Source organism: Rhodoferax sp. WC2427, assembly GCF_040822085.1.
Lineage (GTDB): Bacteria > Pseudomonadota > Gammaproteobacteria > Burkholderiales > Burkholderiaceae_C > Rhodoferax_B.
On the sequence record NZ_CP162006.1, the window covers coordinates 1,800,861 to 1,857,895 of the forward strand.

Below are 57,035 nucleotides of genomic sequence, written 5' to 3' on the forward strand. Positions count from 1 at the left end.
CGATATGACACTCGACCTGCGCCAGGCCAATAGCGAGAGCGACCGCATGGTGCTGGTGGCCACCGAGCCGCTGACCGCCGACGAGCCCTGGGACAGCTTCGCCCCGGGCGAACTCAAGGTGTTTGTCGAAGGTGCCCAGGTCTGGAGCAGCACCAGCCTGCCACCCCAGCCCACCAAGCCAATGAAACCCGTGAAAGCCGCCCGGGCCGTGCCGCCCAAGCCGGTAACCGTGCGTGCCAGCCTGGGGGCACCCGCGTGAGTGCTGCCGCAGCGGAGGGTGGTCGCCGGGTGCTGGAGGTGCAGCACTTGGGGGTGCGGTTTGAAACCAAGGAGCGCGTGGTGGATGCCGTACGCGACCTGTCTTTCCACGTCAATGCAGGCGAAACCCTGGCCATCGTAGGCGAGTCGGGTTCGGGCAAGTCGGTATCGTCTCTGGCGCTGATGCGGCTGGTGGAGAACGGCGGCGGGCGCATCACCAGCGGCAGCATGCAGTTCCACCGGCGCGATGGCAGTACGCTGGACCTGGCCCAGGCCAGCGCAGCCACCATGCGCGGCATCCGCGGCGCCGAAATGGCCATGGTGTTCCAGGAGCCCATGACCTCGCTGAACCCGGTGTTCCCCGTGGGCGAGCAGATTGCCGAATCCATCCGCCTGCACCAGCGGCTGGGCCGCACCGCCGCCCTGGCCGAGGCCCTGCGCATGCTCGACCTGGTGCGCATCCCCGAGGCCAAGAATGTGCTGGGCCGCTTTCCGCACCAGCTCTCTGGCGGCATGCGCCAGCGGGTCATGATCGCCATGGCCTTGGCGTGCAAACCCCGTCTGCTGATCGCCGACGAGCCCACCACCGCGCTGGACGTGACTATCCAGGCCCAGGTGCTGTCGCTGATCCGACTGCTGCAAAGGGATATGCAGATGGGCGTGGTGTTCATTACCCACGACATGGGCGTGGTGGCCGAGATGGCTGACCGCGTGCTGGTCATGCTGCGCGGCGACAAGGTCGAAGAGGGCGACTGCGCGCGCCTGTTTGCCGCCCCCCAGCACCCCTACACCCGCGCGCTGCTGGCGGCGGTACCTACGCTGGGGGCCATGCACGGTACCGACAGCCCGGCCAAATTTCCGCTGCTGGATGCGCCGAATGCGCCGAATGTGGCGCTCTGGCCGGAGCGCGACGCCGTGCAATACGACAAGCCGCCGGTGCTGAATGTGCAGGGTCTGACCACTCGCTTCCCGGTGCGCACCGGGCTGCTGGGCCGCGTGACGCGGCAGGTGTATGCGGTGGAGCAGGTCAGTTTCAGCCTGCAGCGCGGCGAAACGCTGGCCCTGGTGGGCGAGTCGGGCTGCGGCAAGTCCACCACCGGGCGCTCGCTGGCGCGGCTGGTGGAATTCAATGCGGGCAGTGTGGACGTAGCCGGGCGGGCGATTGCCCCGTTGAAAGGCCGCAGCTTGCAGGCCTTGCGCCGCGACGTGCAGTTTATTTTCCAGGACCCGTTTGCCTCGCTGGACCCGCGCCTGACGGTGGGCTTTGCCATCATGGAGCCGCTGCTGGTGCACGGCGTGGCCAGTGGCGCAGAAGCCGAAAAGCGGGTGGCCGAGCTGCTGTACCGCGTGGGCCTGCCTGCCAACGCTGCCCAACGGTATCCGCACGAATTCTCTGGTGGGCAGCGCCAGCGGATTGCAATTGCCCGGGCGCTGGCGCTGAACCCCAAGGTGGTGGTGGCCGACGAGGCGGTGTCGGCACTGGACGTGTCCATCCGAGCGCAGATCGTCAACCTGATGCTGGACCTGCAGCGCGATTTCGGCATTGCCTTTTTATTCATCTCGCATGACATGGCCGTGGTGGAGCGCATCAGCCACCGGGTGGCGGTGATGTACCTGGGCCAGATTGTGGAGATCGGCCCCCGCCGTGCGGTGTTCGAGAATCCGCAGCATGCCTACACCCGCCGCCTGATGGCCGCCGTGCCGGTGGCCGATCCGGCGCGCCGCCACATGCAGCGCGAACTGCAGACCGGCGATATCCCCAGCCCGATCCGTGCCATGGACGATGCGCCGCAGGTGGCTCCGCTGGTCGAGGTAGGCCCCGGCCACTTCGTGGCGCGCCACGCGGTGGGTGGGATGTATTAGTTTTTGGCTTCCCGTGTGGCTTTGTGCCCGTCGGGATTTTTTGTAACCCTGGAGTTTTCAGCATGCAACACGCTTTGTCCCCATTGTCCAAATTGTCCGCCGCGCTGGCCGTGGCGGCGGCGCTCGCTTCGCCTGCTTTTGCCGCCAAGAACGTAGTGATCGCGGTAGATTCGACCTTCACCACCATGGACCCCTATGATGCCAACGACACCTTGTCGCAGGCGGTGGCCAAGTCGTTCTACCAAGGCCTGCTCGGCTTTGACAAAAGCATGAAGATGGTGCCGGTGCTGGCCGAGAGCTACAAGGCCAGCAAAGACGGGTTGAACTACACCTTTGTGCTGAAGAAGGGCATCAAATTCCAGGATGGCACCGACTTCAACGCCGAAGCCGTCAAGGCCAACTTTGACCGGGTCACCAACCCCGACAACAAGCTCAAGCGCTACACCCTGTACAAGAACATTGCCAAGACCGAAGTGCTCGATGCCAACACTGTGCGCATTGTGCTTAAGGAGCCGTTCTCTCCCTTCATCAACTCGCTGGCCCACCCGTCGGCGGTGATGATTTCGCCCGCAGCCATTGCCAAGTACGGCAAGGACATTGGCCAGCACCCGGTGGGCACCGGCCCGTTCAAGTTCGTCGAATGGAAGCAGACCGACTTCGTGAAGGCCGAGAAGTTTGACGGCTACTGGCGCAAGGGCTATCCCAAGGTGGACAGCATTACCTGGCGCCCCGTGGTCGACAACAATTCGCGCAGTGCCATCATCCAGACCGGCGAGGCCAATTTCACCTTCCCGGTGCCGCCCGAGCAGGTGGAGCTGCTCAAGGCCAAGCCCAATCTGGAGATCACGGTGTCGCCGTCCATCGTGCACCGCTTTGTGGCCCTCAACACCCAGCAAAAGCCGTTTGACAACCTCAAGGTGCGCGAAGCCCTGAACTACGCCATCAACAAGGACGCGCTGATCAAGGTGGTCTACGGCGGCTACGCCATCCCCGCAGAAGGCGTGATCCCCAAGGACGTGCAGTTCTCCACCAAGCTGGGCCCCTGGCCGTACAACCCGGTCAAGGCCCGTGAGCTGCTGAAAGAGGCGGGCTACCCCAACGGCTTTGAGAGCACCCTGTGGTCGGCCTTTACCGATTCCACCTCGCTCAAGGCCATCCAGTTCATCCAGCAGCAACTGCGCGTGGTGGGGGTGAACCTGCAGGTGCTGGCGCTGGAAGCCGGGCAGCGGGCAGAGCGTGTTGAAAGCGCGCCCGACGCCGCCACCGCCCCGGTGCGCATGTACTACGTGGGCTGGTCCGCGTCCACCGGCGAGGCTGATTGGGCCATCCGTCCGCTGCTGGCGGCCGAGTCGTTCCCGCCCAAGTCTTTCAACGTGGCCTACTACAAGAACGACGCAGTCGAAGCCGGTATCGCCAAGGCGCTGGTGACCACCGATCCGGCCATCAAGGCGCAGATTTACGCCGACGTGCAACAGCGCGTGTGGAAAGACGCACCCTGGATCAACCTGGCCACGCTGCAGCTGGTATCGGCCCGCACCAAGAACTTCAGCGGTTTCTACGTGATGCCCGACCGTTCGTTCAACTTTGACGAAATCGAACTGAAGTAAACCCCGGCTCGCATGCTCAACTACATCCTCAAGCGGCTGCTGGGCCTGCTGCCCACGCTGCTGATCGTGGCGGGGCTGGTGTTTCTGTTCGTCCACCTGCTGCCAGGCGACCCTGCGCGGCTGGCAGCAGGGCAGGATGCGGATTTTGAAACCGTGCAGACCATCCGCCGCGATCTGGGGCTGGACTTACCCATGCACCAGCAGTTCTGGCGTTTCATCAGCCACGCAGCGCAGGGGGATTTTGGCCAGTCACTGCGCAGCAAACGCCCGGTATCCACCGAGATCGCCGAGCGCTTCATGCCCACCTTCTGGCTCACCGTGGCGGCCATGGGCTGGTCGGTGCTGCTGGGGCTGGTGATTGGCACGGTGTCTGCCGTGTGGCGCAACCGCTGGCCAGACCGCCTGGGCATGACGCTGGCCATCACCGGCATTTCTTTCCCGTCGTTCGCGCTAGGCATGGTGCTGATGGAGGTGTTTTCGGTGCAGCTGGGCTGGCTGCCCACGGTGGGTGCAGACACCTGGAAGCATTACGTGCTGCCTTCGTTGACGCTGGGCGCGGGTGTGGCGGCAGTGATGGCACGGTTTACCCGCTCGTCCTTCATCGACATCCTGAAAGAAGACTATGTGCGCACCGCCCGCGCCAAGGGCTTGGGCGAGTTTGTGGTGGTGGTCAAGCACGGCCTGCGCAATGCGCTGATCCCGGTGGTCACCATGATGGGCCTGCAGTTTGGCTTCTTGCTGGGCGGCTCCATCGTGGTGGAGAAGGTATTCAACTGGCCGGGCATGGGCCGTTTGCTGGTGGACGCGGTGGAGATGCGCGACTTTCCGGTGATCCAGGCCGAGGTGCTGTTGTTTTCGCTGGAATTCATCCTGATCAACCTGGTGGTCGACGTGCTGTACGCCGTCATCAATCCAGCTATTCGCTATAAATAAAAGAGCTTGTTATGCCCGTTCCATCAGCGCTAGAGCCTCATTTGACCAAGGAACGCGTGCGCACACCCTGGAGCGAGTTCTGGCGCAAGTTCAAGGGCCAGTACGTGGCCCTGGTGGCCGGGTTGTTTGTGCTGCTGCTGGTCGTGGTGGCGGTGGCGGCCCCGTGGCTGGTGCCCTTCGATGCCGAGAACTTCTTTGACTACGACGCGCTCAACGCGGCGCCTTCGGCCGCACACTGGTTTGGCGTGGACGCCCTGGGCCGCGACATCTTCAGCCGCATCCTGATGGGTGCACGCATTTCGCTGGCGGCGGGTTTCATTTCGGTGGCGGTGGGGGCAGTGATCGGCACCGTGCTGGGCCTGCTGGCGGGCTACTACGAGGGCTGGTGGGACCGCATCGTGATGCGCATCTCCGACGTGTTGTTTGCCTTTCCGGGCATCTTGCTGGCCATCGGCATCGTGGCCATTTTGGGCAACGGCATGGTCAATGTGATCATGGCGGTGGCGGTGTTCAGCGTGCCGGCGTTTGCCCGGTTGGTGCGCGGCAACACCCTGGTGGTGAAGAACCTGACCTACATCGAAGCCGTGCGCTCGATTGGCGCGTCCGACTGGACCATCCTCTCCCGGCACATCTTTCCGGCCACCATTTCGTCGGTGGTGGTGTACTTCACCATGCGCATCGGCACCTCCATCATCACTGCCGCCAGCCTGTCCTTTTTGGGCCTGGGCGCGCAGCCGCCCACACCGGAGTGGGGGGCCATGCTGAACGAAGCCCGCGCCGACATGATGAGTGCACCGCACATCGCGCTGTTCCCCAGCCTGGCGATCTTCTTCACCGTGCTGGCCTTCAACCTGCTGGGCGATGGCCTGCGCGACGCGCTCGACCCCAAGCTGGACAATTGATCAAGTGTTTTTTTGGCCCCTCGCGCTTATTCCATAAGCGTGAGTAGCTGCTATTTATATAGCATCTAAATCGTGGAGGCCTGGATGCTGTCGATGACCTTTTGCAGGTCGGCGACGGCCCGGCTGCGGTTTTCGCCGCTGAGCTTGTCCAGATCGACCGACAGGCGCAGGCCAGGGTAGCGCTGGTTCAGGTTGTCGGGCGGCGCGTCGGGGGCGTGGATGTCGCGCAGCACAAAGCAGCGGATCTCGCGCGACACGCCCTTGGCGGCCAGCGGTTCGCGCTCGTGCGCGTCAAATTCGTCTTTCACCAGGGCGTAGGTTTCGTACGACATGATGATGCCGTCGGCTTCGCCGTTCTGCTCCAGCCGGGCGGCCAGGTTCACCTCGCTGCCGATCACGGTGTAATCCATGCGCTGGTCGCTGCCGAAGTTGCCCACGTGGCAAAAGCCGGTGTTGATGCCGATGCGGATCTGGAACGGCTGGCGGTCGCCCTTGTCGCGCCAGATCTCGCGCAACTGGTGCATGCGCCGCTGCATCGCCACGGCCATGCGCACGCACTGCAAGGCATCTTCCTGCACGCCGCGGGTTTCGGGGTCGCCAAAGAAGATCAGGATGGCATCGCCGACAAATTTGTCGATGGTGGCGCCAAACTCCAGCGCAATCTTCGACATCTCCGAGAAGTAGCTGTTCAAAAAGTAGGTCAGGTCTTCGGGCTGCATGCCCTCGGAGGTGCGGGTGAAGTCCTTGATGTCCGAGAAAAAGATCGTCAGCTTCTTGCGTACCGCCTGGATCGACACGTCCTGGTCGCCCTCGAAAATCGACTTGTAGACCTGGGGCGAGAGGTAGCGCGAGAGCTTGTTGGACAGCGAATGCAGCATCGCCGTGCGCACATTCAGGGCAATGTGGTTGTGCACCCGGGCCAGCAGGATGGGTGGGCAAATGGGTTTGGTGATGTAGTCCACTGCGCCCAGCTCGAAGCCTTTTTCTTCGGCCTCGTCGTCGGACTTGGCGGTGAGAAAGATCACCGGAATGTCGCGCGTGGCCGGGTTGGCCTTGAGGCGGCGGCAGACCTCGTAGCCGTCGATTTGCGGCATCATGATGTCGAGCAGGATCAGGTCGGGCGGCGTGCTGGACGCGGCCACCGCCAGCCCCTTTTCGCCGTGGTTGACCACCTTGACGCGGTAGGTGTCCTTGAGCAGCGCCGCCATCAGCGTCAGATTGTCGGCAGTGTCATCCACCACCAGCACCGTGGGTTTTTCGGCGAAGCCCAACATTTTCATACAGTGTCTTCCGAAAGCCCGTCTGCGCGCATACAACATGCGGGTCTCAGGCTCTGAGAATCGTACACCGACCGCCCAGGCAAATGTGACATTTTGTGTACATGTGCCGCGCTGTACCATGCCGGTCTAGATTACTGGGAGTATGGCTATGAAATGGGAAGGCAATCGCGAATCCAGCAACGTGGAAGACCGGCGGGATGGCGGAGAGGGCGGCTCCGGCGGCGGCATGTTGGGCGGGCGCAGCATCGGCATCGGCACCATCGTGGTGGCTTTGTTGGGAAGCTGGATATTTGGCATCAATCCCCTCACCATCATCAGCCTGATGAGTGGCGGCAGTGCGCCCCAGGTGCAGCAGCAGGCGCCTGCGCATGCGCCGCCTAAGGGCGACCAGTTGGCCAAGTTCGTGTCGACCGTGCTGGCCGATACCGAAGATGTCTGGACCGACGTGTTTGCCAAGGCGGGCGGAACCTACAAGGACCCGAACCTGGTGCTGTTCCGCGGTGCCACCCGTACGGCATGCGGCCAGGGGCAGGCAGCCATGGGGCCGTTTTACTGCCCTGGCGACCAGAAGGTCTACATCGACCTCGGGTTTTACGACACGCTGAAAAACCAGTTGGGTGCGCCCGGCGAGTTTGCCGAGGCCTACGTGATTGCCCACGAGGTCGGCCACCACGTGCAAAACCTGATGGGCATCAGCGAGAAGGTGGATGCCATGCGCAGCCGCGCCAGCAAGGCCCAGTCCAACGCCCTGAGCGTGCGACTGGAGTTGCAGGCCGACTGTTTTGCCGGCCTGTGGGCCCACCACGCGCAAGATGCCCGCAAGATTCTGGAAAACGGCGATATCGAGTCGGCCATGAACGCCGCTGCCAAGATTGGCGACGACGCGTTGCAGCGTGCCAGCGGCGGCGAAGTGGTGCCCGACAGCTTCACCCACGGCACCAGCGCCCAGCGCCAGCGCTGGTTCAATACCGGTTACCAGACGGGTGTGGTGAAGTCCTGCGACACCTTCAGTACGCGCCAACTCTGAGCCCTTTGCCATTCCGGGCTATAATTTCAAGGCTTTGCATACCGCACAAGCGCACGTTGACTGAAATTCCATCTATCAACGCAAGTCACTCTAATCGGATAAATACATGATCGCATCCTCTATCAAGGCCGAAGTCGTCAAGGCCAACGCGCGCAGCGCCACCGACACCGGCAGCCCAGAAGTGCAAGTTGCACTGCTGACCGCCCGTATCAACGAACTCACCCCCCACTTCAAGCTGCACGCCAAAGACCACCACGGTCGCCGCGGCCTGCTGCGCATGGTGAGCCGTCGCCGCAAGCTGTTGGATTACCTGAACTCCAAGGACCACGAGCGTTATGCCGCTCTGATCGTGAAACTCGGCCTGCGTAAGTAATCCCGGTTTCCAATGCACAAGCGCCTGAGTTAGTTCACTAGCTCAGGCGTTTTTGTTTGTTTTTTCGTAGAGAGGCGATTTACCCCGTACGCGCTGTGTCATTCCATAAATCGCTCCAGTGGCGGTTTATGGAATGGCATCGTATGGCCGAACCCTCTTTGTCCCTCGCCAGTCCCACCGTGGTGAATTCCCCGTGGTGTACAGGACTGCAAAACCTCCCAGGAGACCCAATATGACTATGTTCAATAAAGTAAGCAAGACCTTCCAATGGGGTGCCAATACAGTCACCATGGAAACCGGCGAAATGGCCCGCCAATCTACCGGCGCCGTGCTGCTGGACATGGACGGCACCGTGGTGCTGGCCACCGTAGTGGCCAAGACCGTCGGCAAGCCCGGCCAAGACTTTTTCCCGCTGACCGTCGATTACCTGGAAAAGACCTACGCTGCGGGCAAGATCCCCGGTAGCTTTTTCAAGCGCGAAGGCCGTCCCAGCGAATTTGAAACCCTGACCAGCCGCCTGATCGACCGTCCGATCCGTCCGTTGTTCCCCGAAGGTTTCTTCAACGAAGTGCATGTGGTCATCCACACCCTGTCGCTGAACCCTGAAGTCGATGCCGACATCGCCGCCCTGATCGCCACCAGCGCCGCTTTGTCGGTCAGCGGCATCCCGTTCAGCGGCCCCATTGGTGCAGCCCGCGTGGGTTACATCAACGGTGAATACGTGCTGAACCCTGGCCAGACCGCCCGCAAGGATTCCATCATGGACCTGGTGGTGGCCGGTACCGAAACCGCCGTGCTGATGGTGGAATCGGAAGCCCAGCAACTGTCAGAAGAAATCATGCTTGGCGGTGTCATGTTCGGCCACGAGCAGGGCGTAATTGCCATCAACGCCATCCATGAACTGGTGCGTGACGCTGGCAAGCCGGTGTGGGACTGGACTGCACCTGCGAAGGATGAAGTGCTGATCGCCAAAGTGGTGGCATTGGCCGAAGAAAAGCTGGCTGCCGCCTACCAGAACCGCAACAAGCAAGCGCGTACCCATGCCACCCGCGAAGCCTACACCTGGGTGAAGATGGGCCTGAAGGCCGAAGGCGTGGAATTTGACCCCGTCGCGGTTGAAGGCATGTTGTTCGACATCGAAGCCAAAATCGTGCGCAGCCAGATTCTGGCGGGCGAGCCTCGTATCGACGGCCGCGACACCCGCACCGTGCGCGCCATCGAAATCCGCAACGGCGTGCTGCCCCGTACCCATGGCTCGGCTCTGTTCACCCGCGGCGAGACCCAGGCTTTGGTGGTCACCACCCTGGGCACCGAGCGCGATGCCCAGCGTATCGATGCACTGGCTGGCGAGTACGAAGACCGCTTCATGCTGCACTACAACATGCCTCCGTTCGCCACGGGCGAAACCGGTCGCGTGGGTACGCCCAAGCGCCGCGAAATCGGCCACGGCCGTCTGGCCAAGCGCGCATTGGTCGCTGTTTTGCCCAGCAAGGAAGACTTCCCCTACACCATGCGTGTGGTGTCGGAAATCACCGAATCGAATGGCTCCTCGTCGATGGCTTCGGTCTGCGGCGGCTGCCTGTCGCTGATGGATGCGGGCGTGCCGATGAAAGCCCATGTGGCCGGCATCGCCATGGGCCTGATCAAGGACGGCAACCGCTTCGCCGTGCTGACCGACATTCTGGGTGACGAAGACCACCTGGGTGACATGGACTTCAAGGTGGCCGGTACCACCAACGGTATCACCGCGCTGCAAATGGACATCAAAATCCAGGGCATCACCAAGGAAATCATGCAGGTTGCACTGGCCCAGGCCAAAGAAGCCCGCTTGCACATCCTCGACAAGATGATGGAAGCCATGTCCGAAGCCAAGACCGAAGTGTCTACATTCGCGCCTCGCCTGTTCACCATGAAGATCAATCCGGACAAGATCCGTGATGTGATCGGCAAGGGCGGTGCGGTCATCCGTGCACTGACCGAAGAAACCGGCACGCAGATCAACATCGAAGAAGACGGCACCATCACCATCGCATCGAGCGATCCTGCCAAGGCCGAAGAAGCCAAGCGCCGCATTGAACAGATCACCGCAGAAGTTGAAATTGGCAAGGTCTACGAAGGCCCGATCACCAAGATTCTGGACTTCGGTGCACTGGTCAATCTGCTGCCCGGCAAAGACGGTTTGCTGCATATCAGCCAGATTGCCCACGAACGTGTGGAAAAGGTCACCGACTATCTGTCCGAAGGCCAGATAGTCAAGGTCAAGGTCATGGAAACGGATGAAAAGGGCCGTATCAAGCTGTCCATGAAGGCATTGATGGACCGCCCGGCGTACAACCCGGAAGCCCAGCGCTAAATCCACTGTTTGCGGCTGTGGCAACACAGCCGCGCGCATGGAACACAGCCCTCCTATGAAAGCCATCGAAATCACCGCGTACGGCGCGCCGGATGTACTGCGCATTGCAGAGCGTCCTGCGCCCGTGCCGGGCGCAGGTGAGTTACTGATTCGCGTGTCCGCCAGTGGTGTAAACCGGCCTGACGTACTCCAGCGGACCGGCAACTACCCCGTGCCTGCGGGCGCTTCGGATATTCCCGGTCTGGAAGTGGCGGGCGTGGTGGTGTCGGGTGATGCCGATGCGATGGCTCGGAACGGTTTGCAGATCGGTGACCGCGTTTGTGCGTTGGTGGCTGGTGGTGGGTATGCGCAAATGTGCGTGGCCCCGGTGGCACAGTGCCTGCCCGTGCCGCAAGGTCTGAGCGATATCGAGGCGGCATCCCTGCCTGAAACCTTCTTCACGGTGTGGAGCAACGTGTTTGACCGGGCCCGTCTGCAGCAGGGCGAGACTCTGTTGGTGCAAGGGGGTTCCAGCGGCATTGGCATCACGGCCATCCAGCTGGCCAAGGCCATGGGTGCCACGGTGCTGGTAACGGCGGGCAGCGATGCAAAATGCGCGGCCTGTCTGGCCCTGGGGGCGGACTACGCCATCAACTACAAGACCCACGACTTCGTGGAAGAAGTGCTGCGCATGACCCAAGGTAGGGGTGTGGACGTAGTGCTTGACATGGTGGCTGGCAGCTACGTGGCCCGCGAAGTCCAGTGCCTGGCAGAAGATGGCCGTCTGGTCATCATTGCCGTGCAGGGTGGCGTCAAAAGCGAGATCCACGCCGGTTTGGTCATGCGCAAGCGCCTGACGATCACAGGGTCAACCTTGCGGGTCCGTTCGGTGGCATTCAAAGCGGCCATTGCGCAAGCTTTGCGGCAACAGGTGTGGCCCATGCTGGCCGATGCGCGTATCAAGCCGGTGGTCTACCAGATATTTGCTGCAGAAGAGGGCGGAGCGGCCCAGGCGCATGCTCTGATGGAGTCGGGATCAAACATTGGAAAAATCGTTTTGACGTGGTGATGCTATGAAGAAAAAACTGATTGTTGGTAATTGGAAGATGAACGGCAGCCTGGCTGCAAACCAGGCTTTGCTGCAGGCACTGTTGGCGGGTATGGGCCAGTCGGCATGTGGCGTGGCCGTTTGCGTCCCTGCTCCTTATTGGGCGCAAGCGCAGGTACTGCTGGCTTCTGGTGCTATTGATTTGGGAGCGCAAGACGTTTCGCAACACGCGGTGGGGGCATTCACCGGTGAGGTATCCCCGGCCATGCTGAAGGAGTTTGGCGTGCGCTATGCCATCGTTGGTCACTCGGAGCGTCGGCAATACCATGGTGAAACCGATGCTGTGGTGGCCCTGAAAACCCAGAGCGCCCTGGCCGCCGGAATTACGCCCATTGTGTGTGTGGGCGAAACCCTGGCAGAGCGTGAAGCAGGCAAAACCGAAGAAGTGGTCAAGCGCCAACTCGCAGCGGTAGTGCATACCAATGGCCATTGCATCAGTGAAATTGTGCTGGCTTACGAGCCGGTGTGGGCGATTGGCACGGGCTTGACCGCGACGCCCGAGCAGGCGCAGCAGGTACATGCATTGTTGCGTGCCCAATTGCAAGCGGCTACCAGCCATGCCGATCGTATCCAGATCTTGTACGGCGGCAGCATGAACGCAGGCAATGCCGCGCAACTACTGGCCCAGACCGATATTGATGGCGGATTGGTTGGCGGGGCGTCGCTCAAGGCCGTAGACTTTTTGGCGATTGTGTCGGCAGCCCAGTAAGGCAGAAGCACCGGTTTCATATTTTTGAGTTTGATTTTGGAGTATTGAGATGAATTATTTGTTGACCCTTTTGCTGGCAGTCCAGATGTTGGCCGCGATCGGCATGATTGGCCTGATCCTGGTCCAGCATGGCAAGGGTGCTGATATGGGCGCGGCGTTTGGCAGCGGCAGTTCCGGTAGCTTGTTTGGTGCCAGTGGCAGCGCCAATTTCCTGTCGCGCACCACCGGCATTTTGGCTGCGGTGTTTTTTGCCTGTACGTTGGCTTTGGCGTATTTCAACAGCGCGCGCACCGTCAGCTCCGGCAGCGTGTTGGAGCGTGCGGCTGTGACGGCACCCGAGGTGCCCGCTTCTGGCGCGGCAGGGCAGATTCCGGGCTCGACACCTGCTTCCGCGCCTGCTGCACCCGCGGTCGCTGCTTCCGGCGCGGGGCAAATTCCGACTAAATAATATGGGTTGAATTTCTCGCTCGCCCCAAGAACGACAGGGTAATCGAGTAAAATTCATAGCTGTGCAGAAAGCCACAAACCGCAAGGTTCCTCATGCCATCTGTACAGAAAAAACCGCCGTCGTGGTGAAATTGGTAGACACGCTATCTTGAGGGGGTAGTGGCGAAAGCTGTGCGAGTTCGAGTCTCGCCGACGGCACCAACAAAAAGACCCGCCGAACCGGTGTTCGGTGGGTCACAAGCGGTGATCAGAACCCCAAGATGAACTTAGATCAGTACCTCCCAGTCCTTTTGTTCATCTTAGTCGGCATTGGTGTCGGCGTAGCACCCCAGGTGCTCGGCCATATATTCGGCCCCAACCGGCCCGATGCGGCCAAGAACTCCCCTTACGAATGTGGCTTTGAAGCATTCGAAGATGCACGCATGAAATTTGACGTGCGCTACTACCTTGTAGCTATTCTTTTTATATTGTTTGACCTGGAAATTGCATTCCTTTTTCCTTGGGCTGTTGCGCTCAAGGAGGTGGGTGTTGTGGGTTTCTGGGCTGTCATTCTCTTTCTGGGAATTCTCGTTGTAGGCTTTGTCTACGAGTGGAAAAAAGGGGCCCTTGACTGGGAGTAGCACAATGATTGAAGGTGTCATGAAAGAAGGGTTTGTCACCACGTCTTACGACTCGGTGGTGAACTGGGCGAAAACAGGTTCCTTGTGGCCGATGACGTTCGGCTTGGCGTGCTGTGCGGTGGAAATGATGCATGCGGGCGCAGCGCGCTACGACATCGACCGTTTTGGCATGTTGTTCCGTCCCAGCCCGCGCCAGAGCGATTTGATGATTGTGGCGGGCACGCTGTGCAACAAGATGGCGCCTGCCTTGCGCAAGGTGTATGACCAGATGCCGGAGCCGCGTTGGGTTCTGTCCATGGGTTCGTGCGCCAATGGGGGTGGTTACTACCACTACAGCTATTCCGTGGTGCGCGGTTGCGACCGTATTGTGCCTGTGGATGTGTATGTGCCGGGCTGTCCTCCCACGGCCGAAGCGTTGCTTTATGGAGTGATCCAGTTGCAGCAGAAGATCCGTCGGACCAACACGATTGCGAGGGTCTGAGATGACCGTATTTGCTGTTCAGCCCGAGGCGTTGAAAGATAGTCTGGTGCAGGTGCTGGGTGCCCAGGCGAGCCAGGTGCGCGTGGCTCTGGGTGAGGTCGAGGTGGTGGTGCGGGCTGCGGACTATCTGTCGGTGGCAACGTTGTTGCGCGATGCACCTGGCTGCAAGTTCGAGCAATTGATCGACCTGTGCGGTATGGATTATTCGTCGTTCCAGGACGGTGCCTACGAAGGTCCGCGGTATGGTGTGGTTCTGCAGTTATTGTCTGTCAGCCTGAACCAGCGCCTGCGTCTCAAGGTGCTATGCCCTGACGATGATTTTCCGGTGGTGGACTCTATCAACGGCGTCTGGAATTCCGCCAACTGGTTTGAGCGTGAAGCATTTGACCTGTTTGGCATCATCTTCGAAGGCCACAATGATCTGCGCCGAATTCTGACGGACTACGGTTTCATCGGGCATCCGTTTCGCAAGGACTTCCCGACATCGGGCCACGTCGAAATGCGCTACGACCCGGAACAAAAACGTGTCATTTACCAGCCTGTGTCGATTGAACCGCGCGAAATCACGCCCCGCATCATCCGGGAAGACAATTACGGGGGTCTGCACTAAGCGCAGGATGTGTCATGGCTGAAATCAAAAATTACACGCTCAATTTTGGGCCGCAGCACCCGGCTGCACACGGTGTTTTGCGTCTGGTGCTTGAACTAGACGGTGAGGTGATCCAACGTGCCGATCCGCACATTGGCTTGCTGCACCGTGCCACCGAAAAACTAGCCGAAACCAAGACCTTCATCCAATCGTTGCCTTACATGGACCGGCTGGACTATGTGTCCATGATGGCCAACGAACAGGCCTATTGCCTCGCCATCGAAAAGATGATGGGACTCGACGTTCCCATACGCGCCCAGTACATCCGCGTCATGTTTGCCGAAATCACCCGGCTGCTGAACCACTTGCTGTGGTTGGGCGCGCACGGGCTGGATTGCGGTGCCATGAATGTGCTGATCTATTGCTTCCGCGAACGCGAAGATCTGTTTGACATGTACGAAGCGGTGAGCGGCGCGCGCATGCATGCGGCCTATTTCCGTCCTGGTGGCGTGTACCGGGACTTGCCCGACACCATGCCCCAGTACAAGGCCAGCCGCATCAAGAACGCCAAGGCCATGGCGCAGTTGAATGAAAACCGCCAAGGTAGCCTGCTGGATTTCATCGATGACTTCGCCAAGCGCTTCCCCAAGTGCGTGGACGAATACGAAACCCTGTTGACCGAAAACCGTATCTGGAAGCAGCGCACGGTGGGTATTGCCGTGGTGACACCCGAGCGAGCGCTCAATCTGGGTTTCACGGGGCCGATGTTGCGTGGCTCCGGTATTGCATGGGACTTGCGCAAGAAGCAACCCTATGACGCCTACGACAAGATGGACTTTGACATTCCGGTTGGTAAAACTGGCGATTGCTATGACCGCTATCTGGTGCGTGTGCAGGAGATGCGGGAATCCAACCGCATCATCCAGCAATGCGTAGATTGGCTGCGCGTGAATCCCGGTCCGGTCATCACCGATAACCACAAGGTTGCGGCCCCTACGCGTGAGTCGATGAAGGCGAACATGGAGGAGTTGATCCACCATTTCAAGCTCTTCACGGAAGGTTTTCATGTGCCGTTGGGCGAGGCGTATGCGGCCGTAGAACATCCCAAGGGCGAGTTCGGTATCTACCTCGTCAGTGATGGTGCCAACAAGCCTTACCGCCTGAAAATCCGGGCTCCGGGCTTTGCGCATCTGGCTGCCATGGACGAACTGTCGCGTGGCCACATGATTGCGGATGCCGTGGCGGTGATCGGCACGATGGATATCGTGTTTGGCGAAATTGACAGGTAATGTGAGCATGATTTCTGAATCCACCAAAGCCCGTTTTGCCCGCGAAGTGGCCAAGTTCCCTTCTGACCAAAAGCAATCCGCCGTCATGGCCTGCCTCTCCATCGTCCAGCAAGAATTGGGCTATGTGAGTGCCGAAAGCGAAAACATCGTTGCGGAATACCTGGGCATGCCACCGATCGCAGTGCATGAAGTGACGACCTTCTACAACATGTACAACCAGGCGCCGGTAGGGCGCTTCAAGCTGAACGTCTGTACCAATCTGCCTTGCCAGTTGCGCGACGGTGCCAATGCTTTGAAGCATCTTGAGCACAAGCTGGGAATTTCGATGAACGAGACCACGCCGGATGGCATGTTCACTCTGCAACAAAGCGAGTGCCTGGGCGCTTGCGCGGACTCCCCGGTGATGTTGGTCAACGACCGCACCATGTGCAGTTTTATGAGCAATGATAAATTGGACCAGTTGGTAGATGGATTGCGTGCGTCTGGCGCTCCATCTGCGGAGGCAAAGTGATGTCGGCTGAACAGATACTCTCCCAATTCAAAGCAACTGGTGTGCAAACCAGTTTCCATGGCCGCCATATCAACCCGCAAATCATGGCGGATCTGGACGGCACCAACTGGCACCTCAAGGACTATGAAGCCCGCGGTGGCTACCAGGCCTTGCGCAAGATATTGGGCAAAGACGGAGGCGAGGGCCTCACCCAGGACCAGGTCATTGCGACCGTCAAGGAGTCTGCGCTGCGCGGACGTGGTGGCGCTGGCTTTCCGACTGGCTTGAAGTGGAGCTTCATGCCACGCCAGTTTCCTGGTCAAAAGTACCTCGTCTGTAATTCGGACGAAGGCGAACCAGGTACCTGCAAAGACCGCGACATCATGCAGTACAACCCGCATATCGTGATCGAAGGTATGGCGATCGCGGCGTATGCCATGGGTATTTCGGTGGGGTACAACTACATCCATGGTGAAATTTTCGGCACCTACGAGCGCTTCGAAGAAGCCCTTGAGGAAGCCCGTGCCGCCGGTTTGTTGGGCAACAACATTCTGGGCAGCACCTACTCTTTCCAACTGCATGCGTCCCACGGTTTTGGGGCCTACATTTGCGGTGAAGAAACGGCTTTGCTGGAGTCGTTGGAAGGCAAGAAAGGCCAACCGCGCTTCAAGCCACCATTTCCCGCTAGCTTTGGCCTGTATGGCAAGCCCACGACCATCAACAACACGGAAACCTTCGCGGCTGTGCCTTGGATCATCCGCAACGGTGGGCTGGCATATCTGGAATGCGGCAAGCCCAATAACGGTGGCACCAAGATCTACTCAGTCAGCGGAGACGTGGAGCGTCCCGGTAACTATGAGATTCCGATGGGCACGCCGTTCTCCAAGTTGCTCGAATTGGCGGGTGGTGTGCGCACCGGACGCACCCTCAAGGCGGTGATTCCCGGTGGGTCGTCGGCACCGGTGTTGCCTGCAGACACCATGATGCAATGCACCATGGACTACGACTCGATCGCAAAGGCGGGCTCCATGCTGGGTTCGGGCGCCGTCATTGTGATGGATGATTCGCGCAACATGGTCGAAAGTCTGTTGCGCCTGTCCTACTTTTATTCGCACGAATCCTGTGGCCAGTGCACGCCTTGCCGTGAAGGTACGGGCTGGATGTGGCGGGTGATCGACCGTATCTGGCGTGGTGAGGGTCGCGCAACCGACTTGGATTTGCTCAACTCGGTTGCAGACAATATACAAGGCCGCACTATTTGCGCGCTGGGTGACGCAGCGGCCATGCCGGTGCGCGCCATGATCAAGCATTTCCGCCCTGAATTCGAGGCGTTGATCCAGAACAAAAAACCCCAGGCTGCGGCGCACGCCTGATTGAGGTAAGAGCACATGGTAGAAATCGAACTCGACGGTAAGAAGGTAGACATTCTTGAAGGCAGCATGATCATGCATGCGGCTGAAAAGGCGGGAACCTATATTCCCCATTTTTGTTACCACAAGAAGCTCAGCATTGCGGCGAACTGCCGTATGTGCCTGGTGGATGTGGAAAAGGCGCCCAAGCCCATGCCTGCATGCGCGACGCCCGTCACGCAGGGCATGATTGTTCGCACCAAGAGCGAAAAGGCCATCAAGGCCCAGCAGTCGGTGATGGAGTTTCTGCTCATCAACCATCCCCTGGATTGTCCAATTTGTGACCAGGGCGGCGAATGCCAGTTACAGGATTTGGCCGTCGGCTACGGTGGTTCGTCTTCGCGCTACGAAGAAGAGAAGCGTGTGGTTTTCCACAAGGATGTCGGCCCGCTCGTATCCATGGAAGAAATGAGCCGCTGCATCCACTGCACGCGCTGCGTACGTTTTGGCCAGGAAGTAGCCGGAGTGATGGAACTCGGCATGATCCACCGCGGCGAGCATTCTGAAATCACCACAGTATTGGGTGAGACCATCGATTCCGAACTCTCGGGCAACATGATCGACATTTGCCCCGTTGGTGCGTTGACCAGCAAACCTTTCCGTTACAGCGCCCGTACCTGGGAGTTGTCGCGCCGCAAGTCGGTCAGTCCGCACGATTCCACCGGGGCGAATCTGGTCGTCCAGGTCAAGAACAACAAGGTCATGCGCGTCGTGCCGCTTGAAAATGAAGCGGTTAACGAATGCTGGATTGCCGACCGCGATCGTTTTTCCTACGAAGCACTGAACAGCCCTGAGCGCCTCACCAGCCCTATGCTCAAGCAGGGTGGCGAGTGGAAATCGGTTGATTGGCAGACTGCGCTCGAATACATCGCCAATGGTCTGAAGCAGATCAAAACCCAGCACGGTGCGGCCAGCATTGGTGCCTTGGTCAGTCCCCACAGTACGCTCGAAGAGTTGGTGCTTGCCGCAGCCTTGGTGCGCGGCCTGGGCAGTGAGAACATCGACTACCGTCTGCGCAATGCGGAATTTGTGCAGCCCGAAGGTATCCGTTACCTGGGTGCGTCCATAGCCTCTTTGAGCCAACTGCAGCGGGTGCTGGTGGTGGGTTCGAACCTGCGCAAGGACCACCCTCTGTTTGCGCAGCGTATTCGGCAGGCAGCGCGCAAGGGTTGCGCGGTGAGTGCTATCAATTCCATAGTAGAGCTGGCCAAGGCAGACGCCTGGGCCATGCCGGTTGCAAATTTTGTGCAGAGCCCTGCAGACCAGTGGCTGCAGTCCTTGGCCGATGTTGCTGTGGCGGTGGCCGAGGCCAACGCATCCACTGCACCGGTTTCTGGTACTGCCAGCGATACCGCCAAAGCCATCGCCAAGTCCCTGTTGGGTGGCGAGCGCAAGGCAATTCTGTTGGGCAATGCGGCAGCACACCACGCCCAGGCATCCAGCCTTTTGGCATTGGCCCAGTGGATTGCGGAGCAAACCGGTGCCACGGTGGGTTATCTGACAGAGGCTGCCAACACCGTTGGCGCCCAATTGGCGCAGGCCTTGCCAGGCCAAGGTGGCATGGATGCGGGCCAGATGTTGGCTGGTGGTCTCAAGGCCGTTGTGCTTCTGAACAACGAACCTGAATTTGATTCGGTGGCGGGCGCCGCGCACCAACTGGGCCGCGCCGAGATGGTAGTGACCATGAGCCCCTTCAAGTCCAACATGGCGTTCAGTGACGTGCTGCTGCCCATTGCACCGTTCTCGGAAACCTCTGGCAGTTTTGTCAACGCCGAAGGGCGCGTACAAGGCTTCCATGCAGTGGTGAAGCCCTTGGGCGATACCCGCCCCGCGTGGAAAGTGCTGCGTGTGTTGGCCAATGTGCTGGGTTTGCCAGGCTTCGACTTCGAATCCTCGCAAGATGTGTTGGCAACGTTGCGCGCCGATGTGTCGGAGACGGCGACACACGTGTTGGAATCCAGGTTAAGCAACAAGACCCGCGCAGGAATTGATATGGCTGCGCGTACCTCGGCTGTGCCAGTGGTTGCCAGCCTGTACCAGTTGGATGGCATCGTGCGCCGTGCCAGTGCTTTGCAGATGACGGCAGATGCGCGACAAGCCCATGCCGCACAGGAGGTGGCAGCATGATTGATGGAATCTTCGCTTTTGGCCAAGGACTGGTTGGTGCCAGCTGGTGGTCCGGTGGTGCTTGGCCTGTCATCTGGAATCTGATCAAGATCGTACTGGTGCTGTTGCCGTTGATGGGCTGTGTGGCCTACCTCACATTGTGGGAGCGTAAAGCTATCGGTTGGACCCAGATTCGGATCGGCCCCAACCGTGTAGGACCCATGGGTTTGTTGCAACCCATTGCCGATGCTTTGAAGCTGCTGACCAAGGAAATCATTCTTCCGACGGTGGCGAATAAAGGACTCTTCTTCCTGGGTCCGATCATGACCATCATGCCCGCCCTGGCGGCGTGGGCGGTGATTCCTTTCGGCCCTGAAATCGCACTCTCGAATATCAACGCGGGTCTCCTTTTCCTGATGGCGATCACCTCCATGGAAGTCTACGGTGTGATCATCGCCGGCTGGGCTTCCAACTCCAAATACGCCTTCCTGGGCGCACTGCGGGCTTCAGCGCAGATGGTGAGCTACGAAATTGCCATGGGCTTTTGCCTGGTAATCGTGCTGATGGTCTCCGCCAGCCTGAACCTGACCGACATCGTCATGGGACAGGCCAAGGGCATGTTTGCTGAAAAAGGGTTGACTTTCCTGTCCTGGAACTGGTTGCCTTTGTTGCCGGTCTTTTTGGTCTATTTCATCTCTGGTTTGGCCGAAACCAACCGCCACCCGTTCGACGTGGTGGAAGGTGAGTCGGAGATTGTGGCAGGCCACATGGTCGAGTACTCCGGCATGAGCTTTGCCATGTTCTTTCTGGCCGAATACGCCAATATGTGGCTCGTGTCGATCATGACGGTGCTGATGTTCCTGGGCGGCTGGTTGTCACCTATCGATAGCGTGCTGTTCAATTGGATTCCAGGCTGGATTTGGCTCGGTCTCAAGACCTTTGCGGTCGTGACCATGTTCCTGTGGGTCCGTGCCAGCTTTCCACGTTTCCGTTACGACCAGATCATGCGTCTGGGCTGGAAGATTTTTATCCCTGTCACCTTGGTGTGGCTGGTCGTGGTGGGTGGCTGGATGCAGACCCCGTTCAATATCTGGAAGTAAAGCGAGTCACGTATGTCCACAACGGCTACCCCTGCCTTTTCGCTCAAGGACTTTCTCTCCAGCTTCATGTTGGCAGAGCTGTTCAAGGGCTTGGCGCTGACCGGCAAACATGCGTTCCGGCGCAAGATTACGGTGCAGTTTCCGGAGGAAAAGACACCGCTGTCGCCCCGCTTTCGCGGCCTGCATGCTTTGCGCCGCTATGAAAACGGTGAAGAGCGCTGCATCGCATGCAAGCTTTGCGAGGCGGTGTGCCCCGCCATGGCGATTACCATCGAGTCGGATGTGCGGGCCGATGGTTCGCGCCGTACCAGCCGGTACGACATCGACCTGACCAAGTGCATTTTTTGCGGCTTTTGTGAAGAAAGCTGCCCGGTCGATTCCATCGTGGAAACCCACGTACTGGAATACCACGGTGAAAAGCGTGGTGATTTGTACTTCACCAAGGACATGCTGTTGGCCGTGGGGGACCGCTATGAAAAAGAAATCGCAGCCGCCCGTGCCGCCGATGCCAAGTACCGCTAGACCTCGTTCACAGCTGCTGATTGCTGCCCTCGTTTCCACACAATAAGAACCGCTCCATGGACGTTAAGACAGGCCTTTTTTATCTCTTTGCGACAGTGCTGCTGTTCGCAGGGTTCCGAGTGATTACTTCACGCAACCCTGTGTACGCCGCGCTGTATTTGGTGCTTGCGTTTTTCCAGGCAGCCGCTATCTGGATTCTGCTCAAAGCAGAGTTTTTGGCCATTACCTTGGTGCTCGTATACGTCGGCGCGGTCATGGTGTTGTTCCTGTTCGTGGTGATGATGTTGGATATCAATGTCGATGCACTGCGCCAGGGCTTCTGGAAGCATTTCCCCGTCGCAGCCGGTGGTGGAGTCTTGCTGGCACTGGAAATGGCCATGGTCTTGATGGGCGGGTTCCGTACCAATGAAGAGACGCGCAATCTGACGGGTGGTGCCAACATCGGTGCCCAGGTATCCAACACCAAGGAGCTGGGCAAGATTCTCTATACCGAGTACTTGTACCCGCTGGAAATTGCCGCTGTCATCCTGTTGGTGGCCATCGTGGCCGCCATCGCCCTGACGCTGCGCCAGCGTAAGGACAGCAAGCACACGAACCCCTCGGACCAGGTGCGGGTCAAGGCCCGGGACCGCGTGGAGATCATCAAAATGAAGGTAACCCAGCCTGCGGTGGAAGTTTCTGCCGCTGCTGCCCCGGTGGCTGCGGTTGTGGAGAAAAAAGCATGACCTTGACGCTTGGACACTTTCTTTCACTCGGGGCCATTTTGTTCGCCTTGTCGGTGATCGGTATCTTTTTGAACCGTAAGAATCTCATCGTCTTGTTGATGGCCATTGAGCTGATGCTTTTGGCCGTGAACATGAATTTTGTGGCGTTCTCGTACTACCTGAACGACATGCGCGGGCAGATATTCGTCTTCTTCATCCTGACGGTGGCTGCAGCCGAATCGGCGATTGGCCTGGCCATCCTGGTGCTCCTGTTCCGTAACAAATCCAGCATCAATGTGGATGAACTCAATACGCTCAAGGGTTAATAAAAAATGAGTCAAACCCTCGCAGCTTCTACCTTGCTGGCGGTTCCGCTGGCACCTCTGGCGGGCGCTTTGATCGCCGGCGTTTTGGGTACCGCATTTGGCGGCAATGTCATTGGCCGACGCGCCAGCCACACGCTGACCATTTTGGGTGTATTCATTGCCTTCGTGTTGTCGGCCATGACGCTCAATAGCGTGGTCAACGACGGTGCCCGCTTCAACGAAACGCTCTACACCTGGATGGATGTGGGCGGTCTTCGCATGGAGATCGGTTTCATGGTGGACGGCCTGACTGCCATGATGATGTGCGTGGTGACTTTTGTGTCCCTGATGGTGCATATCTACACCATTGGCTACATGGAAGAGGACGCGGGCTACAACCGGTTCTTCGCCTACATCTCGCTGTTTACGTTCTCGATGTTGATGCTGGTGATGAGCAACAACATGCTGCAGCTGTTCTTCGGTTGGGAAGCGGTGGGTTTGGTGTCGTACCTGCTGATCGGCTTCTGGTTCAACCGTCCGACCGCCATTTTTGCCAACATGAAGGCCTTTCTGGTCAACCGGGTCGGCGACTTCGGTTTCATTCTGGGCATTGGCTTGATTGCTGCCTATGCCGGTACCTTGAACTACACCGAAGCCTTCGCAAAGAAGGAAGAGTTGGCCCAGTTGCTGTTGCCCGGCACGAACTGGCTGCTGGTGACCGTAATCTGCATCTGCCTGTTCATCGGCGCCATGGGCAAGTCGGCCCAGTTCCCGCTGCACGTGTGGCTGCCTGACTCCATGGAAGGCCCTACGCCCATCTCGGCGCTGATCCACGCGGCCACCATGGTGACCGCTGGTATCTTCATGGTGGCGCGCATGTCGCCGCTGTTTGAGCTGAGCGAGACGGCGTTGAATTTCGTCATGGTGATTGGGGCCATCACGGCGCTGTTCATGGGCTTTTTGGGCATCATCCAAAACGACATCAAACGCGTGGTGGCGTATTCCACGCTCTCCCAGTTGGGCTATATGACTGTGGCGTTGGGTGCCTCGGCCTATTCGGTCGCCGTGTTCCATCTGATGACCCACGCGTTCTTCAAGGCTCTGCTGTTTCTGGCGGCGGGCTCGGTCATCATGGGTGTCCACCATAACCAGGACATCCGCTGGATGGGTGGTCTGCGCAAGTACATGCCCATTACCTGGATCACGTCTTTGCTGGGCTCGCTGGCATTGATCGGAACGCCTTTGTTCTCGGGCTTTTACTCCAAGGACAGCATCATTGAAGCGGTGCAGGCCAGCCATTTGCCTGGAGCCGGTTTCGCCAGCTTTGCGGTGTTGGCCGGTGTGTTCGTGACTGCTTTCTACTCTTTCCGCATGTATTTCCTGGTGTTCCACGGCAAAGAGCGGTTTGACCAGAACCCGGATGCGCACCACGGCCATGATGACCACCACGGTGACCACGGCCACGGCGAAAGCAAGCCGCACGAGTCGCCCTGGGTGGTGACGGTGCCCTTGGTATTGCTGGCGATTCCCTCTGTGGTGCTCGGTTACTTCACCATCGACCCCATGCTCTATGGCGACTTCTTCAAGGGCGCGATCTTCATTGACCTGGAGAAGCATGCGGCTATGGAAGAGCTGGCGCATGAGTTCCACGGCGCATGGGCCATGGCAGCACACGCGTTGACGTCGCTGCCGTTCATTCTGGCGGTGGCTGGTGTGGCTACGTCCTACTATATGTACATGGTCAACCCGGCCTTGCCCGCCGCCATCAAGCGTGCCTGCCAGCCGATTTACACGCTGCTGGAGAACAAGTACTACCTGGACTGGTTCAACGAGAACGTACTGGCACGCGGTGCCCGTGGCTTGGGCACCGGCCTGTGGCAGGTTGGGGACCGCACCATCATTGACGGTGGCGTGGTGAACGGTTCCTGGAAGATCGTGGGTTGGATTTCGGGCGTGGTGCGTTGGGTCCAGACCGGATTCATTTACGACTATGCGTTTGCCATGATCTTGGGTGTTTTTGCGCTAATGACGTATTTCGTTTGGCTCAACCAGTAGAGGAATAAGAAAAATGGGATTGTTGAGCCTTGCCATCTGGATACCTATCTTTTTTGGCGTTGTACTTTTGGCCTTAGGCCGTGATGAGCAGGCCGGGGCCGTCCGTTGGGTCGCCCTGGTCGGTGCTGTGGTGAGTTTCCTGGTGACGTTGCCGCTGTACAGCGGTTTCAAGTTGGGCACTTCCGTGATGCAGTTTGTGGAGAACTCCAGCTGGATCGAACGCTTCAATGTGAACTACCACCTGGGCGTGGACGGTATTTCGGTCTGGTTTGTGATCCTGACGGCATTTATCAATGTCATCGTGGTCATTGCCGGTTGGGAAGCCATTACCCACAAGGTCAACCAGTACATGGGGGCCTTCCTGATCCTCAGCGGGTTGATGATTGGTGTGTTTTGCGCGTTGGACGGCATCCTGTTCTATGTGTTCTTCGAAGCCACGCTGATCCCGATGTACCTGATCATCGGTATCTGGGGCGGTCCCAACAAGATTTACGCGGCCTTCAAGTTCTTCCTGTACACGCTGTTGGGTTCCTTGCTGATGCTGGTCGCACTGATTTTCCTGTACGTGAAGTCCGGCGGCAGCTTTGACATTGCCACCTGGCACCAGCTGCCTTTGGATGGCCGCACCCAGACCTTCCTGTTCTTCGCCTTCCTGTCGGCGTTTGCGGTCAAGGTGCCAATGTGGCCGGTGCACACATGGTTGCCCGATGTGCACGTGGAAGCGCCTACCGGTGGCTCTGCCGTGCTGGCCGCCATCATGCTGAAGCTGGGGGCCTACGGTTTCCTGCGCTTCTCGCTGCCCATCGCGCCCGATGCGGCCCATGAGTGGTCTGGCCTGATGATCGGCCTGTCCCTGACCGCAGTGGTGTACGTGGGCCTGGTGGCCATGGTGCAGGAAGACATGAAAAAGCTGGTGGCGTATTCATCGGTGGCGCACATGGGTTTCGTGACCCTGGGTTTCTTCATCTTCAATCCGCTGGGTATCTCCGGCGGCATCGTGCAGATGATTGCCCACGGCTTTGTGTCAGCCGCCATGTTCTTGTCGATCGGCGTGCTCTACGACCGCATGCATTCCCGTGAAATTGCCAGTTATGGTGGCGTGGTCAACACCATGCCCAAGTTTGCGGCCTTTGCCTTGCTGTTTGCCATGGCGAATTGCGGTTTGCCCGCTACGGCTGGCTTCGTGGGCGAGTGGATGGTGATTCTGGGTGCCGTGAAGTTCAACTTCTGGGTCGGTTTTGCCGCGGCCACTGCGCTGATTTTTGGTGCCGCCTACACCCTGTGGATGTTTAAACGCGTCTACCTGGGCCCGGTTGCCAATGACCATGTGAAGGAGCTGAAGGACATCAACGGACGTGAGTTCTTCATGCTGCTCTTGCTGGCGATTGCGGTGTTGGCCATGGGCCTGTACCCCAAGCCTTTCACCGATGTGATGGACGCCTCGGTGGCCGATTTGATCAAACACGTTGCAGTTTCCAAGCTCAACTGACCCCACTGGATTGAGAACGAAAAGATGATTGACACAATCAGTTGGATCACGGTTTACCCTGAAATCGTGCTGCTGGCGATGGCCTGCATCATTGCGCTGGTCGACCTGGGTGTGAAAAGCCCACGCCGTACTGCCACCTATGCCTTGACCTTGCTGTCGCTGGGCGTTGTCGCTGTTTTGCAGGGTTTGTATGCCACTGGCAACACCACCTTGTATGGCTTTGGCAACATGGTGGTCAGCGACCCCATGGGCAACTGGCTCAAGTGCTTTGCCACCATCGCGGTGATGATTACCCTGGTGTACGGACGTCCATACGCAGGCGACCGCGGCATGCTGCACGGCGGCGAAATGTTCACCCTGAGCATGTTCGCGCTCTTGGGCATGTCGGTGATGATTTCCGGTAACAACTTCCTCGTCATTTACCTGGGCCTGGAACTGCTGACCCTGTCCAGCTATGCCCTGGTGGCTCTGCGCCGCGACAACGCCACCGCCAGCGAGGCCGCCATGAAGTACTTTGTGCTGGGTGCCCTGGCCTCGGGCTTCCTGCTCTACGGCTTGTCGATGATGTACGGTGCCACTGGCACGTTGGAAGTCGGCCAGGTCTTCAAGGTCATCGCCTCCGGCCAGGTCAAGCACCAGGTGCTGGTATTTGGTCTGGTGTTCGTGGTGGCGGGTCTGGCGTTCAAGTTGGGCGTGGTGCCATTCCACATGTGGATTCCCGACGTGTACCAGGGCGCACCCACTGCCGTGACGCTGATGATTGGTGGCGCGCCCAAGCTGGCGGCGTTCGCCATCTGCATCCGTCTGCTGGTGGAGGGCATGCTCCCGCTGGCGATCGACTGGCAGCAGATGTTGGTGGTCTTGTCGATAGGCTCCTTGGCGCTGGGTAACCTGGCAGCCATCGCCCAGACCAATTTGAAGCGCATGCTGGCCTATTCCACCATTTCGCAAATGGGTTTTGTGCTGTTGGGCCTGTTGTCGGGTGTGGTCAACGGCAACACCTTGTCGGCAGCCAATGCCTATAGCTCGTCCATGTTCTACGTCATCACCTACGTGCTGACCACCCTGGCCGGTTTCGGTGTGATCCTTCTGCTGGCCCGTGAAGGCTTTGAGAGCGAAGAAATCTCCGATCTGGCCGGCCTGAACGAACGCAGCCCCTTGTATGCCGCCGTCATGGCCATCTGCCTGTTTTCCATGGCTGGTATCCCGCCCATGGTCGGCTTCTACGCCAAGCTGTCGGTGCTGCAGGCCTTGATCGCCTCGGGTTACACCGGATACATCGCGTTGGCGGTGTTCGCGGTGGTGATGTCGTTGATCGGCGCTTTCTACTATCTGCGCGTGGTCAAGGTCATGTACTTCGATGCACCTATCACTGCCACCACGGTTTCTGCACCCCTGGACGTGCGGGCCGTGTTGTCGGTCAACGGCGCGCTGGTGCTGATTTTGGGCATCGTCCCCGGCGGCCTGATGACTCTGTGCGCACGGGCCATTGTGCTGACGCTGGGCACCTGATGGGTGCGGGCAGGGCGGGGTGGTCCAGGTGACCCAGACTGTGTCCGTTTGGCTGGTGCTCTTGGCGGCCGTGTGTGCCGCCAATCTGCCATTTCTGAGCCGCCGCCTGTTTCTCGTGGTCAAGCTGGCCCGGCCCAAGTCGCTGGCCATGCGGCTGGGCGAGCTGGTGGTGTACTACTTTGCGGTGGGTGGCCTGGGTTTGCTGCTGGAAAACCACGGCGGCCAGATCGCCCCACAGGGCTGGGAGTTTTACGCCATCACCGGCACCCTGTTCATCACTTTAGCGTTCCCTGGCTTTATTGCCCGCTACCTGCTCAAGCATCGCGTTTAACCCCTGCTGAACGGCTTTCAGCCACACTGTCGGCGCTCCCGAATGTCTTCCATGCCTATCCCCGACCAGCACCTTGTTGAGCACACAACCGGCAGCGAAGAGCTGCTCCAGGGGAGCTTTTTGCACGCCTTTCGCGACACGGTGCGCTTGCCCGACGGGCGCAGCGCCACGCGCGAGTATGTGAAGCACCCTGGTGCGGTGATGGTGGTGCCGATGCTGGACGACGGTCGCCTGGTGCTGGAGCGCCAATACCGCTACCCGCTGCAACGCGTCATGGTCGAGTTTCCGGCGGGCAAGCTGGATGCGGGCGAATCCACCTTCACCTGTGCCCAGCGTGAATTGCTTGAAGAAACCGGCTATTCCGCCACCGAATGGGCACGTGCCGGTATGTTGCACCCGGTCATTGCCTACTCCACCGAATTTATCGACATCTGGTTTGCCCGCGGCCTGACGCTGGGTGAACGCCATCTGGACGCAGGCGAATTTCTGGATGTGTTTACCGCCACCCTGCCCGAGCTGCTGGACTGGTGCCGCGACGGCCAGGTGACCGACAGCAAAACCCTCACGGCGGCGCTGTGGTTGCAAAACCTGGCCTCGGGCGCCTGGTCGCTGGATTGGCAACCTACCGCGTCTGTAGTAGCCTAGCCAATATGAAAGTCCTGGACCTCCAATGCGCCCACCAGCACAGCTTTGAAGGCTGGTTTGGGTCAGAGGATGATTTCCAGAGCCAACTCGCCCGCGGTTTGGTTGAATGTCCGCTGTGCGGCAGCAGCGACATTGTCAAGAAGCTCAGCGCCCCGCGCCTGAACCTGGGGGCCGTGCAGGTCCCCGCCAAGACCGATGCCGCACCGGTAGCCGAGCCCAGCAGCGCTGTGGCGGCTCCTACGCCATCGCCCGAAGCCCAGGCTGCCTGGATGAAGATGGTCCGCCACGTCATTGCCAACACCGAAGACGTGGGCAGCCAGTTTGCCGAAGAGGCCCGCAAGATCCACTATGGCGAGCGCAAGGAACGCAACATCCGGGGCGAGGCGACCGCGGAAGAAACCGAAGCCTTGCTGGACGAGGGTATTGAGGTGTTGCCTTTGGTGATTCCGGCGGCGCTGAAAAGGCCGCTGCAGTAGCCGCAAGCGGGTGGATGACCGTGCTATCGTTATTGAAAAAATAAAGATAGCACCTCACGCTGATTGAATAAGCGCAGGCGGCCGATTTAGTCACCAAAAAAAGGCCTGAAAACGGCTAATTCAGCGTTTTCAGGCCTTTTCAACTTAGCAGCAGACCAGCCTGCGCCGGTCCACTGCGGCGGCTCGGATCAGGGGTACAGACCGCGCAGTTCGCGGGTATGCAGAATCCGCTTGCAGGCCACGATGAAGGTGGCGGTGCGCAGGCTCACCTTGTTGTCCTGGGCTACCAGCCACACGGCGTTGAAAGCTTCCTTCATGATGCGGACCAGGCGGGCGTTGATTTCGTCTTCGTCCCAGAAGAAGCTCGAAAAGTCCTGCACCCACTCAAAGTAGCTCACCGTCACGCCGCCGGCATTGGCGATCACGTCGGGCAGCACCAGGATGTTGCGTTCTTGCAGGATGTCGTCGGCCTCGGGGGTGGTGGGGCCGTTAGCGCCCTCGATCACCATGCGCGCGGTGATGCGCCCGGCGTTGTCTTTGGTGATTTGCTGCTCCAGCGCGGCAGGGATCAGGATGTCGCAAGGCAAGTCCCAGAACGCATCCTTGGCCATCACCTCGCCACCGGCAAAGCCGCCCACACCGCCGGTATCTTTCACGTGCTGCAGCAGGGCGGGCACGTTGAAACCGGCCTCGCAGTAGATGGTGCCGCTGTGGTCCTGCACGGCCACCACGCGGGCACCGGCTTCCGCAAACAGCTTGCCCGCCACGCCACCCACATTGCCAAAACCCTGCACCGCCACGCGGGATTTGGACACGTCCAGGCCGATGTGTTTGGCCGCTTCCATGCCCACGGTGAACACGCCACGGCCGGTGGCTTCACGGCGGCCCAGCGAGCCACCCAGATCCACCGGCTTGCCGGTCACCACGCCGGTGGCGGTGGAGCCCTGGTTCATGGAATAGGTGTCCATCATCCAGGCCATGATCTGCTCGTTGGTGTTCACGTCGGGCGCCGGAATGTCCTTGTTGGGGCCGATGATGATGCCGATCTCGCTGGTGTAGCGGCGCGTCATGCGCTCCAGTTCGCCACGCGACAGAGTCTTGGGGTCGACACGGATACCGCCCTTGGCACCGCCGTAGGGCACGTTGACGGCAGCGTTCTTGATCGACATCCAGGCCGACAGCGCCATCACTTCCGACAGGGTTACGTCCTGGTGGAAACGCACGCCGCCCTTGCCCGGGCCGCGCGAGGTGTTGTGCTGCACGCGGTAGCCTTCAAAGTGGGCCACCGAGCCGTCGTCCAGATGGATTGGCACATCCACCACCAGAATGCGCTTGGGGCGCTTCAGGGTTTCCACCCAGCGTGCCAGGTTGCCCAGATAGGGTTCGACCCGGTCCACTTGCTGGAGAAAAATACCCCACGGGCCGATGTGGTCGGGGTTGAGGTAGGAGGGCAGGGCGTGCACGGTAGGCGCTTGGTTGGACATGGAATAAATCCCTTGTGTGACAGAAAGCCGAAGCTTAAAACCCGCGCCACCATCTGTCCAAGGCCAGCTTTAAGGCCATCTATGCACAAAATGTATGGGCTGCCGGGCGCAGCCTCAGCCCGCCGTGTCCACCGCCAGCAGCCGCCCGGCCTGCACCCGCAGCGGCGGCAGCAAATTGCCGATCAGCGCCAGTTGGCTTTGCACCACCCGGTGGGCGGCGTCGGTGGGGGCCGCGCACAAGGCCTCCAGCACCGCCTCTTCGTCCGGGTTGGCGGGCGGCACGGGCTGGCTGCGGGCCAGGCTGGTGGCCAGCTCGTCCAGCACCTTGCCCACCAGGGCGGCGGCCTGCGCGGTAGGCGCATCGCCCGGGGCATTTTGCAAAGCTTCGCGGTGCGCGCCCAGGCCCGACAGGTAGTTCAGCAAGGTGTGCGAGAGCAGCAGAAACCGCAAGCCGCTGTCGCTGCGGCCCTGCAGAAAGCCGGGCTCCTGGAACAGGTTGGACAGCGCGGTGGACAAGGCCGCGTCCGCATTGTGCGCATTGCGCCGGGCCGTGCGGTAGGCCAGGTCGTCGCGCGGGCCGCCCTGGCCGCTTTGGTACTGCGCCATGATCTGGCGCAGGTACAGATTGCAGGTGGCCAGGGTGCGGGCCGCCACCTCGTGCATGCGGCGGCCCTGCCAGTCGGGCAGGATGAAGAACACCGCCAGCCCGGCGATCAGGCTGCCCACCACGGTGTCCACCATGCGCGGCACGATCAGGCCGTAGCCGTCGCCAATCTGGTTGAAGCTCAGCAGCACCAGGAGCGTCATCGAGCCGGTGGCCAGCGCGTAGTGCCGGGTGCGGTTGCCAAAGAACACCACCCCCGCTGCCACTGCAAACATGGCCTGTACCAGCAGGCTGGGGAACAGCCGGAACAGCGCCCAGCCCACCACCAGCCCGGCCATGGTGCCCACCACCCGCTGCACCATGCGGCGGCGGGTGGCGCCAAAGCTTTGTTGGCAGACAAAAATTGTCGTCAGCAAAATCCAGTAGCCCTGGCGCGCATGCAGCCAGTGCAGCAGCCCGTAGCCCACGGCCAGCGCAATGCTCAGCCGTATCGCGTGGCGAAACAGCGGTGTGGCCGGGGTGAGCTGGCGCCACACGCGGTCGAAGGCGTCGCGCAGCGACTGGGGTGAACGGTCCAGCAGGGCGTGGTCTTGCACCTCCGCCTCCGGCGCGGGCAGGCTGGCACTGGTCAGCCGGGTTTGCAGCGTGCCCAGGTTTTTGGCCAGCGCCGTCAAGGTGCCCAGCAGACGCTGCCAGTGCGGTGGCGTGAGCGGCTGCTGCAGGCCCTCCAGGTGCGCCAGCGCATCTTGTAAATCCTGCTGCGCCTGGGCGCTCACCGTGTCGGGAATCACCGCCACGCGCAGCAAAATCGCCCGCGCCAGCCGCTCGCAGGCATGGCCTTGCAGCTTCAACAGCCGCTGGCAGCGGAACAGCACATCGCTGTGGAAAAAGGTTTCGGTCAGCTCGCTGTACGGCGAATGCGACGAGCTGGCCCGCTCATGCACCTCCTGGGCAATGAAATACAGCCGCAGGTAGTACTGCATGCGGTGGCTGGGCACGGCCTCCAGCCGGTTCAGGATGCTTTCCTTGGTGGTGTTCAGCGCCGTCACCACCGCGCCGTTGCGCTGCGCCAGGGCCAGGCGCTTGACCTCCTGGTCCACGCCCCGCACCGGCTCGAACAGCGAGGCTTTCAGCGTCAAGTAGCTGCCCAGCACCCGGTACAGCGCCGCCAGGTTCTGCTGCACCGGCTGGTGGGTGAACAGCACGCACCACAGCACCGACAGCAGCCCGTACCACGTCGCCCCGGCCAGCAGCAGTGCAGGCTCCAGCCACAGGGCCTGGCCCGAGCCGCTGCGCTGGTCCATGCCAATGGTGGTGTAGATCGACAGGATCAGCGTGCCGTAGGCAATCGCCTGGTAGCGCGGGCTGATGGCCCCCAGCATGGTCAGGCAAAACGTGGCCAGCACCAAGCTGATGGGGAACAGCACCGGGTGCGGAAACAGCGTTTGCACCGCAAAAGCCGCCAGCGCAAAGCACAGCAGCGTGACCAGCAGCGCCCGCAGCCGCCCGCGCCAGTTGTCGTCCGTCTCGGCCAGCGCGCAGGCAATGGTGCCCAGAAACACCGGCATCACCAGCGCCATCTGGTCGTTCACCCAGCCCACCACCATGGTGGTGCTCAACGCGATGAAGATGCGCAGGCTGTACGGAAACGTGTCCAGCGCCCACAGGCGGCGCAAAGACTGGGACAAAGGCAGAAAGGGCATGCGTGCTCTACTATTGAAAATATAGCTGCTTGTGCTGATGGAATAAGCGCTAGGCCCTTATTTTATGCACAAACCATGCCCAGGCCCTATGCCGTGAACTGCAGCGCCGCCAGCCGAGCGTACACCCCGTCCTGCGCCACCAGCGCCGCGTGCGTGCCCTGTTCGACGATGCGGCCATGGTCCAGCACCACGATGCGGTCGGCCTGCTGCACAGTGGCCAGGCGGTGGGCAATCACCAGGGTGGTGCGGCCCCGCATGGCCGATTCCAGGGCCGCCTGCACCATGCGTTCGCTTTCTGCGTCCAGCGCGCTGGTGGCTTCGTCCAGCAGCAGCAGCGGGGCGTTTTTCAGCATGGCGCGGGCAATCGCCACGCGCTGGCGCTGGCCGCCGCTCAGGCGCACGCCGCGCTCGCCCAGAAAGGTGTTGTAGCCCTCGGGCAGGGCGGTGATGAAGGCGTGGGCAAAGGCCGACTCGGCCGCGGCCATCACCTCGGCATCGGTGGCGTCGGGGCGGCCATAGCGGATGTTTTCCATCGCGCTGGTGGAGAACATCACCGCGTCCTGCGGCACGATGCCGATGTGCTGGCGCAAATCAACGAGTGCCAGGTCGCGGGTGGCCACGCCGTCGAGCCGGATGTTGCCGCTTTGCGGGTCGTAAAAGCGCAGCAGCAGCTGGAACACCGTGCTCTTGCCCGCGCCGCTGGCCCCCACCAGAGCCACGGTTTCGCCCGGGGCCACGCTCAGGCTGAAATCGGCCAGGGCGGGCTGCAGCGGGCGCGACGGGTAGTTGAAGTTGATGTTCTCAAAAACAATAGCACTCCCCGCCGATGTAATAAGCGCGGGAGCCGGATTTTGTGCCGATTTGATGGGCGACTCGGTGGCCAGCAACTCCATCAGCCGCTCGCTCGCCCCGGCGGCGCGCAGCACGTCGCCGTACACCTCGCCCAGCACCGCGGTGGCGCTGGCCAGAATGATCACGTACACCACCGTCTGCCCCAGGTGCCCGGCGGTGATACTGCCCTGCAAAACGGCCTGCGTGCCCTGGTACAGGCCCCACAGCAGGGCGGCCGAGGTGGCAATGATGATGAAGGCCACCAGCACCGAACGCGCCTTGCTACGCCCCACGGCGGTCTGGAAGGCGGCGGCGGTGGAGGCGGCAAAGCGGGTCGATTCGCGCGCTTCGGCGGTGTAGCTCTGCACCACCGGAATGGCGTTGAGCACTTCGGCGGCAATGGCGCTGCTGTCGGCCACCCGGTCCTGGCTGGCGCGCGACAGCTTGCGCACCCGCCGCCCAAACCAGGCGCTGGGCAGCACGATCAGCACCAGAATGCCAAACACCTGCGTCATCACCACCGGGTTGGTCCACACCAGCACGCCCAGTGCGCCCAGGCCCATTACCGCATTGCGCAGGCCCATGCTCAGTGACGAGCCCACCACGGTTTGCACCAGGGTGGTGTCCACCGTCAGGCGCGACAGCACCTCGCCGGTCTGGGTGGTTTCAAAAAACTGCGGGCTCTGGCGCAGCACGTGGGCGTACACCGCGTTGCGGATGTCGGCGGTGACCCGCTCGCCCAGCCAGCTCACGGTGTAGAAGCGCGCCGCCGAGAACAGGCCCAGCGCGGCGGCCACGGCAAACAGCTCGAAGAAATGGCCGCGCAGGGCCAACAGTTGCGCCCCCCGGTCCACGCTGCCGTCGGCCCCGGTGCGCACCAGTCCCTGGTCGATCAACGCCCGCAGCGCCAGCGGAAACGCCAGCGTGGCGGCGGCCGCCAGCACCAGGAACACGATGGCCAGCCCGATGCGAAAGCGGTAGGGCCGCAGGAACGGCAGCAGGCCCGACAGCGAACGCGGCGACCCCTTGGCCCCGGCAGTGGTGGACGGGGTGGAAGAGGGGGCGGAGGGGAGTGCAGAGGTGGCCATGCCTGCAGTGTAGCGAAATCTAATGCCCAAACAAACAAAGACTTGACAGTAATTGCTTAGGCAATTAATATTCCGACCCATGACTACACGCCCCACCCCCACGCCGGAGCCTGCGCCGGTGTTCTACGCCGCAGACAACTATGTTGCTGGCGGCACCGGCGTCGGCCACCTGCTGGCGCGCGTCTTCAACATGCTGGCCCAGGAGCTGGAGCGCCAGTTCGAGCCCAGCGGCCTGACCAATGCGCAGTGGAAACCGCTGTTCAAGCTGTCCACCGGCGAGGTCTCCACCGTGGCCGAGCTGGCCCGTGTGTGCACCCTGGATGCCGGTGGCATGACCCGCATGCTTGACCGACTGGAGGCCAAGGGCCTGTGCCAGCGTGTGCGCTCCAGCGAAGACCGCCGGGTGGTCAATCTGGAGATCACCGAAGCCGGGCGCGATGCCGCCAAGGTCATCCCCGAGGTGCTCAGCCGGGTGCAAAACGCCTACCTCGCGGGCTTTTCGGTCGAGGAGTGGGAGGCCCTGAAAAGTTACCTGCGCCGCATGCTCGACAACGCCAACGATTTCCAACAGGCCCAACAAGCCCAACAAACAACAACATCCGCAGCCGGAGAAAACCATGCCTCTTAAGTCTCTTACTGCCGCGCCGCGCCTGGCTCTGGCCGCCGTCGCCCTGGCCAGCCTGGCGGCCTGCGCCAACTTCTCGGGTATCACGCCCCAGGCCCAGATGCAGGCCCAGCCACAGCCCGCCAGCATGGCCGGTGCGTCCGACGTAGCCCCGGTCGATGCCGCCTGGTGGCTGGGTTTTGCCGACCCGCAGCTCGACCGCCTGGTGGCCCAGGCCCTGGACGGCAGCCCCAGCCTGAAGCTGGCCCAGGCCCGCCTGCGCCGCGCCCAGGCCGCCACCGACGGTGCCCGTTCCGCCACGCTGCCCCAGGTGGGCGCCGAGGCGCAGGGCATGCGCCAGCTCTACACCGCCAAGGGTTTGTACCCCGCACCGCTGGCGGGTCAGATCTACAACAACGGTACGGTCCAGCTCACCGCCAGCTGGGAACTTGACTTCTTCGGCAAAAACCGCGCTGCCCTCGATGCCGCCCTGGGCCAGACCCAAGCTGCCCAGGCCGATGCGCAGGCCGCCCGCGTGCTGCTGGTTAGCCAGGTGGCACGCAGCTATTTCCAGCTGCTGCGCCTGAACGGCCAGCTGGAGCTGGCCCACCGCACCCTGGCCCAGCGCAACGAGCTGCTGTCGCTGGTACGCGACCGCGTCAACGCCGGGCTGGACACCCGCCTGGAACTGAACCAAAGCCAGGGTAGCCTGCCCGAAGCCCGCCAGCAGATCGAAGCCCTGAACGAGCAGATCGCCCTGGCGCGCAACGGCCTGTCGGCTTTGGTTGGGCAGTCAAATGCGGCGGATACGCTGGTTTTACCGGCGCTGGCAGCTATTAAAACTGCAGCAAACGCGCAGGCCATTCCCGCCGACCTGCTGGGCCGCCGTGCCGACATCGCCGCCGCCCGCTGGCGCGTGGAGGCTGCCAGTGCCGATGCCCGCAGCGCCAAGGCCCAGTTCTACCCCAACGTCAGCCTGAACGGCTTTGCCGGTTTCTCCAGCATCGGCCTGGGCAACCTGCTGCATGCGGGCAGCGAGCAGTGGGGCATTGGCCCGGCCATCCACCTGCCGATCTTTGATGCGGGCCGTTTGCGCGCGGGGCTCACTGCCAAGACCGCCGACCTGGATGCCGCGGTAGAGAGCTACAACGCCGCGCTGATCGACGCGGTGCGCGACGTGGCCGACCAGCTGGCCTCGCAGCAGTCCATCGCCCGCCAGCAAACCGAGCAGCGCGCCGCCCAGCAAGCCGCCGAAGCCGCCTACGAGATTGCGGTGCAGCGCTACAGCGCCGGGCTGGGCAACTACCTCAATGTGCTGAGCTCCGAGACCGCCGTGCTGGCCCAGCGCCGCCTGCAGGTCGACCTGGCCGCCCGCGCGCTCGACACCCAAGTGGCGCTGGTGCGCTCGCTGGGTGGTGGCTACAGCGCCTCTGCTACCGAAACCATAGCTTCTACCGCCCATTGAATAAGCGCTAGAGCCCGATTTTTTATAAATTTATCCTAGGTGAAACCCATGTCTGATGCCACAAACAACGCCCCCGCTGCCGCCCCCACCGCGTCCACCGCCACCAACCCCCAGCGCAAGAAATCCCTGATCACCATCGCCGCCGTGGTGGTGCTGGCCGGGCTGGGCTGGATTGCCTACGACGCCGTCATCGCCAGCCACTTTGAAGACACCGACAACGCCTACGTGCAGGGCAATGTGATCCAGATCACCCCGCAGGTGGGCGGCACGGTGATGGCCATCCTGGCCGACGACACCGACTTCGTGAAGGCTGGCCAGCCGCTGGTCAAGCTCGACCCGGCCGACTCCAAGCTGGCCCTGGACCAGGCCGAGGCCAACCTGGCCCAGGCCGTGCGCCAGGTGCGCACCCTGTACGCCAATAACGGCACGCTGACCGCCCAGATCGCCCTGCGCACGGCAGACGTCACCCGCACCCAGACCGACATCGCCCGCGCCCAGAGCGAAGTCGCCCGTGCCCAGGATGATTTGCGCCGTCGCCAGGCCCTGACCGGCAACGGCGCGGTCTCCAAGGAAGAACTCAGCCACGCCCAGACCCAACTGGCCAACGCCCAGAGCGGCCTGTCGACCGTGCAGGCCAGCGTGGCCGCCGCCCAGGCCGGTGTGGCCGCTGCCAAAGAGCAGCTCAGCAGCAACCAGGCCATGACCGATGGCACCAGCATCGACCAGCACCCCAGCGTGCTGGCGGCTGCCGCCAAGGTCCGCGAGGCCTACCTGGCCAGCCAGCGCGCCGCCATCCTGGCGCCGGTGGACGGCTACGTGGCCAAGCGCACCGTGCAGCTCGGCCAGCGCATCGCGGCGGGCGCGCCCTTGATGTCCATCATCCCGCTGAGCCAGGTGTGGGTGGATGCCAACTACAAGGAAGTGCAGCTGCGCAACATCCGCATCGGCCAAAGCGTCAAGCTCACTGCCGACCTGTACGGCAAGAAGATGGAATACACCGGCACCGTGGCCGGGCTGGGCGTGGGCACGGGCGCGGCCTTTGCGCTGCTGCCTGCGCAAAACGCCACCGGCAACTGGATCAAGGTGGTGCAGCGCGTGCCGGTGCGCATCGCCCTGGACCCGGCGCAGCTGGTCAGCCATCCGCTGCGCGTGGGCCTGTCAATGAACGCCACGATCGACATCACCAAGCAAGACGGCCAGATGCTGGCCGAGGCCCCGCGCACCGCCGCCCTGTCCACCATGCAGGTGGGGGCCACGCCCGAGAGCGGTGCCGATGCCGACGTGCAGCGCGTCATCACCGCCAACCTCGGTAGCAAGGCCGCGGCCGCCAGCCATGCGCCGCTCAAGCTGGCCGCCGCCCCTGCCGCACAGGTGCAATAAGCCCGCCATGGCGAACGCATTTACCTACACGCCACCGCCTCCGCTGGAGGGCTCGGCCCGCATGTGGGGCACCATCGCCTTGTCCACCGCCACGTTCATGAACGTGCTGGACTCGTCGATTGCCAACGTGTCCCTGTCGGCCATCGCCGGGGATCTGGGCGTCAGCCCCAACCAGGGCACCTGGGTCATCACCAGCTTTGCCGTGGCCAACGCCATCTCGGTGCCGCTCACCGGCTGGCTGTCGCAGCGCTTCGGCCAGGTGCGGCTGTTCACCATCAGCATCCTGCTATTCGTGCTGGCCTCGTGGATGTGCGGGCTGGCGCCCAACATGGCCACGTTGATCGCCTTCCGCATCCTGCAGGGCTTTGTGGCCGGGCCGATGATTCCGCTGTCGCAGGCGCTGCTGCTGTCCAGCTACCCGAAGGCGCTGGCGGGCACGGCCATGGCCATGTGGGCCATGACCACGCTGATTGCGCCGGTAGTAGGGCCGCTGCTGGGCGGCTGGATCACCGACAACATCTCCTGGCCGTGGATTTTCTACATCAACATCCCGGTGGGCTTTCTGGCCGCTGCCGCCACCTGGAACCTGTACCGCAAACGCGAAACCCCGACCAAGCAACTGCCCATCGACAGCGTGGGCCTGGCCCTGCTGGTGGTCTGGGTGGGGGCGCTGCAGATCATGCTGGACAAGGGCAAGGAACTGGACTGGTTCAACTCTACCGAGGTGCAGATTCTGGCCGCGGTGGCGCTGGTGGGCTTCATGTTCTTCGTGGCCTGGGAGCTGACCGACAAACACCCGGTGACCGACCTGCGCCTGTTCGCCCGGCGCAACTTCTGGGCGGGCACGCTGGCCACCTCGGTGGGCTACGGCCTGTTCTTTGGCAATGTGGTGCTGCTGCCCCTGTGGTTGCAGCAGTACATGGGCTACACCGCCACGCAGGCCGGCTTTGTGCTGGCCCCGGTGGGGCTGCTGGCCATCATCCTGTCGCCCATCGTGGGCAAGAACATCGCCAAGTTCGACCCGCGCCTGTTTGCCACCATGGCCTTCATCGTGTTCGGCATCGTGCTGTGGATGCGCTCGCGCTTCAACGTGCAGGCCGACGAGGCCACACTGATGGTGCCCACCATCGTCCAGGGCATTGCCATGGCGTGTTTCTTTATTCCGCTGAGCATCCTGACGCTGTCCGGCCTTACCCCAGACCGCATTCCGGCGGCTTCGGGCCTAACCAACTTCGTGCGGATCACCGCCGGGGCCATGGGCACGTCCATCGTCACCACGGTGTGGGAAAGCCGCACCGCCTTGCACCACGCCCAGTTGACCGAGTACATCAACGTGGGGCGGCAAACCGCCACCGGCGCGTTGAATGGCCTGGCCAGCGCGGGCATGGAGCCGCAGCAGGCGCTGGAGACGGTGAACCGCCTGATCGGCCAGCAAGCGGCCACGTTGGCGGCCAACGACGTGTTCTTTGCCTCGTCCATCATGTTCCTGCTGTTGATTCCGCTGGTGTGGATCACCCAGCGCCCGGCCGCCATGGGCAAGGCGGCGGCAGAGGCCGCAGCGGGCGCGCATTGACGGTTAAACTCCAGGGCTCACAAGCTAGCGCGGCTTAACGTTTTCGTTCAACGTGAACGTGATGTGCCGCGCTTTTCGCTTTACCTTTTTCAGAAATCCATGATCCACATCACGCTCCCCGATGGCTCCGTCCGCGAATTCCCTGGTCCTGTCACGGTTGCCGAAGTAGCCGCTTCCATCGGCACCGGCCTGGCCAAGGCCGCGCTGGCCGGCAAGGTGAACGGCACGGTGGTGGACACCAGCTACCAGATCACGCAAGACAGCCCGCTGGCCATCATCACCGCCAAGGATGCCGACGGCCTGGACGTGATCCGCCATTCCACCGCCCACTTGCTGGCCTACGCTGTCAAGGACCTGTTCCCCGACGCGCAGGTCACCATCGGCCCGGTGATCGAAAACGGTTTCTTCTACGACTTTTCGTACAAGCGCCCATTCACGCCCGACGATCTGGTGGCGATCGAAAAGAAGATGGTTGCCCTGGCCGCCAAGGACGAGCCCGTCACCCGCCGCGTGCTGCCACGCGACGAGGCCGTGGCGTACTTCAAAAGCCTGGGTGAGCACTACAAGGCCGAAATCATCGCCAGCATCCCGGCCGACCAGGATGTGTCGCTGTACCGCGAGGGCGCTTTCGAAGACCTGTGCCGTGGCCCCCACGTGCCCAGCACCGGCAAGCTCAAGTTCTTCAAGCTGATGAAGCTGGCCGGTGCCTACTGGCGCGGCGACCACAACAATGAAATGCTGCAGCGCGTCTACGGCACGGCCTGGGCCAGCAAAGACGACCTGCAAAACTACCTGACGCAGCTCGAAGAAGCCGAAAAGCGCGACCACCGCAAGCTGGGCCGCGAGCTGGACCTGTTCCACATCGACGACCACGCCCCCGGCCTGGTGTTCTGGCACCCCAAGGGCTGGACCGTCTGGCAGGGCGTGGAGCAGTACATGCGCCGTGTGTACCAGGACAACGGCTACCAGGAAGTCAAGGGCCCGCAGGTCATCGACAAGGCCCTGTGGGAAAAAACCGGCCACTGGGACAAGTACCGCGAAAACATGTTCACCACCGAGTCGGAAAAGCGCGAATACGCGCTCAAGCCGATGAACTGCCCCGGCCACATCCTGATCTTCAAGCAGGGTATCAAGAGCTACCGCGACCTGCCATTGCGTTACGGCGAATTCGGCCAGTGCCACCGTAACGAGCCTTCGGGCGGCCTGCACGGCATCATGCGCGTACGCGGCTTCACGCAGGACGATGGACACATCTTCTGCACCGAAGACCAGATCCTGCAGGAGTGCGTGAACTACACCGCGCTGCTGCAAAAGGTCTATGCCGACTTCGGCTTTCACAACATCATCTACAAGGTGGCCACGCGCCCCGAAAAGCGCATCGGCTCGGACGAGAGCTGGGACAAGGCCGAGCACGCGCTGATGGAGTGCCTGCGCGCCTCCGGCGTCGAGTTTGAGGTGTCCCCCGGCGACGGTGCCTTCTACGGCCCCAAGATCGAATACACCCTGAAAGACGCGATCGGCCGCCAGTGGCAGTGCGGCACCATGCAGGTCGATTTCTTCATGACCGAGCGCCTGGATGCCGAGTACGTGGGCGAAGACGGCGGCCGGCACCGCCCGGTGATGCTGCACCGCGCCATTGTTGGTAGCCTGGAGCGTTTCATCGGCATTTTGATCGAGCAACATGCGGGCGCACTGCCCACCTGGCTGGCTCCGGCACAGGTCTCCATCCTTAATATTTCCGAGTCGCAAGACGATTACTGTCGTGAAATTGCCAAAACGCTGCAGGATCAAGGGCTTAGGGTTCAGCTGGATTTACGCAACGAAAAAATTACGCGTAAAATACGCGAGCATTCGATGCAAAAGCTTCCCTACATCCTGGTCGTAGGCGACAAGGAAAAAGAAGCTGGGTCCGTCGCAGTGCGCGCCCGGGGCAATATTGACCTCGGTGTGATGTCGCTACAGGACTTCCAGTCCAAAATTGCCAGCGACATCGCTCTAAAACTGTAGTTTTTAAATAAACCTAGGCTTTAGTGCTCGTGCTGTCTGCGGTAGTTGCTATTGTTACTATAGCATTCTGATTTTTAAGGATTTGAGCCATCGCTACTGAATTTCGTGACCGCCGTCACCGCGAAGAACGCAAACACCGTCTGAACCGTGAAATCATGGCACCGGAGGTTCGTCTTTCCGGCCCAGAAAATGAGCCCTTAGGCATCGTCAGCCTGATGGAAGCTTTGCGTTTGGCCGGTGAATACGACGTGGACCTGGTTGAAATTGTTGCCACGGCGAACCCGCCGGTCTGTCGCTTGATGGACTACGGCAAGTTCAAGTACCAGGAACAAAAGAAAGCGGCCGACGCGAAGTCCAAGCAGACGGTGATCGAGATCAAGGAAATCAAATTCCGTCCCGGTACCGACGATGGCGACTACAACATCAAGATGCGCAATATCAAGCGTTTCCTGGCCGACGGCGACAAGTGCAAGATCACTTTGCGTTTTCGGGGGCGAGAAATCACCCACCAGGAAATCGGCATGGCCTTGCTGCAACGCATCCGCAACGACTTGCAAGACCTGATCATCGTGGAGCAGTTTCCCAAGTTGGAAGGCCGCCAGATGATCATGATGATCGCACCCGGCAAGAAAAAGCCAGCGTCCAGCAAGCCCGCAGCAGAAGTCGCACCGGCGCCTGTTTCGGCATCGTAAGAATTTCAACCCGCAGGCCTTGGCTTGCGGGTTGTAAATGCAGAGAAACGCAAGTTTCTCTGCCTGAAGCGGAGGGTGAAAGCCCACCGCTCAGAAGTGGAGAGTGAAAACTCACCACCAAGAAGTGGCTCGGGGCCAACAAGTCTGGGATCGGTTCCCAGCGCCTCACGAGCACAATGAACAGGAGCATTGAAATGCCCAAAATGAAGACCAAGAGCGCGGCGAAAAAACGCTTTCGCGTTCGTCCAGGTGGTACCGTTAAACGCGGCCACGCCTTCAAACGTCACATCTTGACCAAGAAGACCACCAAAAATAAACGCCAGTTGCGCGGTACTACTGCAGTGCATGAGACCAATATGGGTCACATGGCGCAGATGCTGCCCGGCCGTGGTATTTAATTTAACGACGAACAAGGAGTAAATACATGCCTCGCGTCAAACGTGGTGTAACGGCTCGCGCCCGCCACAAAAAAGTTCTCGCCCTTGCAAAAGGTTTCCGCGGTCGCCGCGGTAATGTTTACCGCGTCGCAAAAGAAGCGGTAATGAAGGCTGGGCAATATGCCTACCGTGACCGTCGGACCCGCAAGCGAGTGTTCCGTCAGCTGTGGATTGCCCGTATCAACGCCGCTGCGCGTGAATGCGGTCTGACCTACAGCCAGTTCGCCAATGGCCTGAAGAAGGCAGCCATCGAGATCGACCGCAAAGTGCTGTCCGATATCGCTGTGCACGACAAGGCGGCTTTTGCCAGCATCGTGGAGCAAGTCAAGGCCCGTCTGGCTGCTTGATTCCCCACGCTAGACTGCTATTCTTTGAGTAGCGTTCTGTGCAAGTAAACCAAGGGCTAGAGCTTGAAAAAGCGCTAGCCCTTTGTCATTTCCAAGAGACCTTATGAACGAGTTGGACGCGATTGTCAGTGCAGCACACAGCAGTTTCCAGGGGGCCAGCACGCCCGCCGATCTGGAGAATGCCAAAGCCCAGTTTTTGGGTAAATCCGGCCGCATCACCGAGTTGATGAAGGGCATGGGGGCTTTGACCGTAGAAGAAAAAAAATCACGCGGTGCCGCCATCAACCTGGCCAAACAAGCCATTGAAGCCGCCTTGACCGCGCGCCGCAAAGCCCTGGCCGATGCCGAACTGGAGCAACAGCTCAAGGCCGAAGCCCTCGACGTGACTTTGCCAGGCCGCCAGCGCGGGCAGGGCGGTTTGCACCCTGTGTCTTTGACGCTGGAGCGTATCGAGGCCATCTTCGGCTCCATGGGTTTTGAAGTCGCCCAGGGCCCCGAGATCGAGTCCGACTGGTTCAACTTCACCGCACTGAATACGCCCGAGGACCATCCCGCGCGTTCCATGCACGACACGTTCTACGTTGAAGGCGGCACGGCCACCGCGCCCAACCTGCTGCGTACCCACACCAGCCCGATGCAGATCCGCCATGCGGTCACGCACGTCAAGAAACACCGTGCCGCCATCGATGCGGGCCAGGTGATGCCGGAGATCCGCGTGATCGCACCCGGCCGCACCTACCGTGTTGACAGCGATGCCACGCATTCCCCGATGTTCCACCAATGCGAAGGCCTGTGGATCGGCGAAAACGTCAGCTTCAAAGACCTGAAAGTGGTTTTCACCGATTTTTGCCGTACCTTCTTTGAGTCGGACGACCTGGTGCTGCGTTTTCGCCCCAGCTTCTTCCCGTTCACCGAGCCCAGCGCCGAGATTGACATCCAGTTCCAGAGCGGTCCGCTGTCGGGCCGTTGGCTGGAAGTGGCAGGCTCCGGCCAGGTGCATCCGAACGTGGTGCGCAACATGGGCCTCGACCCCGAAAAATACATCGGCTTTGCCTTCGGCATGGGCCCGGACCGCCTGACCATGCTGCGCTACGGCGTGAACGACCTGCGACTGTTTTTTGATGGCGACATCCGTTTCCTCAGCCAGTTTCAATAATTCTTCAGCCGTACTAGATAGACCAAACCATGCAATTTCCTGAATCCTGGTTGCGCGCTTTCTGCAACCCCGACCTGACCACCGAGCAACTGGCTGAGACCTTGACCATGGCCGGGCTGGAAGTCGAAGAACTCAAACCCGTGGCTCCGCCGTTCACCGGCATCGTGGTGGGCGAAATCAAGACCGCCGAACAGCATCCCAATGCCGACCGCTTGCGCGTCTGCACCGTGGATGTCGGCCAGCCCGAGCTGCTCAACATCGTCTGCGGCGCCCCAAATGCCCGCGTCGGCATCCGCATACCGTGTGCGCTGGTGGGCGCTGAGTTGCCCCCGGGTGAAGACGGCAAACCCTTCCTGATCAAGGTCGGCAAGCTGCGTGGCGTGGAAAGCCAGGGCATGCTGTGTTCGGCCCGCGAACTCAAGCTGTCTGAAGACCACGGTGGCTTGTTGGAGCTGGCCGCTGATGCTCCCCTGGGCCAGAGCATCCGTGAGCATCTGGCGCTGGACGACACCCTGTTCACCCTCAAGCTCACACCGAACCTGGCTCACTGTCTGAGTGTTTACGGTGTAGCCCGCGAAGTGGCCGCTCTGACCGGCGCGCCCTTGCTGCAGCCCAGCTTCCCTGCTGTGGCGGTCACAATCGATGACCGCGTGCCGGTCAAGATCAGCGCCCCCGAACTGTGTGGCCGTTTCTCGGGCCGCGTGGTGCGCAACGTCAATCCCCAAGCCGCCACGCCGCAGTGGATGGTGGACCGCCTGGCCCGGTGTGGCCAACGCAGCGTGACGGCACTGGTCGATATTTCCAACTACGTGATGTTCGAGCTGGGCCGCCCGTCGCATATCTTCGACCTGGACAAAATCCACGGTGGACTTGATGTGCGTTGGGGCCAACCCGGCGAGCAGCTCAAGCTGCTCAATGGCACCACCGTTATGGTCGATGAAAAAGTCGGCGTGATTGCCGACGACCACCAGGTCGAATCGCTGGCCGGCATCATGGGCGGCGATGCCACAGCGGTGTCGGACGACACGGTCAACATCTATGCCGAAGCCGCCTTCTGGTGGCCCAAATCGATTGCGGGCCGTTCGCGCCGCTACAACTTCTCTACCGACGCAGGCCACCGTTTTGAGCGCGGCGTGGACGCCAGCCACACCGTGGAACACCTGGAGCGCATCACCCAGCTAATCCTGGACATCTGCGGTGGCGAGGCCGGTCCCATGGACGACACCCAGGTCAACGTGCCGCAAGCTGTGCCTGTTACTTTGCGCGTGGCGCGTGCCGTCAAAGTCATCGGCATGCCGCTGACCCAGGCGCAGTGCGCTGATGCCCTGACCCGCCTCGGCCTGCCGGTGGTGGAGGGCGCTGGCGTGCTGACGGTTACTCCGCCGTCCTACCGTTTCGACCTGACCATAGAAGAGGATCTGATCGAGGAAGTGGTGCGGATGGTGGGTTACAACCAGCTGCCCACCACGCCACCGCTGGCCCCCATCACCGCCAAGATCCGCCCGGAAGCGCAGCGCAGTCCGTTTGCAGTGCGCCGCGCGTTGGCCGGTCTGGGCTACCAGGAAACCATCAACTTCAGCTTTGTCGAAGAGCGCTGGGAAAAGGAACTGGCGGGCAACCCCAACCCCATCCAGCTGCTGAATCCGATTGCAAGCCAGATGAGTGTCATGCGCTCGTCGCTTATGGGTTCTCTGCTACAGGTTTTGAAGTTCAACCTGGACCGCAAGGCCAACCGGGTGCGGGTGTTTGAGCTGGGCCGCGTTTTTCTGCGCGATGCCAATGCCGTCAATTCCGACACCACTGTCGCAGGTTTCCACCAGCCCATGCGGGTGGCCGGCATCAGCTTCGGTGCGGCCGACCGCCTGCAATGGGGCCGCGGCGAACAGGCTGCCGACTTCTTCGACATGAAGGGCGATGTCGAAGCGCTGCTGGCACCGCTGGCTGTCCAATTTGAGGCGGCGGAGCATCCTGCCCTGCATCCTGGCCGCTGCGCCCGGGTGCTGGTGGCGGGGCAAGCCGTTGGTTTCATCGGTGAATTGCATCCGCAGTGGCGTCAGGCCTATGACCTGGCACAGGCCCCCATGCTGTTCGAACTGGAATTGGATGCAGTGCTGCAACGACCTGTGCCGGTGTTTGCACCGGTGGCCAAGTTCCAGGCCGTCGAGCGCGACATTGCCGTCATCGTGGCCGAAGCGGTGGGCCATGGCGCGCTGTTGGCGGCTGCCCAGGCTGCGGCTACGAACGGCTTGCTGCGCGACACCGTGGTGTTTGACATCTACCGACCCAAGTCGGTCCCCAAAGGTGCAGAGCCGGTGTCCACTGGCGGCTTGGCGCAGGGTGAAAAGAGCGTGGCCTTGCGCTTGACGCTCAATAGCCCGGACGCCACGCTGACTGAGCCACAGATCGAATCTGCGGTGCAGGCGGTATTGGCCCAGCTGGGCACCCAGTGTGGTGCGCGTTTGCGCGCTTGAGCACAGCGGTTTTGGCCCTACACGACAACCTGGAGAAAGCCGTGGAAATTGCGGTTGAAAGTCTGGAAACCCCAGCCCTGACCAAGGCCCAACTGGCCGATTTGCTGTTTGAGCAGATCGGCCTGAACAAGCGCGAGTCCAAAGACATGGTGGATGCTTTTTTTGACCTGGTCAGTACCAGCCTGGTCGAGGGCACGGATGTCAAGATTTCCGGTTTTGGGAACTTCCAAATCCGCATCAAGGCGCCCCGTCCGGGCCGCAACCCGCGCACCGGCGAGGCCATCCCCATCGATGCGCGCCGGGTCGTGACCTTCCACGCCAGCCACAAGCTCAAAGAGCAGATCCAGGGCTGACAGACTTTTCACAGCACCTATGCTGGTGTGATATTTATCACGCTGACAGCCAAGGGCTGTGAAGTAATTTTCCGTCCATGTGTTACTTCGGGTAACCTATCCGGTTGCTCTCGTATTCCACAGGACCCTATTGATTTTTATGGGAAATTCCCTCCCGTCCATTCCCGCCAAACGCTACTTCACGATCGGCGAAGTCGCGGACCTCTGCGGCGTAAAGCCGCACGTACTGCGTTATTGGGAGCAAGAATTCACCCAGTTGCGGCCCATGAAACGGCGCGGCAACCGGCGCTACTACCAGCACCATGAGGTGCTGATGATTCGCCGCATCCGCGACCTGCTGTACGACCAGGGTTTCACCATTAGCGGTGCGCGTAACAAGTTGCAGGAATTGGTGCAGGGCGACAAACTGCGCGTGGAAGAAATGGCCTCGCCCGACATGGAGGCCGCCGATACCGGGGATACGTCGTTTGAGCGCCTGGAGGATGTGGTCACACTGGACTACGACGAGGTCACCACCCAGCATCTTTTGTCGGTACGACAAGAATTATTCGAAATTCGAGACCTGTTGTCAGAAGTGCTCTAAACGCAGGCTATAATTCGAGGCTTGATCGGTGTGTGGCGCAGCCTGGTAGCGCACTTGCATGGGGTGCAAGGGGTCGAAGGTTCGAATCCTTTCACACCGACCATTTAATACCAAAAAACCCTCTAAGAACTTGTGTCTTAGAGGGTTTTTTCATGGGCGCAACAAAATGCCCCTCTGGGCATTTTCAATGTTTAGCCACGCAGGTTCTGGTTAAAGAATGCCAGGGTGCGCTCCCAGGCCAGCTTGGCGGCTGCCGCATCGTAGCGGGGCGTGGTGTCGTTATTGAAGCCGTGCTGGGTACCAGGGTACTGGTAGGCGGTGTAACGCACGGCAGCGGCTTTCAGGGCGGCTTCGTACGCCGGCCAGGAGGCGTTGATGCGCTCGTCCACGGCGGCGAAGTGCAGCAGCAGCGGGGCCTTGACCTGGCTGGCGGCACTGGCAGCGGGCTGGTTGCCGTAGAAGGGCACGGCGGCACCCAGGTCGGGCAGGCGTGTCGAGAGCATGTGGGCCACACCACCGCCGTAGCAGAACCCCACCACGCCGATTTTGCCCACGACTTCCGGGCGGGCTTTGAGGAAGTTGGCCGCGGCGACAAAGTCTTCGGCGGTCTTGGTCTGGTCGAGCTGGGCAAACAGGGCCACGGCTTTTTGCTCGTCGCCGGGATAGCCGCCCAGCGGAGTCAGTGCATCAGGCGCGAACGCGACGAAGTTGTCCAGCGCCAGGCGGCGGGCGATGTCTTCGATATGGGGGTTCAGGCCGCGGTTTTCGTGCACCACCAAAATGGCGGGCAGGGGGCCGGTGGCGTTGGCGGGGCGGGCCATGTAGCCCTTGACCGTGCCATAGCCGTTGGGAGACGGAAAAGACAGCGTCTCGGTCACGATGCGGGGATCGGTGGGCGTGACCTGCTGGCCCAACGCAAAATTGGGGCTGAGCGCTCCGAGCAGCATGGTGGCGGTTACGCCGCCGACCGCAAATTTTTGGGCCTTTTCCAGGAAGCCTCGCCGGTCCAGTGTGCCGTGTACGTAGGCATCGAACAGGATCAGCAGTTCTTGGTCGAAATCTTGGGCGGTTTTGCGCTGCATGCAGAGTCTCCAAAAAGTGGGAGCTTATCGGCTTGGCCGATTTCCGCAAAGACCGTCGAAAACCGCGGGGCTTACTTGGCCGGATTGGCTTCGGCTTCGGCGCTGGGGGTGACGCGGCGGGCACCATCGAAGCGGCGTTGCCAGTAGGCGGCGCGCATATCTTCTACGCGGACCTCGGAGCCGCTGCGGGGGGCGTGGATAAATTTGCCATCGCCCACATAAATGCCTACATGGCTGAAGGCTTTGCGCATGGTGTTGAAAAACACCAAATCGCCGGGGCGCAGATCGTTTTTGTCGATGCGGTCGGTGGCGGCGGCTTGTTCGTTGGCGCGGCGGGGCAAGACCAGGCCGATGGTCTGTTCGTACATGGCGCGGACAAAGCCACTGCAGTCAAAGCCGGTGTCGGCCGAGGTGCCACCAAATTTGTAGGGTACGCCCAGGAAGCCCATGGCGTTGACCACCAGGTCCGAAGCCCGGGTGCTGACGGTTTGCCGCACCTGTTCAAGCTGGTCGATGGTGTGGGTCAGCAGGCCGCGATCGGCCAGCAACTTGTCCATGTCTTCCTGGATGGTGGGGGAGGGTGCTGCGTGTACAGACGCGCATACAAGAGATAAAACAGCGAGCCATTTATGCATCGGGCGAAGGTTAGAGGCTCTAGCGGGATTAGTCAAGTCTGAAGGGCTGCGTAAGCTGTTGATTCATAATGAACTTTACCATACGCTTTGTAAATCTCAGGATACAAGACGGCTTATGGCGGCTGGGCCTGCGGGTGCAGCGACAGTGCCCAAGGGTTTACGCGGTGAAATCAGGGCTTCTATGCCGTAGATGCAGTCTGCGCTTGTCCAATGAGCATAAGCAGCTATTATTTATGTAGCAATACGCTTGTTGGCTATTGGGGTTGCCATTGGCTGGTCCAGAGCGCGTCCAGGGCATCGGCGATGTCGGACGGCGGCTCGCCCAGGTAGTCGCTGCGGCCCTGCTGGTAGATCTTGCCGAACAGGCGGTCGCGGTCTTCGGCGTAGAGCAGCGCGGCGTTGAAGCCGGTGCATTCATGGGGTTTGCACACCAACAGTAGCAGGTAGTCCACGCCCGCCACCCGAACACGCCGTGCTGGCGGGCGGGGGCCGTTGAATTTGGCCAGCCAAGGCTCGCGTGCCAAGGGCCCCAAAACCCGCAGGTAGTTGGCCTTGAATGTCGGATTGAGCAGGATTTTCTCGGCATCGCTCATCGGCTCGTTTTGGGTGGTGTGGGCTGAGGCGCTGGGTGCGGGGGCTTCATCGCAGCGACGGTAGGTGGCGTTGAGCATCGATTTGCCCAGGGGCGCTTGCAGTGCTGCATCGGCACGCAGGTGGATGCTGGTGCCGGTTTTGTCTTCAAACACCACAAAGTCCAAAGTCGAGCCTGACCGCACCTTGCTGGCCAAGGTCAGTTTGAAAAAAGGTGGTGGGGAAGCGGCAAGGTACGAGAAATCCGTCTGCACTTTGCGCCCCACAATGCGTTTATCGCCTTGCTCGACCACCAGCGCGTCACGCAACACCCGCAATCGGGGCGCATCGGCGCTGTTGCATTGGGTGGCGTAGGTGCCGCCGTATTTTCGCACCACATCGGGTTTGAAATGTTCTTGTGCCCACGTGGTGCGGGCCCCCAGAAAAAGAAAAAGACAACTTGTCGCAGCCACCCAGGTTTGTGGGCTGCGACGGAAGAAAAACTGCATTCAATACGCCTTTGGATCATTGGCTGGCGATCTTCACGTGGAGGCTCGCCACGGAAAATATGGCGTCGGTGGCACCACGCTCTCAGAAGCTGCTTACGATTTATTCCAAGCCCCAACACATCGTAAACAGACTCTCGGACACTGGCACTTTGTTCGCCGGAGGTGGAGCGCCCCGGCACCGACATGTAAACGAATGTAGCCGCAGCCTGCGCAAGTACAAGCAGGCACGGCGTACTGCATGCCAATTAAGTCCGGTCTGCCGCGCATTTTTAAACCCCTATGCCCGGAAATTTTTGCGCTTGAGACGTTTTAGTAATAAACAACTGAGAATTCATTCGTTCCAGTTTTGACGGTGTGCTTCCAGAATCCAACCCATCGCACAACTTTGGAATCTTGAATCTCTATGCTGACCCGCCGCCAACTGTCCCAGACCCTGATCGCCCTTGCCGTTTCGGTCGCTGGTTTTGCCCATGCCCAGGCCCCCGCGCCTGTCTCCTTGCTCAACGTGTCGTATGACCCGACCCGCGAGTTCTACAAAGATTTCAACGCGGCCTTCGCCAAGGACTGGCTGGCCAAAAACAAGCAAGAGGTCACCATCAAGCAGTCGCACGGCGGGTCGGGCAAGCAGGCGCGCTCGGTGATCGACGGGCTGGAGGCCGATGTGGTCACCCTGGCCCTGGCCTACGACGTGGATGCGCTGAACGAGTACGGAAAGCTGATCCCTGCCGACTGGCAAAAACGCCTGCCGCAAAACGCCTCGCCCTACACCAGCACCATCGTGTTCCTGGTGCGCAAGGGCAACCCCAAGAAGATTGCCGACTGGTCGGACCTGGTGCGTCCCGGTGTTGGCATCGTCACGCCCAACCCCAAGACCTCGGGCGGCGCACGCTGGAATTACCTCGCCGCCTGGGGCTACGCCGTCAAGAAGAACGGTGCCGACGAAGCCCATGCCCGTGACTTTGTGAAGGCCCTCTACAGCAACGCCGTGACGCTCGATTCCGGTGCCCGCGGTGCCACCACCAGCTTCACCGAACGCGGCCAGGGCGACGTGCTCATCGCGTGGGAAAACGAAGCCTACCTGGCGCTGCAAGAGTTCGGCAAGGACAAGTTCGAGATCGTCACCCCCAGCCTGTCCATCCTGGCCGAGCCGCCGGTGAGCGTGGTCGACAAGGTGGTGGACAAGCGCGGCACCCGCAAGGTGGCCGAGGCCTACCTGCAGTACCTGTACAGTCCGGTGGGCCAGGACCTGGCAGGCAAGAACTTCTACCGCCCCCGCGACAAGGCTGCCGCCGCCAAGTACGCCAAGCAGTTCGGCCATGTGAACCTGTTCACCATCGACGAACTCTTCGGCGGCTGGACCAAGGCGCAGAAAACCCACTTCGCCGACGGCGGCGTGTTCGACCAGATCTACGGCAAAAAGTAAGGAGCCCGGCATGTCCATTCTTCTGATTGCCGGTAGCCCGTCCGAACGCTCGCGCTCCGCGGCCTTGCTCGATGCGGTGCAGCTGCACCTGGAATTGCGCGGCGCGCAGGTGGAGCGGGTGCTGATCCGCGACCTGTCGCCCCAGGCCCTGGTGCTGGCCGATGTGGCCCACCCCAGCATTGCGCAGGCAGTGGCCAAGGTGGCGCGGGCCCAGGCCATTGTGGTGGCCACGCCGATCTACAAGGCCGCCTACAGCGGTGTGCTGAAGCTGTTTCTGGACCTGCTGCCGCAGACGGCCTTCAAGGGCAAGACCGTGCTGCCCATGGCCACCGGCGGCAGCCCGAACCACATGCTGGCGCTGGACTACGCCCTGCGCCCGGTGCTGCAGTCGCTGGGGGCCGACCACATCCTGTCGGGCGTGTTTGCCACCGACGGGCAAGTGGTCTTGTTGCCACCCGACGGCCACCAGCTCGACGACGACCTGGCGCAGCGCCTGCAGCGTGCAGCGGGCCTGCTGCCAGTGTCCAAGGACTGGGGCAAGCACGCCGCCAACGCGCCCATCCATTTCTCGCGCGTGCGCTGTAGCGTCTAGACGCTCCCCGGTTCTCCCCACTTTTTTGATACGGCTGCAGCGCGGCAGGGCGAAGCCTTGCCTGCGCACTCCCCAAGGACCTTGATATGACGAACCTACCCTCGATTTCCCGCCGCTCGCTGCTCGCCGTCGGCGCGCTGGCCGCACCGGCTTTCAGCGCCTTCGCCCAGGCTCCACGCGTGCTGCGCATCGGCAACCAAAAGGGTGTGCTGAGCTTCTTGAAAGCCCGCGGCACGCTGGAAAAGCGCCTGGCCCCGCTGGGCGTCAGCGTGACCTGGACCGAGTTCAACGCCGGGCCGGTGCAGCTCGAAGCGCTCAACGTCGGCGCCATCGACTTCGGCGACGTGGGCGAAGCCCCGCCCATCTTCGCCCAGGCCGCCGGTGCGCCGCTGGTCTACGCGGCAGCCACCGTGCCGCGCCCCAGCAGCGAAGCGGTGATCGTGCCCAAGGGCTCGGCCATCCAGAAGGTCAGCGACCTCAAAGGCAAGAAGGTGGCCTACAACAAGGGCTCCAACGTGCAGTTCTTTCTGGCCAAGCTGCTGGAGAAAAATGGCCTGGCCTACAGCGACGTGCAGTCGGTCTTCCTGCCACCCGCCGATGCCCGTGCCGCCTTTGCGCAGGGCGCGGTGGACGCCTGGGTCATCTGGGACCCGTTCCTGGCCTCGGCCCAAAAGACCCTGGACGCCCGCGTGCTGGCCGATGCCACTGGCGTGGTTAACAACCGCGGCTACTACTTCACCTCGCGCAGCTACGCCGACAAGAACGCCGACATCCTGCGCATCGCCGTGGAAGAGGTGGGCGCGATCGAAAAATGGGCCGGTAGCCAGCGCGCCGAGGCGGCCACCGAATACGCTACCGTGCTGGGCCTGGACCGCGCCGTGGTCGAGGTGTCGGTGAACCGCACCGCCTATGGCACCGTGCCCATCACCAAAGCCATCTTGGCCGAGCAGCAAGTGATTGCCGACACCTTCTGGGAGCTGAAGCTGCTGCCCCGCAAGATCAGCATCCTGGAAGCCGCCCAGGCAGGCCTGGCCTGAGGAGACCGGCATGGACCACCCCAACGACCGACGCAACCTGCTGCGCGTGCTGGCGGCGAGTGCCGCAAGTTTTGGCATTTTTAGCCCTCTAGCGCTTATTCCATCGGCGCAAGCAGCTACAAAAAACGCAGCAGATGTGCCATTGCAGCCTTTGCAGCAATTACGGATCGGCTACCAGAAATCCGCCGTCAACCTGGTCATCGCCAAGCAGCTGGGCTGGCTGGAGAAGCGCTTTCCCGGCACCAAGGTGAGCTGGCTGGAATTCCCCGCCGGGCCGCAACTGCTGGAAGCCTTGTCCGTTGGCAGCCTGGAATTCGGGCTGACCGGCGACGCGCCCCCGGTGTTTGCCCAGGCCGCAGGCAAGGACCTGGTTTACGTAGGCGCCGAGCCACCCAAACCCGACAGCTCGGCCATCCTGACGCAAGCCGATTCCCCGCTGCGCACCCTGGCCGACCTCAAGGGCCGCAAGGTGGCACTGCAGAAGGGGTCGAGCGCCCACTTTCTGCTGGTGCGCGCGGTGGAAGAGGCCGGTTTGCAGTGGAGCGACATCCAGCCCATCTACCTCACCCCCGCCGATGCGCGGGCCGCGTTCGAGCGCAAGAGTGTGGACGCCTGGGCCATCTGGGACCCGTTCTACGCCGCCACCGAGCTGGCCGTGCAGCCCCGTGTGCTGGCCAATGGCCGCGGCCTGTCAAACAACAACTCGTTTTACCTGGCCTCGCGCGAATTTGCCAGCCAGCACCCGCAGGCGATTGCCGTGCTGTTTGAAGAACTCACCCGCGCCGACCGCCTGGCGCAGGACGACCGCAAGCAGGCCATCCAGTTGATCGCCGACTTCAGCGGCCTGGACGCGGGCGTGGTCAGCCTTTTTTTGACGCGCCGCCCACGCTCACCCGTGGCCCCGCTGGCGGCTTCCACCGTGGCCGACCAGCAGCGCGCGGCGCAGGCATTTTTCAAGATCGGGCTGATCCCCAAACCCCTCAACGTGGCCGACGCCCTGTTGAAGCTTTAACTTTTTTGAGGTTTCCATGCAAGTTTTCTGGTTCATCCCCACCCACGGCGACAGCCGCTACCTCGGCACCGCCCAGGGCGCGCGCGAAATCAACTACGACTACCTGAAGCAGGTGGCACAGGCCGCCGACAGCCTGGGCTATGAAGGCGTGCTGCTGCCCACCGGTCGCTCGTGCGAAGACCCCTGGGTGGTGGCGGCTAGCCTGCTGCCCGTGACCCAGCGCCTGAAGTTCCTGGTGGCCGTGCGCCCCGGCCTGCACCAGCCCAGCCTGGCCGCGCGCATGGCCGCCACCTTTGACCGCCTGTCTGGCGGGCGGCTGATGATCAACCTGGTGACCGGTGGCGACCAGTCCGAGCTCGAAGGCGACGGCGTGTACCTGGACCACGCCCAGCGCTACCAGCAGTCGGCCGAGTTCATCCGCATCTGGCGCGAGATTTTGGCCCGCAGCCACAGCGGCGAGCCGTTTACCTTCGAAGGCGAGCACCTCAGCGTCACCGGGGCCAAGCTGCTGTACCCGCCGGTGCAAAGGCCGTATCCGCCGGTGTACTTCGGCGGCTCGTCCGACGCGGCGCACGACCTGGCGGCCGAGCAGGTCGACACCTACCTGACCTGGGGCGAACCACCCGCTGAAGTCGCCAAGAAAGTAGCCGACGTGCGCGCCCGCGCCGCCAAGCATGGCCGCACCGTCAAGTTTGGCATCCGCCTGCACGTCATCGTCCGCGAAACCGATGCCGAGGCCTGGGCCGCCGCCGACAGCCTGATCAGCAAGTTGGACGACGACACCGTCATCCGCGCCCAGGCCGCATTCGCCAAGATGGATTCCGCAGGCCAGCGCCGCATGGCCGCCTTGCACGCGGGTGGCACCAAACGCTCCCGCGCCGACCTGGAGATCAGCCCCAACCTCTGGGCCGGTGTGGGCCTGGTGCGCGGTGGCGCGGGCACGGCCCTGGTGGGCGACCCGCAGACGGTGGCCGCCCGCATGCAGGAGTACGCCGACATCGGGCTGGACACCTTTGTGCTGTCCGGCTACCCGCACCTGGAAGAGGCCTACCGCTTTGCCGAGCTGGTGTTCCCGCTGCTGCCGCGCAAGTTGCAAGACCAGCTGGGCACCCAGCGCGCCAAGGGGGGATTTGGCGAAATCGTCGCCAACGACTACCTGCCGCGTGTATCCCAGAGCTAAAGGAAAAAGTCCATGAACATCCACTCCATCCACCACGCCCAGCTGCCGTTCCGCGCGGGCGACGAGGCGCAGATCCGGCGCTTCTACAACCAGCTGATCGGCCTGACCGAGTTCCATTCCAGCGGGCCCGCCGGGACACCGCTGCGCTTTGTGGCCGGGCACCAGCGCATCGACCTGGTGCCTACCGACAACTGGCAGCCCAACGCCATTCCCTCGCACCTGGCGTTCGAGGTGCAAGGCCTGCCCACGCTGCGCAACCGCCTGCTGTCGGCCCAGGTGCCGCTGGAAGAAAGCCGCCCGCTGGTGGGCTACCTGCGCTTCTATGTCAAAGACCCGGCGGGCAACCAGCTGGAGTTTCTGGAACCCGACGCATCGCAGGCGAGCACGGTATGAGCGGCCCCCTGACCTACGAGCGTGAGCTGCAAACCACGCCGTTCCCCACCACGGTGGCCGAAGCTCCCGACACGCCAGAAAACCCCTTTCCGTTCCAGGCGTTTGCCGCCAGCGTGGGCCAGGGCCTGCTGCCCTGGTTGCTGCCCATCGTGCTGGTGGTGGCCTGGCAGATCGCCAGCAGCACCGGCTGGCTGGCCACCCGCATCCTGCCCGCGCCGCTGGACGTGTTCAAGGCCGCCTGGACCCTGGCCGCTTCGGGCGAATTGGCCAAGCATGTAAGCGTGAGCGCCTGGCGCGCGCTGACCGGCTTAGCGATTGGCGGCGGGTTGGGGCTGGTGCTGGGCCTGCTGACCGGCTCGGTGAAGTTCTTCGAGACCCTGCTCGACTCCAGCCTGCAGATGGTGCGCAACATCCCGGCGCTGTCGCTGATTCCGCTGGTGATTCTGTGGTTTGGCATTGACGAGACGGCCAAGCTGTTTTTGATCTCGGTGTCGGTGTTCTTTCCGATCTACCTCAACACCTTCCATGGCATCCGCAACGTGGACCCGGCGCTGATCGAAATGGGGCGCAGCTACGGCCTGACGCGCTGGCAGCTGTACCGCGACATCATCTTGCCGGGCGCACTGTCCAGCATCCTGGTGGGCCTGCGCTTCTCGCTGGGGCTGATGTGGGTGATTCTGATCGTGGCCGAAACCATCTCGGCCCAGGCCGGCATCGGCTACCTGACCATGAACGCCCGCGAGTTTTTGCAGACCGACATCGTGCTGGTCGGCATCCTGCTCTACGCCTTGCTGGGCAAGCTGGCCGACGTGTTTGCACGTGGTTTAGAACGCTATTTTTTACGTTGGCACCCCGGCTACCA

General features: G+C 61.4%; 54 protein-coding genes and 2 tRNA genes (2 of these 56 cut by a window edge). 49 read left to right on the forward strand and 7 right to left on the reverse strand.

The features are described from left to right. From AB3G31_RS08505 to gsiD, 5 genes are all read left to right on the forward strand, one after another. A protein-coding gene (locus tag AB3G31_RS08505) for a class II glutamine amidotransferase (protein WP_367849759.1) crosses the window boundary here: on the forward strand, positions 1–259 show its 3' end. The gene continues 623 nt to the left of window position 1, outside the view; only the last 259 of its 882 coding nucleotides appear in the window; its start codon lies off the left edge, out of view; it ends in the stop codon at positions 257–259. Continuing rightward, complete coding sequence (locus AB3G31_RS08510) at positions 256–2,121, forward strand: dipeptide ABC transporter ATP-binding protein (RefSeq protein ID WP_367849760.1); 1,866 nt, start codon at positions 256–258, stop codon at positions 2,119–2,121. The genes AB3G31_RS08505 and AB3G31_RS08510 overlap by 4 nt, the downstream gene beginning before the upstream one ends. A gap of 62 nt (positions 2,122–2,183) precedes the next feature. Further along, a complete protein-coding gene (gene gsiB, locus AB3G31_RS08515; RefSeq protein WP_367849761.1) occupies positions 2,184–3,728 on the forward strand; it encodes a glutathione ABC transporter substrate-binding protein GsiB in 1,545 nt (514 codons plus the stop codon). Between the two features lie 12 nt (positions 3,729–3,740). Next, positions 3,741–4,661 (forward strand): glutathione ABC transporter permease GsiC, encoded by a 921-nt coding sequence (gene gsiC, locus AB3G31_RS08520; protein ID WP_367849762.1) that lies wholly within the window; start codon positions 3,741–3,743, stop codon positions 4,659–4,661. Positions 4,662–4,702: 41 nt separating this feature from the next. Next, positions 4,703–5,563, forward strand: a complete 861-nt coding sequence (gsiD, locus tag AB3G31_RS08525) for a glutathione ABC transporter permease GsiD (protein ID WP_367849763.1) — start codon at positions 4,703–4,705, stop codon at positions 5,561–5,563. A gap of 65 nt (positions 5,564–5,628) precedes the next feature. Here the strand turns inward: gsiD and AB3G31_RS08530 are convergent, their stop codons facing one another. After that, on the reverse strand, positions 5,629–6,843 hold the full coding sequence (locus AB3G31_RS08530; RefSeq protein WP_367849764.1) for an adenylate/guanylate cyclase domain-containing protein: 1,215 nt from the start codon (positions 6,841–6,843) through the stop codon (positions 5,629–5,631). Between the two features lie 148 nt (positions 6,844–6,991). Here AB3G31_RS08530 and AB3G31_RS08535 point away from each other — a divergent pair, with 148 nt between their 5' ends. The 24 genes from AB3G31_RS08535 (at position 6,992) to AB3G31_RS08650 (ending at position 28,962) form a co-directional block, all read left to right on the forward strand. Beyond that, positions 6,992–7,870 (forward strand): neutral zinc metallopeptidase, encoded by an 879-nt coding sequence (locus AB3G31_RS08535; RefSeq protein WP_367849765.1) that lies wholly within the window; start codon positions 6,992–6,994, stop codon positions 7,868–7,870. A gap of 106 nt (positions 7,871–7,976) precedes the next feature. Next, on the forward strand, positions 7,977–8,243 hold the full coding sequence (gene rpsO / locus AB3G31_RS08540) for a 30S ribosomal protein S15 (RefSeq protein WP_315185675.1): 267 nt from the start codon (positions 7,977–7,979) through the stop codon (positions 8,241–8,243). A gap of 232 nt (positions 8,244–8,475) precedes the next feature. Next, on the forward strand, positions 8,476–10,596 hold the full coding sequence (pnp, locus tag AB3G31_RS08545) for a polyribonucleotide nucleotidyltransferase (protein WP_367849766.1): 2,121 nt from the start codon (positions 8,476–8,478) through the stop codon (positions 10,594–10,596). A 55-nt stretch (positions 10,597–10,651) separates the two neighbouring features. Beyond that, on the forward strand, positions 10,652–11,644 hold the full coding sequence (locus AB3G31_RS08550) for an NAD(P)H-quinone oxidoreductase (protein WP_367849767.1): 993 nt from the start codon (positions 10,652–10,654) through the stop codon (positions 11,642–11,644). A gap of 4 nt (positions 11,645–11,648) precedes the next feature. Next, positions 11,649–12,392: a triose-phosphate isomerase gene (gene tpiA / locus AB3G31_RS08555; RefSeq protein WP_367849768.1), complete on the forward strand. Its 744-nt coding sequence runs from the start codon at positions 11,649–11,651 to the stop codon at positions 12,390–12,392. A gap of 49 nt (positions 12,393–12,441) precedes the next feature. Beyond that, the gene (gene secG / locus AB3G31_RS08560) at positions 12,442–12,840 is read left to right on the forward strand and encodes a preprotein translocase subunit SecG (protein ID WP_367849769.1); all 399 of its coding nucleotides are present in this window, start codon (positions 12,442–12,444) and stop codon (positions 12,838–12,840) included. Positions 12,841–12,955: 115 nt separating this feature from the next. Further along, positions 12,956–13,040 (forward strand) — tRNA-Leu (locus AB3G31_RS08565). Positions 13,041–13,099: 59 nt separating this feature from the next. Next, on the forward strand, positions 13,100–13,459 hold the full coding sequence (locus AB3G31_RS08570; protein ID WP_348027905.1) for an NADH-quinone oxidoreductase subunit A: 360 nt from the start codon (positions 13,100–13,102) through the stop codon (positions 13,457–13,459). Positions 13,460–13,463: 4 nt separating this feature from the next. Beyond that, entirely contained in the window at positions 13,464–13,940 is a 477-nt protein-coding gene (locus AB3G31_RS08575) for an NADH-quinone oxidoreductase subunit B family protein (RefSeq protein ID WP_315203928.1), read from the forward strand. A 1-nt stretch (position 13,941) separates the two neighbouring features. Further along, positions 13,942–14,550: an NADH-quinone oxidoreductase subunit C gene (locus AB3G31_RS08580; protein ID WP_367849770.1), complete on the forward strand. Its 609-nt coding sequence runs from the start codon at positions 13,942–13,944 to the stop codon at positions 14,548–14,550. A gap of 14 nt (positions 14,551–14,564) precedes the next feature. Beyond that, the gene (locus tag AB3G31_RS08585; RefSeq protein WP_367849771.1) at positions 14,565–15,818 is read left to right on the forward strand and encodes an NADH-quinone oxidoreductase subunit D; all 1,254 of its coding nucleotides are present in this window, start codon (positions 14,565–14,567) and stop codon (positions 15,816–15,818) included. Between the two features lie 7 nt (positions 15,819–15,825). Then, positions 15,826–16,329, forward strand: coding sequence for an NADH-quinone oxidoreductase subunit NuoE (nuoE, locus tag AB3G31_RS08590; protein WP_367849772.1), 504 nt, complete (start codon positions 15,826–15,828; stop codon positions 16,327–16,329). Then, the gene (nuoF, locus tag AB3G31_RS08595) at positions 16,326–17,681 is read left to right on the forward strand and encodes an NADH-quinone oxidoreductase subunit NuoF (protein WP_367849773.1); all 1,356 of its coding nucleotides are present in this window, start codon (positions 16,326–16,328) and stop codon (positions 17,679–17,681) included. The genes nuoE and nuoF overlap by 4 nt, the downstream gene beginning before the upstream one ends. 15 nt (positions 17,682–17,696) lie before the next feature. Continuing rightward, positions 17,697–19,844: an NADH-quinone oxidoreductase subunit NuoG gene (gene nuoG / locus AB3G31_RS08600; protein ID WP_367849774.1), complete on the forward strand. Its 2,148-nt coding sequence runs from the start codon at positions 17,697–17,699 to the stop codon at positions 19,842–19,844. Next, positions 19,841–20,923 (forward strand): NADH-quinone oxidoreductase subunit NuoH, encoded by a 1,083-nt coding sequence (gene nuoH, locus AB3G31_RS08605; protein ID WP_367849775.1) that lies wholly within the window; start codon positions 19,841–19,843, stop codon positions 20,921–20,923. Before nuoG ends, nuoH begins: the two co-directional genes overlap by 4 nt. Positions 20,924–20,935: 12 nt before the next feature. Further along, on the forward strand, positions 20,936–21,445 hold the full coding sequence (gene nuoI, locus AB3G31_RS08610) for an NADH-quinone oxidoreductase subunit NuoI (RefSeq protein WP_367849776.1): 510 nt from the start codon (positions 20,936–20,938) through the stop codon (positions 21,443–21,445). A 56-nt stretch (positions 21,446–21,501) separates the two neighbouring features. Beyond that, entirely contained in the window at positions 21,502–22,170 is a 669-nt protein-coding gene (locus AB3G31_RS08615; RefSeq protein WP_367849777.1) for an NADH-quinone oxidoreductase subunit J, read from the forward strand. Beyond that, positions 22,167–22,475: an NADH-quinone oxidoreductase subunit NuoK gene (gene nuoK / locus AB3G31_RS08620; RefSeq protein WP_315185702.1), complete on the forward strand. Its 309-nt coding sequence runs from the start codon at positions 22,167–22,169 to the stop codon at positions 22,473–22,475. The genes AB3G31_RS08615 and nuoK overlap by 4 nt, the downstream gene beginning before the upstream one ends. A gap of 6 nt (positions 22,476–22,481) precedes the next feature. Then, positions 22,482–24,509 carry an NADH-quinone oxidoreductase subunit L gene (nuoL, locus tag AB3G31_RS08625; RefSeq protein ID WP_367849778.1) on the forward strand — a complete coding sequence of 676 codons (2,028 nt, stop codon included), beginning with the start codon at positions 22,482–22,484 and terminating at the stop codon, positions 24,507–24,509. Between the two features lie 13 nt (positions 24,510–24,522). Beyond that, the gene (locus AB3G31_RS08630) at positions 24,523–25,998 is read left to right on the forward strand and encodes an NADH-quinone oxidoreductase subunit M (RefSeq protein ID WP_367849779.1); all 1,476 of its coding nucleotides are present in this window, start codon (positions 24,523–24,525) and stop codon (positions 25,996–25,998) included. A 24-nt stretch (positions 25,999–26,022) separates the two neighbouring features. Beyond that, entirely contained in the window at positions 26,023–27,510 is a 1,488-nt protein-coding gene (gene nuoN, locus AB3G31_RS08635; RefSeq protein ID WP_367849780.1) for an NADH-quinone oxidoreductase subunit NuoN, read from the forward strand. Between the two features lie 28 nt (positions 27,511–27,538). Further along, positions 27,539–27,841 carry a DUF2818 family protein gene (locus tag AB3G31_RS08640; protein WP_367849781.1) on the forward strand — a complete coding sequence of 101 codons (303 nt, stop codon included), beginning with the start codon at positions 27,539–27,541 and terminating at the stop codon, positions 27,839–27,841. A gap of 42 nt (positions 27,842–27,883) precedes the next feature. After that, on the forward strand, positions 27,884–28,486 hold the full coding sequence (locus AB3G31_RS08645) for an NUDIX domain-containing protein (RefSeq protein ID WP_367849782.1): 603 nt from the start codon (positions 27,884–27,886) through the stop codon (positions 28,484–28,486). A 5-nt stretch (positions 28,487–28,491) separates the two neighbouring features. After that, positions 28,492–28,962, forward strand: coding sequence for a DUF1178 family protein (locus AB3G31_RS08650; protein ID WP_367849783.1), 471 nt, complete (start codon positions 28,492–28,494; stop codon positions 28,960–28,962). 188 nt (positions 28,963–29,150) lie between these two features. Here the strand turns inward: AB3G31_RS08650 and AB3G31_RS08655 are convergent, their stop codons facing one another. The 3 genes from AB3G31_RS08655 to AB3G31_RS08665 form a co-directional block, all read right to left on the reverse strand. Then, on the reverse strand, positions 29,151–30,446 hold the full coding sequence (locus tag AB3G31_RS08655; RefSeq protein ID WP_367849784.1) for a Glu/Leu/Phe/Val dehydrogenase: 1,296 nt from the start codon (positions 30,444–30,446) through the stop codon (positions 29,151–29,153). Between the two features lie 114 nt (positions 30,447–30,560). Then, positions 30,561–32,753: a YccS family putative transporter gene (yccS, locus tag AB3G31_RS08660; protein WP_367849785.1), complete on the reverse strand. Its 2,193-nt coding sequence runs from the start codon at positions 32,751–32,753 to the stop codon at positions 30,561–30,563. A gap of 86 nt (positions 32,754–32,839) precedes the next feature. Then, positions 32,840–34,672 (reverse strand): ABC transporter transmembrane domain-containing protein, encoded by a 1,833-nt coding sequence (locus AB3G31_RS08665; RefSeq protein ID WP_367849786.1) that lies wholly within the window; start codon positions 34,670–34,672, stop codon positions 32,840–32,842. Positions 34,673–34,751: 79 nt separating this feature from the next. Between AB3G31_RS08665 and AB3G31_RS08670 the strand changes: the two genes are divergently transcribed. The 13 genes from AB3G31_RS08670 to AB3G31_RS08730 all read left to right on the forward strand — a co-directional run bounded on the left by AB3G31_RS08670 (position 34,752) and on the right by AB3G31_RS08730 (position 47,843). Next, entirely contained in the window at positions 34,752–35,300 is a 549-nt protein-coding gene (locus AB3G31_RS08670; RefSeq protein ID WP_367849787.1) for a MarR family winged helix-turn-helix transcriptional regulator, read from the forward strand. Further along, a complete protein-coding gene (locus AB3G31_RS08675; RefSeq protein WP_367849788.1) occupies positions 35,290–36,741 on the forward strand; it encodes an efflux transporter outer membrane subunit in 1,452 nt (483 codons plus the stop codon). The genes AB3G31_RS08670 and AB3G31_RS08675 overlap by 11 nt, the downstream gene beginning before the upstream one ends. A gap of 48 nt (positions 36,742–36,789) precedes the next feature. Further along, positions 36,790–38,121 carry an efflux RND transporter periplasmic adaptor subunit gene (locus tag AB3G31_RS08680; RefSeq protein WP_367849789.1) on the forward strand — a complete coding sequence of 444 codons (1,332 nt, stop codon included), beginning with the start codon at positions 36,790–36,792 and terminating at the stop codon, positions 38,119–38,121. A 7-nt stretch (positions 38,122–38,128) separates the two neighbouring features. Beyond that, positions 38,129–39,694 carry a DHA2 family efflux MFS transporter permease subunit gene (locus tag AB3G31_RS08685; RefSeq protein ID WP_367849790.1) on the forward strand — a complete coding sequence of 522 codons (1,566 nt, stop codon included), beginning with the start codon at positions 38,129–38,131 and terminating at the stop codon, positions 39,692–39,694. 99 nt (positions 39,695–39,793) lie between these two features. Then, the gene (thrS, locus tag AB3G31_RS08690) at positions 39,794–41,701 is read left to right on the forward strand and encodes a threonine--tRNA ligase (RefSeq protein WP_367849791.1); all 1,908 of its coding nucleotides are present in this window, start codon (positions 39,794–39,796) and stop codon (positions 41,699–41,701) included. A gap of 155 nt (positions 41,702–41,856) precedes the next feature. Next, complete coding sequence (gene infC, locus AB3G31_RS08695; protein WP_367849792.1) at positions 41,857–42,393, forward strand: translation initiation factor IF-3; 537 nt, start codon at positions 41,857–41,859, stop codon at positions 42,391–42,393. Between the two features lie 194 nt (positions 42,394–42,587). Then, positions 42,588–42,791 carry a 50S ribosomal protein L35 gene (gene rpmI / locus AB3G31_RS08700; protein WP_295956885.1) on the forward strand — a complete coding sequence of 68 codons (204 nt, stop codon included), beginning with the start codon at positions 42,588–42,590 and terminating at the stop codon, positions 42,789–42,791. 26 nt (positions 42,792–42,817) lie between these two features. Continuing rightward, entirely contained in the window at positions 42,818–43,177 is a 360-nt protein-coding gene (gene rplT, locus AB3G31_RS08705; RefSeq protein ID WP_295956883.1) for a 50S ribosomal protein L20, read from the forward strand. A gap of 103 nt (positions 43,178–43,280) precedes the next feature. Continuing rightward, positions 43,281–44,333, forward strand: a complete 1,053-nt coding sequence (gene pheS / locus AB3G31_RS08710; protein ID WP_367849793.1) for a phenylalanine--tRNA ligase subunit alpha — start codon at positions 43,281–43,283, stop codon at positions 44,331–44,333. A gap of 29 nt (positions 44,334–44,362) precedes the next feature. Continuing rightward, complete coding sequence (pheT, locus tag AB3G31_RS08715; RefSeq protein WP_367849794.1) at positions 44,363–46,804, forward strand: phenylalanine--tRNA ligase subunit beta; 2,442 nt, start codon at positions 44,363–44,365, stop codon at positions 46,802–46,804. 41 nt (positions 46,805–46,845) lie between these two features. Beyond that, on the forward strand, positions 46,846–47,157 hold the full coding sequence (locus AB3G31_RS08720) for an integration host factor subunit alpha (protein WP_295956877.1): 312 nt from the start codon (positions 46,846–46,848) through the stop codon (positions 47,155–47,157). A 139-nt stretch (positions 47,158–47,296) separates the two neighbouring features. Continuing rightward, positions 47,297–47,740, forward strand: coding sequence for a MerR family transcriptional regulator (locus AB3G31_RS08725; RefSeq protein WP_367849795.1), 444 nt, complete (start codon positions 47,297–47,299; stop codon positions 47,738–47,740). A gap of 26 nt (positions 47,741–47,766) precedes the next feature. Then, positions 47,767–47,843: transfer RNA gene (locus AB3G31_RS08730), tRNA-Pro, on the forward strand. A gap of 88 nt (positions 47,844–47,931) precedes the next feature. On the opposite strand, the gene AB3G31_RS08735 is transcribed toward AB3G31_RS08730, so the two are convergent. The 3 genes from AB3G31_RS08735 to AB3G31_RS08745 form a co-directional block, all read right to left on the reverse strand. Then, positions 47,932–48,822 (reverse strand): dienelactone hydrolase family protein, encoded by an 891-nt coding sequence (locus tag AB3G31_RS08735; RefSeq protein WP_367849796.1) that lies wholly within the window; start codon positions 48,820–48,822, stop codon positions 47,932–47,934. Positions 48,823–48,893: 71 nt separating this feature from the next. Next, complete coding sequence (locus AB3G31_RS08740) at positions 48,894–49,457, reverse strand: C40 family peptidase (protein ID WP_367849797.1); 564 nt, start codon at positions 49,455–49,457, stop codon at positions 48,894–48,896. A gap of 254 nt (positions 49,458–49,711) precedes the next feature. Then, positions 49,712–50,425 carry an Ivy family c-type lysozyme inhibitor gene (locus AB3G31_RS08745; RefSeq protein ID WP_367849798.1) on the reverse strand — a complete coding sequence of 238 codons (714 nt, stop codon included), beginning with the start codon at positions 50,423–50,425 and terminating at the stop codon, positions 49,712–49,714. A 514-nt stretch (positions 50,426–50,939) separates the two neighbouring features. On the opposite strand from AB3G31_RS08745, the gene AB3G31_RS08750 reads away from it, so the two are divergent. The 7 genes from AB3G31_RS08750 to ssuC all read left to right on the forward strand — a co-directional run. Continuing rightward, positions 50,940–51,959, forward strand: a complete 1,020-nt coding sequence (locus AB3G31_RS08750) for a sulfate ABC transporter substrate-binding protein (protein WP_367849799.1) — start codon at positions 50,940–50,942, stop codon at positions 51,957–51,959. 10 nt (positions 51,960–51,969) lie between these two features. Beyond that, positions 51,970–52,551, forward strand: a complete 582-nt coding sequence (gene ssuE, locus AB3G31_RS08755; RefSeq protein WP_367849800.1) for an NADPH-dependent FMN reductase — start codon at positions 51,970–51,972, stop codon at positions 52,549–52,551. 86 nt (positions 52,552–52,637) lie between these two features. After that, positions 52,638–53,588 carry a sulfonate ABC transporter substrate-binding protein gene (locus tag AB3G31_RS08760; RefSeq protein ID WP_367849801.1) on the forward strand — a complete coding sequence of 317 codons (951 nt, stop codon included), beginning with the start codon at positions 52,638–52,640 and terminating at the stop codon, positions 53,586–53,588. A 10-nt stretch (positions 53,589–53,598) separates the two neighbouring features. Beyond that, positions 53,599–54,600 (forward strand): sulfonate ABC transporter substrate-binding protein, encoded by a 1,002-nt coding sequence (locus tag AB3G31_RS08765; protein WP_367849802.1) that lies wholly within the window; start codon positions 53,599–53,601, stop codon positions 54,598–54,600. A gap of 16 nt (positions 54,601–54,616) precedes the next feature. Further along, complete coding sequence (ssuD, locus tag AB3G31_RS08770; RefSeq protein WP_367849803.1) at positions 54,617–55,780, forward strand: FMNH2-dependent alkanesulfonate monooxygenase; 1,164 nt, start codon at positions 54,617–54,619, stop codon at positions 55,778–55,780. A gap of 12 nt (positions 55,781–55,792) precedes the next feature. Beyond that, positions 55,793–56,173, forward strand: coding sequence for a VOC family protein (locus AB3G31_RS08775; RefSeq protein WP_367849804.1), 381 nt, complete (start codon positions 55,793–55,795; stop codon positions 56,171–56,173). Continuing rightward, positions 56,170–57,035: the 5' portion of an aliphatic sulfonate ABC transporter permease SsuC gene (gene ssuC / locus AB3G31_RS08780; RefSeq protein ID WP_367849805.1), read on the forward strand. 16 nt of this gene lie beyond the right edge of the window; 866 of the gene's 882 nt are visible here — the first part of the coding sequence; it begins with the start codon at positions 56,170–56,172; its stop codon lies beyond the right edge, outside the window. The genes AB3G31_RS08775 and ssuC overlap by 4 nt, the downstream gene beginning before the upstream one ends.

Coding starts and splice junctions, on each gene's coding strand:
- gsiB (WP_367849761.1), top strand. CDS start 2,184: ATGCAACACGCTTTGTCCCCATTGTCCAAATTGTCCGCCGCGCTGGCC.
- gsiC (WP_367849762.1), top strand. CDS start 3,741: ATGCTCAACTACATCCTCAAGCGGCTGCTGGGCCTGCTGCCCACGCTG.
- AB3G31_RS08530 (WP_367849764.1), bottom strand. CDS start 6,843: ATGAAAATGTTGGGCTTCGCCGAAAAACCCACGGTGCTGGTGGTGGAT.
- AB3G31_RS08535 (WP_367849765.1), top strand. CDS start 6,992: ATGAAATGGGAAGGCAATCGCGAATCCAGCAACGTGGAAGACCGGCGG.
- rpsO (WP_315185675.1), top strand. CDS start 7,977: ATGATCGCATCCTCTATCAAGGCCGAAGTCGTCAAGGCCAACGCGCGC.
- pnp (WP_367849766.1), top strand. CDS start 8,476: ATGACTATGTTCAATAAAGTAAGCAAGACCTTCCAATGGGGTGCCAAT.
- AB3G31_RS08550 (WP_367849767.1), top strand. CDS start 10,652: ATGAAAGCCATCGAAATCACCGCGTACGGCGCGCCGGATGTACTGCGC.
- tpiA (WP_367849768.1), top strand. CDS start 11,649: ATGAAGAAAAAACTGATTGTTGGTAATTGGAAGATGAACGGCAGCCTG.
- secG (WP_367849769.1), top strand. CDS start 12,442: ATGAATTATTTGTTGACCCTTTTGCTGGCAGTCCAGATGTTGGCCGCG.
- AB3G31_RS08570 (WP_348027905.1), top strand. CDS start 13,100: ATGAACTTAGATCAGTACCTCCCAGTCCTTTTGTTCATCTTAGTCGGC.
- AB3G31_RS08575 (WP_315203928.1), top strand. CDS start 13,464: ATGATTGAAGGTGTCATGAAAGAAGGGTTTGTCACCACGTCTTACGAC.
- AB3G31_RS08580 (WP_367849770.1), top strand. CDS start 13,942: ATGACCGTATTTGCTGTTCAGCCCGAGGCGTTGAAAGATAGTCTGGTG.
- AB3G31_RS08585 (WP_367849771.1), top strand. CDS start 14,565: ATGGCTGAAATCAAAAATTACACGCTCAATTTTGGGCCGCAGCACCCG.
- nuoE (WP_367849772.1), top strand. CDS start 15,826: ATGATTTCTGAATCCACCAAAGCCCGTTTTGCCCGCGAAGTGGCCAAG.
- nuoG (WP_367849774.1), top strand. CDS start 17,697: ATGGTAGAAATCGAACTCGACGGTAAGAAGGTAGACATTCTTGAAGGC.
- nuoH (WP_367849775.1), top strand. CDS start 19,841: ATGATTGATGGAATCTTCGCTTTTGGCCAAGGACTGGTTGGTGCCAGC.
- nuoI (WP_367849776.1), top strand. CDS start 20,936: ATGTCCACAACGGCTACCCCTGCCTTTTCGCTCAAGGACTTTCTCTCC.
- AB3G31_RS08615 (WP_367849777.1), top strand. CDS start 21,502: ATGGACGTTAAGACAGGCCTTTTTTATCTCTTTGCGACAGTGCTGCTG.
- nuoK (WP_315185702.1), top strand. CDS start 22,167: ATGACCTTGACGCTTGGACACTTTCTTTCACTCGGGGCCATTTTGTTC.
- nuoL (WP_367849778.1), top strand. CDS start 22,482: ATGAGTCAAACCCTCGCAGCTTCTACCTTGCTGGCGGTTCCGCTGGCA.
- AB3G31_RS08630 (WP_367849779.1), top strand. CDS start 24,523: ATGGGATTGTTGAGCCTTGCCATCTGGATACCTATCTTTTTTGGCGTT.
- nuoN (WP_367849780.1), top strand. CDS start 26,023: ATGATTGACACAATCAGTTGGATCACGGTTTACCCTGAAATCGTGCTG.
- AB3G31_RS08645 (WP_367849782.1), top strand. CDS start 27,884: ATGTCTTCCATGCCTATCCCCGACCAGCACCTTGTTGAGCACACAACC.
- AB3G31_RS08650 (WP_367849783.1), top strand. CDS start 28,492: ATGAAAGTCCTGGACCTCCAATGCGCCCACCAGCACAGCTTTGAAGGC.
- AB3G31_RS08655 (WP_367849784.1), bottom strand. CDS start 30,446: ATGTCCAACCAAGCGCCTACCGTGCACGCCCTGCCCTCCTACCTCAAC.
- yccS (WP_367849785.1), bottom strand. CDS start 32,753: ATGCCCTTTCTGCCTTTGTCCCAGTCTTTGCGCCGCCTGTGGGCGCTG.
- AB3G31_RS08665 (WP_367849786.1), bottom strand. CDS start 34,672: ATGGCCACCTCTGCACTCCCCTCCGCCCCCTCTTCCACCCCGTCCACC.
- AB3G31_RS08670 (WP_367849787.1), top strand. CDS start 34,752: ATGACTACACGCCCCACCCCCACGCCGGAGCCTGCGCCGGTGTTCTAC.
- AB3G31_RS08675 (WP_367849788.1), top strand. CDS start 35,290: ATGCCTCTTAAGTCTCTTACTGCCGCGCCGCGCCTGGCTCTGGCCGCC.
- AB3G31_RS08680 (WP_367849789.1), top strand. CDS start 36,790: ATGTCTGATGCCACAAACAACGCCCCCGCTGCCGCCCCCACCGCGTCC.
- AB3G31_RS08685 (WP_367849790.1), top strand. CDS start 38,129: ATGGCGAACGCATTTACCTACACGCCACCGCCTCCGCTGGAGGGCTCG.
- thrS (WP_367849791.1), top strand. CDS start 39,794: ATGATCCACATCACGCTCCCCGATGGCTCCGTCCGCGAATTCCCTGGT.
- infC (WP_367849792.1), top strand. CDS start 41,857: ATGGCACCGGAGGTTCGTCTTTCCGGCCCAGAAAATGAGCCCTTAGGC.
- rpmI (WP_295956885.1), top strand. CDS start 42,588: ATGCCCAAAATGAAGACCAAGAGCGCGGCGAAAAAACGCTTTCGCGTT.
- rplT (WP_295956883.1), top strand. CDS start 42,818: ATGCCTCGCGTCAAACGTGGTGTAACGGCTCGCGCCCGCCACAAAAAA.
- pheS (WP_367849793.1), top strand. CDS start 43,281: ATGAACGAGTTGGACGCGATTGTCAGTGCAGCACACAGCAGTTTCCAG.
- pheT (WP_367849794.1), top strand. CDS start 44,363: ATGCAATTTCCTGAATCCTGGTTGCGCGCTTTCTGCAACCCCGACCTG.
- AB3G31_RS08725 (WP_367849795.1), top strand. CDS start 47,297: ATGGGAAATTCCCTCCCGTCCATTCCCGCCAAACGCTACTTCACGATC.
- AB3G31_RS08735 (WP_367849796.1), bottom strand. CDS start 48,822: ATGCAGCGCAAAACCGCCCAAGATTTCGACCAAGAACTGCTGATCCTG.
- AB3G31_RS08740 (WP_367849797.1), bottom strand. CDS start 49,457: ATGCATAAATGGCTCGCTGTTTTATCTCTTGTATGCGCGTCTGTACAC.
- AB3G31_RS08750 (WP_367849799.1), top strand. CDS start 50,940: ATGCTGACCCGCCGCCAACTGTCCCAGACCCTGATCGCCCTTGCCGTT.
- ssuE (WP_367849800.1), top strand. CDS start 51,970: ATGTCCATTCTTCTGATTGCCGGTAGCCCGTCCGAACGCTCGCGCTCC.
- AB3G31_RS08760 (WP_367849801.1), top strand. CDS start 52,638: ATGACGAACCTACCCTCGATTTCCCGCCGCTCGCTGCTCGCCGTCGGC.
- AB3G31_RS08765 (WP_367849802.1), top strand. CDS start 53,599: ATGGACCACCCCAACGACCGACGCAACCTGCTGCGCGTGCTGGCGGCG.
- ssuD (WP_367849803.1), top strand. CDS start 54,617: ATGCAAGTTTTCTGGTTCATCCCCACCCACGGCGACAGCCGCTACCTC.
- AB3G31_RS08775 (WP_367849804.1), top strand. CDS start 55,793: ATGAACATCCACTCCATCCACCACGCCCAGCTGCCGTTCCGCGCGGGC.